This is a genomic window from Roseibium sp. QJM3NY_11 (assembly GCF_056173175.1).
The window spans coordinates 1,868,766-1,925,841 of sequence record NZ_CM149660.1 but is presented as its reverse complement, the minus strand read 5'-3'; the positions used below and the strand labels follow the sequence as shown (position 1 = coordinate 1,925,841).

The following is a 57,076-nucleotide window of genomic DNA, read 5'->3' as shown; positions in this document are numbered from 1 at the left end:
CTTCACAAGACCAGACGTGCCGTGCTCGACACCGTCTCAAGGTTTGACACCATAGGCGTTGCCGCTTCCGGCGGCCTGGATTCCGCTGTCCTGTCTTCCCTGATCTGCGAACAGAGCGACAAACCGGTCCACCTCATTTCCCTTTACTCGGAAAACAACCCCGAATTGGATGAGCGGCGCCAGTTCCGCGCACTCGGCCGGCATTTGCGTCACGCCGATGTTCACGAAGTCAATGTCGACCCTTTCTACCGGCAGCTTGATCCGGAGAACGACTTCAGGTTCTGCTGGCGCCCCAGCTCGATGACGCCCGCCGTTCACGTCAACAAGGCCCTGTTCGGCCGCGCCGCGGAACTCGGCCTGGAAACAGTGGTCACCGGCGATGGCGGCGACCAGCTGTTTCTGAACTATCATGGCGAGGACATCTTCGCCGATTATCGACGGGAAGGCTCTCCCCGCCGGGTCCTGTCCGCTCTTGTCAGCGCATCCCTGGTTTCGGGAAAATCGATCCCGCGCGTTCTCCTAGAACAGTTCCACAGGAAACGGACACGAAGGATCAGGACCGCATTGCAGGGACTGGCGCGCGATCAGGATATGGTCGGCTGTCTCCTGTCAGGACGACAGCCGTCGCCGCCGGATCGGGAAAGCGTCCTGCCCTTCGCCGAAATCACCAAGAACTTTCAGTACGTGGCTCTCCGGCATGCCGAGGCGAATACCGCTCCCTTCGAGACCGGCGGCATTGCGCTCACGAGACCGTTTCTGGACTGGGACCTGATCCGCTTCAACCTGACCCTGCCGAGAAGGGAGCATCTCGCCTATGGGCAGAACAGGATATTGATCAGGAACGCCATGAGGGGGCGGCTTCCTCCCGAAATTCTGAACAGGCATTCCAAGGCGGTCGGCGGAATTCAGTCGCAGCGCGCCACCATCCATGCAAGCGCCCGTCCGATCATCGAACACAGCGCTTCCTTCCTGACCGGGTTTGTCGACATCGATCTGATAACCGACGCGATAGACCGGGACGATCCCGCAAAATACTGGGCAATATTCAAGACCATGTCTCTGGCAGCATTCTATTCCGGCACACTCAAGATGAAACTGAATGGGGGCGGCCAGTGAAAAAACGCATCGCCGCATGCCGCACTGCGCTGAAAGGCATTCCCAGGGACAGGCAATTTCGCCTGGAGTCGCTCAAATATGCCCTGATCCTGGCCGTCTCAACCGCCTCGACCGTTTACGCGCCCTTCGTTTTTGGGATTGGAGTTCAATACCTTGCTTCAGGGAAAGACGCCACGATCGCCATTGTTCTGATCGCCGCCTACGGTCTCTTGATTTCACTGGCGCGCGTTTTTTACGAATTGAAACTCGTGGCCGTGAAACGCATTGAACAGCTATTTCTTCTGAATGCGTCCAGAACGGCACTCGATGCCATCGATCGTCAGACCAACGATTTTTTCCTCGACAACAACGGCGCGAAGCTTCTTCAGATAATCGGCCGGTACAAGTCGTCCATCACCATGCGTGTGCAGGTGATCATGCACAGCGTTGTTCCCAGTCTGGCCGAATACCTGCTCAGCTTCCTGCTGGTCGCGTTCTACGTCGATCTGATCATCGGAGCCGTGGTATTTGCCTATGGCCTGGGCGCAATCTATATCGCCCGCCTCAGCACACACAAACTGACTCCCCTTCTCGACAAGTCGCAGCAGCAAAGCATCAAGTCCTCGTCCACGTTTGGCGACCTGATCAGCAATTTGAACATTCTGCGCTATTACGGAGCCTCGCGGAAATTCGGAAATTCGATCATCGACGACACGATCGCCGAACACCGCTACTGGGACACTTACTTCAGGAAGAGGGTTCTGTTCACGTCTGCGAACTCTCTGCTGTTCTTCGCACAATATGCCGTCGTCACGGCGCTCGTTCTCAACCGGTACTTCGAGGGCCAGCTGGACATTGCCCAGCTCGTCACCGTCAACCTGATCATTCTGCAGCTTTCCAGACCCTTCGAGCTGATCGGCAATTCCATGAAGGAACTCGCCAACGCCCGGGTCATGCAATCCAACATGAAACACATTCGCGACACCGCGCCGGTACCCGTACAGCGCGGCAGTCTTGGCCGGGGCGACGGCTCAGTGGTCCTGAACGGATTGGGATTTGCCTATCCCGGCCGGCTCATATTCGAAGGCCTGAACCATCGTTTTGTCAGCGGCGCGATGAACTTCATCGTCGGTCCGTCAGGTGCCGGGAAGTCGACCTTGCTCAAGATTGTCAGCGGCCAGTGCGAGGGTTTTTCCGGGACCGTTTTCGTGAATGGAGCGGACATCGGCAAGGTCAGCGCACGCAGCATGCATGTTCTGGTCGGCTACGTTCCGCAAGACCCGTTCATAAGCAATGTCAGCGTTTTCGACAATATCGCCTGCGGACGTCCCGCCACACAGAACGACGTCGAGGCAAGCGCGCGGAAGGCAAGAATTCACGACCGTATCATGCAACTGGATGCCGGCTACCGGACGCGGGTGGGAGAAGCGGGGGCGAAGCTCTCCGGAGGCGAATGCCAGCGCATTGCCGTCGCGCGGGCGCTGCTCGGCTCTCCCCAGATCCTGTTGCTGGACGAGGCCAGCGCGTCGCTGGATTCCGCGACAGAGCGGCTCATTTTCGAGACCCTGCGGGAGCGCTGCCCGGATCTCACCATCATCGCCGTCACCCACCGGGTGAACATCATCCGTCCGGACGACTTCGTGCTGGATCTGACCGCCTCCGCATCGCTGGCCGGAGCCGTCGGAAAGCCGGTGACAGCATGATTACACCGCCCGGCAAACGTCGCCCTCCCCTCGCCGCACTGAAAGCGGTCGGCGCGAGAGCCCTGCGCGCGCTTCTGGTGATCCTGGCCACACACGGTGCGGTCATCACCGGACCCACGGGAGCGAACGCAGAACAAAAACTTGCGCGGGTCGGAAACGAGACGCCTGTGGCGGGCGAAGCGCGGCGGCGCATTCATGCGCTCGGCAGAATTGAACCGCGCCAGTCCGTCGAGATTTCTTCCGAACTTTCGGGGATTTTGCGGGCGGTCCATGTTTCCGAAGGCGATGCCGTCGAACAGGGCGATGTGCTGGCGGAGCTGAATACACGGCAGCTGGCGCTCAAGATACGCAAAGCCGAACTCAAGATCGCCCATGCGGAATTCGAACTCAGGAGCGCAATCGCGGCCCACAAGCTGCTGGTCAGCGAACTCGACAGAGCCGAGAAACTGCAAGCATCGGAACGGATCGCCGGCAAGGTCTACGAAGAGGCCTACAACAAGGAAGAGATCGCCGGGCTGCAGATTTCCGCCAAACGGGTTCTGCTCGATACCGCCCAGGTGGAATTCCAGATGCTCAAGCTGGATCTCGAGAAAAGCAGGATCACCGCACCGATCAACGGCATCGTCGTGCAACGAAAAGCCAATCCCGGTCAGACAGTCGCCGCCTCGCTGCAGGCACCAACGCTGTTCATGATCGGCTCGGACCTCAGCACGCTCACCTTGAAGGCGAAGATACATGAGGCAGACATCTCCAGGGTCCGGGTCGGTCAGCCGGCGCAATTCGCCGTGGACGCCTTTCCGGGCAAGGTATTCCGGACCCGGATCGACCGGATTTCACTCTACCCGACCGAGATAGACAGCACGATCACCGAATATGCGGTCGAACTTACGGTCGCGAATGAAGAACGCCTGATCAGGCCTGGAATGTCGGCAATCGTCACCATTCCGGAGAACTGATTTCACCTGCCCGCATCGGCGTAATCAACGGAATTCCTGCATGACCACCATCGTCGATGTCAGAAATCTTGCGAAAGACTATGCAGGCAAAACAGCGTCGGCGCACGTCTTCAAGAACCTGAGCCTGCAAGTCCCGGAAGGACAGATGTGCTGCATCGTCGGTGACTCGGGTTGTGGGAAAACGACCTTGCTGAACATTCTCGGCGGGCTCGATCACGCGACTTCGGGCACGTATCGGTTTGGCAACATCGCGGTCGACAGGCTCCACGGAAGCGCATTTTCCGACTTCAGGAAGAACAGCATCGGCTTCATTTTCCAGAACTACTGCCTGATACCCTACCTGAACACCTACGAAAACGTGGTCCTGCCCCTGATGTACCGGAAAATCGGCTCCCGGCAACGCGACGACCTGGCGCGAAGCGCCATCGGGAAAGTGAAACTTGAACACAGACTGTGGCACAAACCCGCGCAATTGTCGGGTGGCCAGCAGCAACGCGTTGCCATTGCCCGCGCGCTCGTAACCCGGCCACCTCTGGTCGTGGCCGATGAGCCGACCGGCAACCTGGATCTGTCGACCAGCCTGGAAATGATCGAAATCCTCCGGGAGACACAGTCCGCGGCAGGCACGACGATTATCTATGTGACCCATCAGCACAAGGTGGCCGAGCTTGCCGACCGGATATGCGATTTCAAGGACCTTTCAGGCTGAGGTCCCATGATGCGCGTAAAGGATCTGCTGGTACAGACAGTCAAATCGGTTTCAAGAAACGCCGTTCGAAGTCTCCTGACCAATCTGGGCCTCACGGTCGGCGTCGCTGCGTATATCCTTCTTGAAACCGTCAATTCCGGCACCAGACTGACGGTCGAGCGGGAGTTGCAGCGCCTTGGCGGCAACATTCTGGTCGTTCAGGCCGTCCCCGACCGCACCATCCGCTCACGCCCGGACGGCGGGCGTCAGTTCGACAACACCCACTTCCGGAACCTGTCGGCAGCTCTGGCGGACACCGCCGCCGTGGCGGCGCAGACCCCCGCCCAGGCCAGCGTCAGCGCCAACGGAATGGCGGCGGAGGTCACACTCCTCGGTGTCACCGAGGCCTATCTCGACATACGCGGCTGGAACATTGAAAGCGGCAGAAGCTTCAGCCCCGCCGAACATGTCGAGGCGGCGAGCGTCTGTCTGCTCGGCAAGGCAACGAAAGAGCGCCTCTTCGGCAGGACTTCCCCCCTGGGAGCGACAACGCGGGTCGACAACAGCCTGTGCACGGTGATTGGAAGCCTGCAGTCGGTCGGGGTTTCCAGCGCCGGCAGAAATGTGGATGACCTCGTTCTCATGCCGCTGACTTCGGCGCAGCGGCGGGTAACGGGCACCAGGGCAGTCCGCAGTCTTTATGTCCGCCCGGGTTCCGATGAATTGTACGAACCGGTCAAGACACACATAAAGGCGTTTTTCGAAGACGACGAAAGTCTCGGAAAGAACAGGAGCGTTGCCCGTATTTCGGAGATGCAGTTCATAGCGCGGGCGATCACGGACACGAAGGCGCTGCTGAAAAACGGATTGCTTGTCGTTTCAGGGCTGTTCGCGACCATCGGTGTCGCCAGTGTCATGAACGCCACTCTGCTGTCGGTTCGGGAACGAAGAGCTGAAATCGGCATCAGAATGGCCCTGGGCGCCCGGGCCGGCGACATTTTTCTCCAGTTTCTTGTTGAAGCCCTGGTCCTGTCGGGCCTGTCCTGCCTTCTCGGCGCCGCCGCCGGCACGCTCGCCTCCTATTATCTGGCCGACGCCATAGGCCTTCCGTTTCATGTTTCTCCCGCAACCGTTTTCCAGGTGGTGGCACTTGCCTGCCTGACAACCGTCCTCTTTGCCTCCCTGCCCGCCTTGAAGGCCGCCAGGATCGATCCGATACGTGCCATTCGCGACGGTTCCTGACGAACGGCGGAAATCCGGAGGATGACCGGTGTACAGGTTCCGAAATTTTCCCATCTGATCAAAAAATTGCCCTCCACAACCCTGCACAGCTTGTGGGCACGCATATTTTATGATCAAATTTTCAGGTAAAAAAACTTTCCAGGGGTTTCAGATGCTCGTTTCAATTCCGTTCTCCAGGGTCCGCAGGATCTTGCTGTCGGCCGCGCTGGCCGTCACAGTCACTGCGGGACTCCCGTTCACTCCCGCCGATGCGGCCGATCCGATCAAGGTTGCCGCGATCTACACCGTGCCCGTCGAGCAGCAATGGGTCAGCCGCATCGACAAGGCGCTGAAAGCCGCCCAGGAGCGCGGCGAGATTACCTACACCTTCTCCGAGAATGTCGCCAACACGGACTATGAGCGCGTCATGCGCGAATACGCCGAGCAAGGCATGGACCTCGTGGTCGGTGAAGCCTTCGCCGTCGAACGGGCCGCGCGCAAGGTCGCCGCCGAATATCCCGAGACCGCCTTCCTGATGGGATCCTCCTTCGGTCCGGCCCAGCCGAATTTCGCCGTTTTCGACAACTGGATCCATGAACCCAGCTATCTCTCCGGCATGATCGCGGGCGCGACCACCAAGTCCAACGTGATCGGCATGGTCGGCGGCTACGCCATTCCCGAGGTCAACCGCCTGATGAACGCCTTCATGGAAGGCGCGACCACCGTGAACCCGGACGTGAAGTTCCTCGTCACCTTCATCAACTCCTGGTACGATCCGCCCAAGGCCAAGGAATCTGCCTTCGCCATGATCGACAAGGGCGCGGACATCCTCTACGCGGAACGCTTCGGCGTCTCCGATGCGGCCAAGGAAAAGGGGATCCTTGCGATCGGCAACGTCATCGACACCGCGGGTGACTATCCCGGCACGATCCTGTCCTCCGCGCTGTGGCACATGGAACCGACCATCGACCGCGCAGTTGCCGCGGTTGTGGACGAAAGTTTCGAGCCGGCCGACTACGGTCCCTACAGCTTCATGTCCTATGGCGGCGGCAGCTTCCTCGTCGACGAAAGCCTGGCCCCGGCAGACGCGGTTGCGGCCGCGAAGGAAAAGGAACAGGAAATCCTCGGCGGCCTGTTCCGGGTCAATGTCAACGACAGCGAACCGAAATCCACGATGTAACCGGTTCTCGCCGGCGGCCCCAGGCGCGTATTTGGGGCCGCCGGCGCCTTCCTGCCGCGTGAGCGATCCGCGGTTTCCTGAACTCATTTCCGGAGGTCCGCATGACGGGACCCGCACAGGAAGCTGACGTCGTCCTGCGTCTGGACGGCATCACCAGACGTTTTGGTGCGTTGACGGCCAACGGCGACGTGTCGCTGGACCTGAGACGAGGCGAAATCCTGGCACTGCTGGGCGAAAACGGTGCCGGCAAGACCACCTTGATGAACATCCTGTTCGGACATTACGTGGCCGACGAGGGACGGGTTCTGGTCGATCCGGACGGCGGCGGACTTGCCGAACTGGAACCGGGATCGCCCCATGCCGCGCTCGAGGCGGGCATCGGCATGGTCCACCAGCACTTCACCCTCGCGGAGAACCTGAGCGCCCTCGACAACATCCTGCTCGGTACGGAAACCCTCGCCGCATTGAGATCCGCCCGCGCGCCCGCGCGCGCCAGACTTCAGGACCTGATGAAGCGGTCCGGCCTGACCGTGCCGCTGGATGCGCGCATCTCGCAGTTGTCGGTCGGTGAAAAGCAGCGTGTCGAGATCCTGAAGGCGCTCTACCGCAATGCGCGGGTGCTTGTTCTCGATGAACCCACCGCCGTTCTGACACCGCAGGAATCCGACACCCTGTTCGCGACCCTCAAGACGCTGGCGCAGGACGGTCTCGGCATCATCTTCATCTCGCACAAGCTGGCGGAAGTGCTCGCATCCTCCCATCGCATCGCCGTGCTGCGTGGCGGGCGCAAGGTGGCCGATCTGCCTACAGTCGAATGCGACCGGCGCAAGCTCGCCGAACTGATGGTCGGGCATGAAGTCGTCGAAACCGTGCGCGCCCCCGGCACGCCCGGCGCCACCCTCTATGCCCTTCAGGATGTCACCGCCGGTCACGGCCGCGATGCCCTGCACGATATCGATCTCGACCTGAAGTCCGGAGAGATCCTCGGGATCGCGGGCATATCGGGAAACGGCCAGACGACGCTGGCCCGGGTCATCTCCGGCCTGGAGCCTCCCGTTTCGGGAACCGCGACCCTGGAAGGGCGCGCGCTCGGCCATGCCGGCGCCCGAACCATGATCGACAGCGGCCTGGCGCGCATACCGGAGGACCGCCACCACGACGGCATCGTCGGCGCCATGAGCGTCTCGGAAAATCTCGCCATCGAGGCCATCCGCAAACCGGAAAACCAGCGCTTCGGCCTGCTGCGCTTTTCCGCCATGCGCGCCCGGGCCCGAAAACTGATCGCGGCCTATGATATCCGGTGCCAGAACGAGGCCAGTCCCGCACGCCTGCTTTCGGGTGGCAACATCCAGAAGATCGTGCTGGCGCGCACCCTGGAAACGGAACCGAAGGTCGTCCTGGCCGCCCAGCCGTCCCGGGGACTGGATGTCGGCGCCACGTCCGACGTGCACCAGCGCCTGCTTGCCGCCCGCGAACGCGGTGCCGGCGTACTCCTGATTTCAGAGGACCTCGATGAACTCATGCGCCTGTCCGACCGCATCGCCGTCATTCATCGCGGCCGCCTGTCCCCTGCCGAACCGACGGAGACACTCGATCGCGGGTCGCTCGGACTCAGGATGGCCGGCCATGGCGGGGAGGAAGCCGCATGATCCGGTTTGAACCACGGGGCCCTGTGCCCGTGTCCAGAATGCTTCTTGTATCCGTTGCCGCCGCAATCTGCGCGCTGGTGCTTGCGGCCATACCCATGGCCTTCGCCGGCCTGTCGGTCTTCAGCGCCTACGGGTTGATGGTCAAGGGCGCCTTCGGCTCCCTCTTCGCCTTTACCGAAATGCTGACCAGGGCAGCGCCCCTGATCCTGACCGGACTTGCCGCCGCGGTCGCCTTCCGGGCAAAACTGTGGAACATCGGCGCCGAAGGCCAGCTCTATGCCGGGGCCCTGGCCGCCGTCGCCGTCGGCACCGGTGTGGTCACCGGTCCGTCTTACGTGCTGATCCCGCTGGTCGTTCTGGCAGGCGCCTTGGCAGGCGGCCTGGTCATGCTGGGGCCGACGCTGCTGAAGACCCGTCTGGGCGTCGACGAGGTGGTCACCACGCTGCTGTTGAATTTCATCATCCTGCTGTTCGTCCAGATGATGCTGGAAGGACCGATGCAGGATCCGATGGGCATGGGCTGGCCTCAATCCGAACCCATTCTCGACGACGCGGCCCTGCCCAAGCTGATGGCGCGCATGCGGATCCATGGCGGGCTGATTGTCGCGCTGGTTGCGTCGCTGGGGGTCTGGTTCCTGTTGAAACGCACGGTCTGGGGCTTCGAGATCCGGGCCGTGGGGGAAAACGCCGCTGCAGCGCGGCATGCGGGCATTCCGGTCACCGCCACATTTGTCCGGGTAGGCCTTCTATCGGGCGCACTCGCGGGCCTCGCCGGCGTCGGTGAAGTTGCCGGCCTCAAGGGCTACCTCACCGCCGATCTGTCTCCCGGCTTCGGCTATTCAGGCATCGTCGTGGCAATGCTGGCGGGCCTGTCACCGGCCGGCGTCGTCCTGGCGGCCCTCTTCATTGCCAGCATTTTTGTCGGCGCGGATTCCATGTCCCGGGCCACCGGCGTCTCCAACTACCTGGCCGACCTGATTGTCGCGATGGCGCTACTGTGTGTGCTTGTTTCCGGCCTGTTCCTGAGGTTCAGGATCCGATTTGTCGGCGCTCCGGCAGCGAAGGGATCAACGCCATGATCGAGATCCTCGACATTCTCGTGTCCGCAAATTTCTGGGCGGCCGCCCTGCGTATCGCCACACCGCTGATCTTCGGCGTGATCGGTGCGCTCCTGTGCGAGCGGGCCGGGGTCCTCAATCTCGGCATCGAGGGTATCTTCACCGCCGGTGCGATGGCCGGCTGGATGGCGGTCTGGCTCGGCGCCGGGCTGTGGGGCGGCGTGGCCGTCGCGGCCCTGGCGGGCGCCTTCTTCGGGTTAATACACGCGATCCTGACCGTGCCGCTCGGTCTTTCCCAGCATGTCTCCGGCATCGGCGTGACGCTGTTTGCCACAGCGCTCAGCTATTTCATCTACCGCACCGCCTTGCCGGAAGTCTCCTCCCCGCCCCGGATCGAGGCCTTCCAGCCCCTCGACATTCCCGGCCTCAGCGACCTGCCCTTCTTCGGACCGGCCCTGTTCCAGCAGACACCCCTCACATTTCTGGCTCTGGCGCTGGTCATCGCCACCGCCTATGTGCTCTACCGGACCCCGCTCGGCCTGGCGATCCGCGCTGTCGGCGACAATCCGGCGGCCGTCGAGTCTCAGGGCCTGTCCGTCTATGCCATCCGGATGGGCACTGTTGTCGCCGGTTCGGCCATCATGGCGCTCGGCGGCGCCTTCCTGACCATGTCCGCCTTCGATGCGTTCTTCTTCGGCATGGTCAACGGCCGCGGCTGGATCTGCATCGCACTGACCGTCTTTGCCTCCTGGCGGCCCGGAAAGGCCTTGCTCGGCGCACTTCTGTTCGGCGCCTTCGATGCGTTTCAGGTCCGTCTTCAAACCGAGGTCGGCAGCTTCATTCCGGGTCAGGTGTTCCTGATGATGCCGTATCTCCTGTCCATCGCCGCGCTGATCGTGGTTGCCCGCCGGGCCGATTATCCGCGGGCACTGCTGGTGCCCTATTTCCGTGGCCAACGCTGAGACCCGTCCATGAGCTTCGACCTTCTCGTCAAGAACGCCAACCTGCCCGACGGCCGCACCCAAATGGACATCGCCTGCAAGGGCGGCCGCATCGAAGCCGTGGAAGCCGGCATCACGGCGGAGGCCGGCAAGGTTATCGACGCGAACGGCAGACTGGTCTCGCCGCCTTTCGTCGACAGTCATTTCCACATGGATGCGACGCTCTCCCTGGGCCTGCCCCGCATGAACCGCAGCGGCACGCTGCTGGAGGGCATCGCACTGTGGGGCGAACTCAAGGACATCCTGACTATCGATGCCGTCGTCGAGCGGGCTTTGAAATATTGCGACCTCGCCGTCTCCCAGGGCCTGCTGGCAATCCGCTCCCATGTCGATGTCTGCGACGACCGCCTGACCGGGGTCGAAGGCCTGCTGGAAGTCCGCGACAGGGTGAAGGACTATATCGATCTTCAACTGGTGGCGTTTCCGCAGGACGGTCTCTACCGGTCTCCCAATGCGGAAAAGAACCTTTTGAAGGCCCTCGACATGGGCGTCGACATCGTTGGCGGCATCCCGCATTTCGAACGCACCATGGAGGACGGCGCCCGGTCCGTCGTCCGCCTGTGCGAAATCGCGGCCGAGCGCGGCCTGCGGGTCGACATGCATTGCGACGAGACCGACGATCCCCTGTCCCGTCATATCGAAACGCTGGCCCATGAGACGCAGAGACTTGGATTGCACGGCCGTGTCGCGGGATCGCACCTGACCTCGATGCATTCCATGGACAATTACTACGTCTCCAAGCTGCTGCCGCTGATCGCGGAGGCCGGGATCCATGCGATCGCCAATCCGCTGATCAACATCACCCTCCAGGGCCGCCACGACAGTTATCCCAAGCGCCGCGGCCAGACCCGGGTGCCGGAATTGCGCGCGCATGGCGTCAACGTCGCCTTCGGCCACGACTGCGTGATGGATCCCTGGTATTCGATGGGATCCGGCGACATGCTGGAAGTTGCCTCCATGGGGCTTCATGTGGCCCAGATGACCAGCCGGGAGGCCATCCGCTACTGCTTCGACTGCGTCACCGGCCATCCGGCAAAGGCAATGGGTCTGGAAGGCTATGGTCTGGACAAGGGCTGCAAGGCGGATTTCGTGCTCCTCCAGGCCCGGGACACCATCGAGGCCATCCGCCTGAAGGCCACCCGGCTGGCGGTTGTCAGGGGCGGCAGGGTGATCGCCACCACCGCGCCCCGGGAAGCGGAACTTTCGCTCGAAGGACGTCCCGGCCGGATCGATCCCTCGACCTTTGCGCCGAGAGAAGGCTAGAGCCGTTCCGCGACCCCGCGGAACAGCCTCAAGTCATGGTCAAACAGGTTCCTGTCTGTCGCGGCTGGGATCAGGCCGCCGCCACCGCCGTCAGGAAGCGATCGACCGTTTCGCGCAACGCGTTCGTGCGGGCGCTCACATCCGTTGAAGCGGACAGGACCTGACCTGTCGACTCGCTGGTGACCTGCGCCTTTTCCGAGATGGTAATGACCGAATTCGCCACATTCTGCGTGCCTGTGGCCGCCTCCTGAATGTTTCCGGAGATCTCGTTGGTTGCCGCGCCCTGCTGTTCGACCGCCGCCGCGATCGTTCCGGTGTAATTGTCGACCTCGCCCATGGTTTCGGCGATGCTCGCAATCGCCGTAACGGCTTCCTTGGTCGCGACCTGCACTTCCGCGATCTGCCCTTCGATTTCCTCGGTGGCCTTTGCGGTCTGGGTCGCCAGTTCCTTGACCTCGGATGCGACAACGGCGAAGCCGCGTCCGGCTTCTCCGGCCCGGGCCGCCTCGATGGTCGCATTCAGGGCCAGCAGGTTGGTCTGCTCGGCAATCGCCGAGATCAGGCTGACCACGTCCCCGATCCGCTGGGCGGCTTCGGCAAGCCCCTCGATCTTTTCGTTGGTCTGGCGGGCACCCTCTGACGCGGTCCCCACGATTTCCGTGGTTGCGACGACCTGGCGCCGGATTTCCTGGATCGACGCGGACAATTCCTCCGCGGCGGACGCGACGGTCTGCACATTGGTCGAGGCCGCTTCGGACGAAGCCGAGGCGCCGGATGCATCCCGCGCGGTCTCGTCCGCCAGGCTGTTCAGCTTCTCGGCCTCTTCCCGCATTTGCGTGCTGTTGTCGGCAACCGCATCGAGCATCTCGCTGACTTCGGAGCGGAACCCGTCGATCATTCTCGCGATTTCCGCGGACTGTCTTTCCTGGAGATTCGCGGCCGCGCTCTGCTCGGCCTCCAGACGCTCCCGCGCGAGTGCATTTTCCCGGAACACGAGAACTGTTTCGGCCATTTGCGAGATTTCGTCGGATGCCTTTTGCGACGGAATTTCGACCGCCGTATCACCGCTCGCCAGACGGCTCATCACCGTGCCCAGGCTGTTGATGCGGCCCGACAGGGTCCTGGCAACCAGCAGCCCGACGACACCGGCGATGACAGCACACACGATCGCGATCAGGAAAATCCAGAACTGGAGCGCGGACAAGGGTGCCAGAACCTCGCGCACGTCCTGTACGACCGTGAGCGCATAGGCCTTGCCGAACGCAGTGTAGGGCACCACGGCCGCGAACACGCTCCGGCCGTCATAGTCGGACATCTGCCCGAACACGATGCCGCCGTTCAGGGCTTTGCTGATCTCCGGCGCACCGAACTTGTCGCTCAGAATTTCAGATTCTTCCGGCGTGCGGGCACTGTCGTTCATGACCAGGCCGCTCTCGTTCACCAGGTGGATGTTGCCCGTCTCTCCAAGCCCGGCATAGTTTCCCAGCATGGAACTGATTTTGCCGAGCGGCATCTGGTAGACGATAACTCCGATCGTTTTCGAACCGGCGGTGATCGGAGCCGACCAGAAACCCGCGGGCCGGTCTTCATTGCCTTTGTAGGCGACCGGATCGATGCCGCTGATCGTTCCCGCTTCGCCAACGAGGGCCTGCTCGAATGCGGCGGCCAGGGGCGTGTCTTTCCAGCCGTCGGCGTGGACGTTGATGCCGAAATCGGCGAATTTGCGCACGCTGTAGATGACATCGCCGGACAGGTTGACCAGGACCATGTCCGGATAGTCATTGACATTGGCATAGTCGCGCAGCGCTGCATGATGCTTGCCATGCGCCTTGTCATAGGGCTTCCTGCCCGCCTTGACGAGTTGATCGCGCTCACCGGCCGGGTGCGGATTGTCGGTAACATAGAGCCGGGTCAGCATCTCGGACGCCTTGTCCTTGTACTTGTCCCAGGCGGTTGCAAAGTCGCTGTAGGCGGCGCGGAGCGCCTTGCCTTGCGCATGCGCGCCAACGGCGCTTTCCTTGCTTCGGTAGAATTCCAGCAGGGCATCCTTGCGGCTTTCCGCGAGAGCGACAAGCCGTTGCTCGGCCTGTGTGCGAACTGTGTCGGCTCCGGACAGGTAGCTGGCAACACCAACACCTGCCGAACACAGAAGTGCGATGCCGAGCACCAACACCGGAAGTTTTGCGGAAACTTTCAAGGAACCCTCCCACGGGAAACGGGAAAACCATCGGTTTTCCCGTTGTTTAGTCTACTCAGAGGTTGTCGACGTTGACGCCGAATGTCGCGGCCCCGATGACCTCGCCACTCGCCGGATCGACGACCGGAACGCTCACCTGGCTCTGCAGGGTCTGCGTGCTTTCGTCCTCTTCGAGTTCACTGATATCCAGGCCGTCAGCGCCGACGGAATAGGTTTTCTGCCACTTGGCTTCATCGCCCTGCCAGTAGTCGGATGTCACTTCGCTCTGGCCGACGTTGAGGCCCTTTGCGTCCATCACGAAAATCTCGGTGAACAGACCGTCATTGCTCTCCTGCACGTCTGCCAGGTAGACGGACAGGGAATTGTCCATCACTTCGTCGATCATCGGCTGATCGACCGCCTCGGTTTCCGCGCGCCAGGTCTTGTCCAGTTCGTCGATCTTGGCCTGGTCATAGCCGCCGGTGACACCGTTTTGCGCCTTCACGGCGGCCACAACTTCGTCGGTCGCGACAATTGCGGCGATTTTCCCGCCGGCAAGGCCCTTGAGTTCGTTTTCGAATTCGTTCGCGGAAGCGGCGCTCGCGGACAACACACAAACAGCCGTCATAGTAAGAATATATTTCATGGATCTCTCCCAATTACTCACCCAAAGTAATCTAGGAAAAATCGATTAATATTTTATATATGTTACAACCACTCTGGAATTAGACTTCAGAAACAGACACATAACAGTTCAAGAATAAAATCTATTTCATACAATTCAAAGACTTAACCTCAGAATCACGGAGAGATATCGCCGAACCGGCTGAAATCTGCAATTGCATTTCTTGAGAACCACACTCTTTTACTTTGATTGCATAAATTTTGAACACAACTAAACCTACCCCTTCCGGAAGGTCTCCGCATGGTTGACAATCCACATATCGGCGGCGGCCTCTCAAATGGGTGGCCAGGCCGTCATGGCGCTGAGGAATGGCTTCACGATGACCGGTATCGCCTGCATTCTGGGACTGTATCAGGGACAGCCCGAACACCGCTGGCAGGGCAAGGACCCGTCGGCGATCCGCAAGATCCGCGCTGACGGGCCACTCCGGGTGACAGTCACCGGTCTGGCCGAAGACCGTCAGGCGGATCGAACGGCGCACGGCGGACCGGACATGGCGCTGCATGCCTACCCTTCCGAGCACTATGCCCGTTGGCGCGAGACGTTTCCCGGCAAGGCGGCGGTCTACGCGCCTGGCGGGTTCGGCGAAAACCTGTCTACTGAAGGGCTCACGGAAGCCGGCCTGTGCATCGGCGATGTCTTTTCCGCCGGCACGGCCCGCGTTCAGGTCACCCAGGGACGCCAGCCCTGCTGGAAACTGAACATGCACACGGACAATCCCGCCCAGGCTGCCGCGTTTCGCAAAACGGCGAAGACCGGATGGTACCTCAGGGTGCTGGAAGAAGGCGTGCTGGAAGCGGGGGATGAAATGGTTCTTGTCGACCGCCCTTGCCCGCACTGGAGCCTCCGCGAAGTCATCTTCGCTCGTTTCAACCCCCAGCTCGATCCGGCGACGGCTTCGGCATTGGCGGGGCTTGAGGAACTCGGCCAACCATGGCGGGCCGCCTTTGCCAGAAAGGCCGATCCGGAAAGCCGCACCGGCGCGACCCCGGCCCTCGGAGACTGACACGAAACACTGCAGTGCCGCGGCCCGTTCGGGCGCCGGCTCCGGACAGGGCCGGTCCGATCCGCCAAAACTCGATTTCCGCGTGAGAATGACGGTCTTGCGTGTCGTCGGACTTGCACATTTCCCGCGGTTTCTGTATACCCCGCACGCGCCTGCACCCCTGGAGGAGGCGTTTAAGGACCGATCCCGGACAACTTGAAGCTTCTGGCACGGTGGTTCGCCGGTCCGTCATCTATACACTCGAAGGAGTTTTGCCATGGCTGCCAGCTATGAGCTGAAGGCGTCGGCACGGGACCGGGTGGGCAAGGGGGCCGCTCGGACACTGCGTCGCGAAGGCCTTCTCCCCGCCGTGATCTACGGCGACAAGAAACCTGCCCTGCCGATCACCATTCCGATGAAAGAGACCACTCTCACCTTGAAAAAGGGCGGTTTCCTTACCCACGTCGGTATCGTCGAAGTCGACGGCAAGAAGCACCAGGTCATCGCCAAGGACTATCAGCTGCACCCGGTGCGCGACGATATCCTGCACGTCGATTTCCTGCGTGTCGCCAAGGGCTCGACACTGACCGTCGACCTGCCGGTTCACTTCCTGAACGAAGAGATCTGCCCGGGCATCAAGAAGGGTGGCGTTCTGAACATCGTTCGTCACACCGTCGAAATGACCGTGCCGGCCGACAACATTCCGGAAGCCCTGGTACTGGATCTGGCCAAGGCCCAGCCGGGCGACAGCCTGCATATTTCCGCAGTGAGCCTGCCGGAAGGCTGCCTGCCGACCATCACCGATCGCGACTTTACCATCGCAACGATCGCGGCTCCGGCCGGTGTCCAGGAGACTGACGACACCGAAGAGGAAGCAACGGAAGAAACCACGGAAGCCTCCGGCGAATAAGCCCGGTTCCAGTGGTATCAGGTCAGGGAGGCGGCCGCCGCCTCCCCGCACCAGGTCAGAAGCCCGCCACCGGGTCGGTGACCTGAAGCAGCCGCAATCGGCTGCTTTTTCATTTCAGGATCCAGTCTTGGAAGGCATGCCATGAAACTGATCGTCGGCCTTGGCAATCCGGGTGCGAAACACGCGGGCAACCGGCACAATATCGGCTTCATGGCCGTAGACGAGATCCACCGCCGCCATGCCGGCTTCCAGCCCTGGCGGTCCCGGTTTCAAGGTCAGGTATCCGAAGGCCATCTCGGCGCGGAAAAGGTCCTGCTTCTGAAGCCCTCCACCTATATGAACGAATCCGGCCGCTCCGTCGGGGAAGCCATGCGTTTCTTCAAGCTGGAGCCGGAAGACATCGTCGTGCTCTATGACGAACTCGACCTGCCCCCGGCCAAATTCCGCATGAAACAGGGCGGCGGCCATGGCGGCCACAACGGGCTGCGGTCAATCTCCGCCCATATCGGCACGGACTACCGCCGCCTGCGCCTCGGTATCGGCCACCCCGGCGACAAGAAACTGGTCTCCAACCACGTGCTTGGCGATTTCGCCAAGGCAGACCGGGACTGGCTGGAGCCTCTGCTGGCGGAAGTCGCCGACAACGCCGGTCTGCTGGCAGAAGGCAAGGACAGTCAGTTCGCCAACAAGCTGACGCTGGCCCTGGAACCGGAAAAGGCCCGCCGCAAGGACAAACCCGCACCGGCCAGGGATGGCGCACCCGCTGCGGCGAAACCAAAAGGCCAGAGCCACATCCGCCAGGCGCGCCCGCCGAAGACCATCAGCGCACCCAAGTCAGGCCCCATGGCCGACATGCTGAAAAAGCTGCTTGGCGGCGGAGACTGAACGTTCGGTTCCAGGATCAAACACCTGGCCGCGCCTCACGACAACGGCTGCACGTTGATGATCTCCACACGGCGGTTGCGGCCGCTGTCCGGGTTGTAGCGGTCCACGGGCCGGCTCTCGCCATAGCCCACCGGCACCAGCCGTTCCCGGGGAATGCTGAAAAAGGCGGCCAGGAATTCCGCCACCATGAACGCCCGGCGCCTGGACAGGTCCAGATTATACGCCGCCGTGCCACGCAGGTCGGTGTGCCCGGCGATCTGAAAGCGCATGTTCCTCAGCCGCGGGTCCTTCAGGGCACCTCCCAGCGCCTGCAGGGTCAGAATGCCGTCATTGGTCAGCGACGCGGAATCGAATTCGAAATTGACCGTCAGATTGATGCGCGGCAGCTCCGCTTCCGGCGGCAACTGCCCCTCGATATTGATGCCCCTGTAAGGATGCGGTTCCTTTTTGCGGAGCGACCTGGACGTGCCCTGGCCGCCGTTCGGCAACAGCGCGCAGATGATTTCCTCACTGGTCACCGTCTGGGCCTGCAGGGGAGCGGGCACCGCCAGCAGCCCGACCAGCAACGCCGCCGCGATCAGCATCGGCCGGCAAGCCGGAAGGGACAGTGCACAAGCTCGTTCGATGAAGAACCGCATGGGAGCAACCTCGTTCATTACTGGTCCCGAATGGTCAGATGCAGCACAGCTGCTGAAATCTCGCGCGGAAGCCGGGTTTCTTCCGGCCGTTCCCTCATGCCCGCGCGCAAGGCGGTCAGAAAATAGCGGTCGTCCGCCATGGCGCTGCCGCCCTCGACACTCACCGGCATGGAGAACTGGCCGCTGCCGCCGTCCTCCAGATCTTCCAGCTGGGCAATCGGACTGCGCGCGGCGATCACCACGATGGCTTCCGAGCCGGCGGGCGGTTGAACGGTGAATTTCTGGCGCCCCTGGCGGCCATCGCCGAAGACGAAGGTTTCGCCGAAGCCGACCTGCCGCCGGACCGGAGCGCGCCGCGGCAGCAGGTTGACCACCGTGCCGTCCGCCTGGATGTAGATGATATAGAGGAAGGCTGCGAAGTCCGGCGCGGTCACCTCGAAAGCCAGCGAGTCGCCATAGCTCAGGTCGGCGCTGCCGCCGTGCAGGCGGATGGTCGGCCTGGAGGGTTCCGCCAGCGGACGGTCCAGGGTCTTGAGCACTTCGCAGACCGGCCATGGCCGGACGTTGACTTTCCGGATCTGCTCGGGCGGAAAGTCCTCGCTCAGCTTCGCCAGCGCCGCCTGGCTGCTGACGAAGCCCCCGAGCAGCGGCATCCCGCCCGGAACCTCTTCCGTCACGTAGAGGCGGCTGCAATTGTCTTCGGCGAAGGCAACCTCGTTGCCACGGTCGGAGCGCGACATGCCCGGCACCGGACGTGGTGGCCGAATTCCCGTGCGCATGACCGAGGCGTTGCGCATGTCCGCAAGCGCGGCCCCATAGCTGATCCAGCCGAACCCGTCGCCCGACCAGTACGGCCCCCAGGAGTTCTGGACCAGGAACGCCTGGCGGCGCTCGTCATATCCGACCAGCACCATCTGGTGCCCGCCGGACGGTCCCGCATTGCGCCCCAGCGATCCCTGATAGATCTCGCCGGCCTTCAGGTATTGCAGCGTCACGCCATCGGGTGTCCGTGCCGACGGCACCACGCCGGCCATCCGGAAGCCGACGGCAACCGGATGGCCGGCGGCCAGTTGCTGCTTGATCGCATCCAGATCCCGGCGACTGGGCCTGCGCCGGTCCCGTTCCACGACATAGATGAACTGGAAATCGCGGATGCGGAACCTGTCCGGCGCGGCCGAGGGCCGTTCGACACGTTCCGAGCACATGGCGACATCGGGGATGGCATCCAGATCGGGCGCGCCCCGCCCCTTGAAATAGGACATGGCGAAAAAGGCATGGCTGCCCGCCGCCTCGCAGGCCTCGTTCCTGTTACGGATCTGGGAATGAAGAAAGGCCGGGCTCGGCGTGAACGACTGGCTGCCCGGCGAGACATTGTTTTCCAGAGCGGCGTAATAACCGCGCATCGCGTAGCCGACGGCGTAGGAGACGCAACTGCCGTGGATCTGCAGGAGCGGTGGCGGCATCAGCGGCGACAGGTCGATGGCGTCGGGAATATAGGCCCGGGTGACGGTGGTCCGGCCGACATTCTCCAGAAGAGCCGGATCGATGGAGCTGTCCCCGTAAAGCCCTGTCAGGCTGCCCGGATCGAAGCCCTGCGCCGTTGCCGTGCCAACGGGGCCGGAGATCCAGAGGGCCAGCGCGGCCGCAAGCATCCCGGTAAACCGGACCCGGCCTGCAGTCAAAGGCCCCGACTTCAAATGTCTGGAGATCATGCCGCTTTATATTCCCGAAAAACAGTCGTCCTGAAAATTACGCTGAGTATACCCGATGCCGGATCGGAAGGAAGCGCAGAACGCCCTCGGTTGAACCGGCGGGCCTTTTTGCAGCTCCGAACCGCCTGGCTTTGGCCGCGGATCCCGGCCTTGCCCGCGCAAAGCCTTGACCTGCCCGTTGCGCTCGGGCATGTAGCCCAGCAACAGTTTCAGACCAGATCGAAAGCGAACTCCCATGGGTTTTCAGTGCGGCATTGTCGGACTGCCGAATGTCGGCAAGTCCACGCTCTTCAACGCGCTCACCAAGACCGCGGCCGCGCAGGCTGCCAACTATCCGTTCTGCACCATTGAGCCGAACACCGGCGAGGTGGCGGTGCCGGACCCCCGGCTCTACGCCATTCGCGAGGTGGCCGGATCCAAGGAAGTGATCCCGACCCGCATCACCTTTGTCGACATTGCCGGCCTCGTGCGCGGCGCGTCCAAGGGCGAAGGCCTCGGCAACCAGTTTCTCGCCAATATCCGCGAAGTCGATGCCATCGCCCATGTGCTGCGTTGCTTCGAGGACGATGACATCACCCATGTGGAAGGCACCATCGATCCGCTGGCCGATGCCGAGACGGTGGAAACCGAACTGATGGTCTCCGACATGGAAAGCCTCGAGCGACGCATCGCACCGCTGAAGAAGAAAGCCGGTGGCGGCGACAAGGAAGCCAAGGTGCTGCTGCCGATCATGGAAGGCGCTCTCGCCCTCCTGCAGGACGGCAAGCCCGCCCGCCTGCTGCAGGTGGCCGACGCGGAAGAGGCACGTCTGCTGCAGGGACTGAACCTTCTGACATCCAAGCCCGTGCTTTATGTCTGCAATGTCGACGAAGCCTCGGCCGGAACCGGCAATGCCTTGTCGGAAAAGGTCGCTGAACGCGCGAAGCAGGAAGGCGCGGTCGCCGTGGTGATTTCCGCGGCCATCGAGGCGGAGATCTCGCAGCTCGACAAGGAAGAGCAGGAAGAATTCCTGGAGACCATCGGTCTGGAAGAGCCCGGCCTCGACCGCATGATCCGCGCCGGCTACGACCTGCTTGGCCTGATCACCTATTTCACCGCCGGCCCGAAGGAAACCCGTGCCTGGACCATCACCGAGGGCACCAAGGCGCCTGGAGCGGCAGGCGTCATTCATACGGACTTCGAGCGCGGTTTCATCCGGGCCCAGACCATCGCCTATGACGATTATGTCGGCCTCGGCGGCGAAACCGCCGCCAAGGAAGCCGGCAAGTCGCGCGACGAAGGCAAGGAATATGTCGTCAAGGACGGCAACGTCCTCTTGTTCAAGTTCAACACCTGACGAGATATCGCCGCCGCGCCAGCGGCGCATCCGGGCTGATGCTGCCCTTCACCGGGCACCATGGATCAAGGGCCGTGGCAGGAAGAAGAGTTCACACCCTGGTTGCGGCCCCCATGGATTGGGCGATTTCCGGGCCGGTCGGCAACGCCTTGCGCGCTTCTTCCACGATGGCATCACGATTGATGCCGAAATGGGCATAAAGGTCGGCGATTGTTCCCGTTTGTCCGAAGTGCTCGACCCCGAGCGGAATGGTTCGATGCCCGGCCACAGCCCCCAGCCATGACAGCGTGGCGGGGTGGCCATCGAGCACGGTCAGGACCTTGCAGTGGCCGGGGAGGCCAAACAGCAGTTTTTCGACATGGCAGGTCGCCTGGCGGTTGCCGCGCGCGCGGCTGCGCTGCGCGGCCGTCCAGCCCGCATTCAGCCGGTCGGCAGACGTAACCGCAAGCACCCCGATATCCCGATGGGTCTCGGCCAGGCGTCCCGCGGCTCCGATGGCCTCATTGGCGACGGCCCCCTGATAGGCAATGACGATCTCGCAGTTCGGTCCAGGCTTGCGAAGCCAGTACGCACCGTCAATGGCACCCTGGCGAAAGTCGTCATCAATGCGCTTGCCCGGTTGCTCCAACGGCTTTGTCGTCAGGCGAAGATAGACAGAGCCACCGGTTTCGTCGCGAAGCCACGTGCGCTCGTCGGGATCGCTCCCGCCGTCGCGCTGCAGGTAGTCAAACGCCCACTCCATGATCACGGCAAGCTCATCCGCGAATGCCGGTTCGAAACTCGCCAGACCGTCCTGGGCCATTCCGGTCAGGGGTGTTCCGATGGACTGGTGCGCGCCGCCTTCCGGCGCGAGCGTTACTCCCGATGGCGTTCCGACGATCATGAAACGGGCATCCTGGTAGCAGGCGTAGTTCAAAGCATCCAGACCGCGATGAACGAACGGGTCATAGACCGTTCCGATCGGTATGATCCGCTTGCCCCAAAGGCTGTGCGCCAGGCCAGCCGCCCCCAGGAGCAGAAACAGGTTCATTTCCGCAATGCCCAACTCGACATGCTGACCTTCCGGGGCAAAATTCCACTTGGCGGTCGAGGGGATGCGATGCTCGATAAAGGCATCCCTTTGCGCTTGGCGAGCGAAAAGCTTGCGCCGATTGACGAACGCCCCCAGACCGGTCGTGCCGGTGACATCCGGCGAGGTGGTCATGATCCGTGCGGCAAGATCGCTCTGGCCTTTTGACAGCTCATCAAGAATTTTTCCAAACGCGGCCTGTGTCGAAATCTCGCGATCCGTCGAAAACGCGATCCCGGGAACAGGCAGTTTTTCATCGGAATGGCGCCTCGTCCCCTTTCCGAAGAACGGAACCTTCGCGAGAAACGACTTCAGTCCGGCTTCATCATCGACAGCGGCGAACGGGTCCCATTCCTGCCCCTCCGGCACGGCCATGTGTTTTTGCCAGTCCGCCATTTGCGCCCTGGTCATGAGACCGCCGTGATTGTCCTTGTGCCCGGCGATGGGAGTTCCCCAGCCCTTGATCGTATAGGCAAGAAAGCAGGTCGGACGGTCGTGATCGATGGCCGCGAAGGTTTCCGCCATCGTCTGCACACAATTGCCGCCGAGATTTTCCATCAGATCGGCAAGCTCGGCATCGCTGCGTTTGTCCAGAAGGGCCGTGACGTCGCCCTGGTCGCCCAGATCATCCATCAGGCGTTTTCGCCAGACTTCACCGCCCATGTAGGTCAACGCGGCGTATTCGGCATTCGGGCAGGCGTCGATCCAGGAGCGAAGCTTCTCGCCGCCGGGTTCATCGAATGCCGCGCGTTGCAATATCCCGTATTTGATTTTGACGACATCCCAGCCGAACGCATCGAATATCCTGTCTATGCGTTCGAACAGGCCCTCGCGTACGATCCCATCAAGAGACTGGCGATTGTAGTCGATGATCCACCAGGTATTCCGAAGATCGTTCTTCCAGCCTTCCTGCAGAACCTCATAGACGTTGCCTTCGTCCATTTCCGCATCGCCCACAAGCGCCACCATCCGGCCCAGCCTGGTGTCCGCGCCCCATTCCTTTGCCTTGATGAAATCCTGCACGATCGAAGCAAGCGCGGTGATGCCGACACCCAGACCGACGGAGCCGGTCGAAAAGTCCACATCGTCGGTGTCCTTGGTGCGGCTCGGGTAGCTTTGAACCCCGCCAAAGCCGCGGAAGGCCTCCATTTTCTCGCGCGTCTGGGCCCCCATCAGATAGTGCATCGCGTGAAAGACCGGCGATGCATGAGGCTTGACTGCAACCCGGTCTTCGGGCCGGAGCACGGAGAAATAGAGCGCGGTCATGATCGAGACCATGGATGCGGAAGACGCCTGATGCCCGCCAACCTTGATGCCATCCACCTTGGGGCGGATGTGATTGGCATTGTGGATCATCCAGTGCGACAGCCAGAGCAGCCGTTGTTCGATGGTTTTCAGATGCACACTGGACATGGGGCGACCTCCGGTATCATGGGCAGGGTATGGATTGGGGCAGAGTCAGATGCCGTCAGCCATCCTTGTAATAGTAGCTGTAGCCGTTCAGCGCGGGAGCGCCACCAAGGTGGGCGTAGAGCACCCTGGAACCCTTCGGGAAAAAGCCCTTCCTGGCAAGGTCGATCATGCCTTGCATGGATTTGCCCTCGTAAACCGGGTCGGTCATCATCGCCTCGGTCTTGGCGGCAAGACGGATCGCGTCGTTGGTTTCCGCCGACGGCACACCGTAGGCCGGGTAGGCATAGTCCGGATTGATGTGGATTTCGTCATCAAGGACGGTCCGGCCCAATCCGACCAGTTCAGCCGTGTTGTCCACGATGGACCGCACCTGAGCCCGGGTCTGATCGACCGTTCCCGATGCATCGATCCCGATCACGCGGTCGGCGCGGTCCTGCGCCGCAAACCCCACGACCATCCCTGCCTGGGTCGATCCTGTGACGACGCAGACCACGATGTAGTCGAACTTGAAACCGAGTTCTTCTTCTTGCCGTGCCACTTCCTCGGCAAAGCCGATGTAGCCGAGGGCTCCATATTTGTGCACCGAAGCACCAGCCGGAATGGGATAGGGGGTGCCGCCTGCGTCCTTCACCGACTGAATGGCATCTTCCCAACTCTTCCGGATACCGATGTCGAACCCGTCTTCGACCAGTCGGCTGTCGGCCCCCATCAGCCGGGTCAGCATGATATTGCCGACGCGATCGTAAACCGCATCGTAGTGGGGCACCCACTTCTCCTGGATCACCACGCATTTCATGCCGATCTTGGCGGCGGTGGCCGCCACCATGCGCGTGTGGTTGGACTGGACCCCTCCAATGGAAACAAGCGTGTCGGCTCCGCTCGCGATGGCGTCCGGCACGATGTATTCGAGTTTGCGCAGCTTGTTTCCACCGAAAGCCAGGCCCGAGTTGCAGTCGTCGCGCTTGGCATAAAACGCCACATCCGCGCCGACAGCTTCGCTCAGGCGCGGCAGGTGTTCGATGGCGGTTTCTCCGAAGGTGAGAGGGTAGCGTTCGAATTTGTCGAGCAAGGACATGGCGATCTCCTGATTTCAAGTCTGGAAATCCTAGCAAAGAGAACACGGAAGGTGCTTTCTGAATTGATCGTCAAAATCATTCTATCTTCCTGTTTTTCAGCCATCAAACCATGCAATAAGAGAAACAGCCGACAAAAATGAAAGAATCTTCCATGACTGATCTGGATCGGATCGACAAGAACATACTGCGCCGCCTTCAGTCAGACGGAAGATTGACGAATGCCGAGCTCGCAAAAGCGGTCAATGTCAGCCCCGCGACGTGCCACAGACGGACACAGGCCTTGTTTGAAGACGGGCACGTCACCCGTGTTACGGCGCAGATCAATCCGACCTCCGTTGATCTGGGAACACTGGTGATGGTCGGTGTCGTGCTTGACCGCTCGACCCCGGAGAGCTTCGCAACCTTCGAGGAGGCGGTGTCCGGCATGAACGAGTTGCTGGACTGCCACCTGGTTGCGGGAGAATTTGACTACCTGCTGAAAATCCGGGTCAGCGACATGAACGACTTCAACACCATTCACAACAAGATGCTGATCGCTCTGCCCGGTGTCCGGCAGATCCGCACGTTCTTCGTTCTCAAGGAGATCAAGGAGAACGCCCCGCTCGCGTTCTAGGGTGTGCACCGGGGGCGGCTAAAACGACACCGCCCCGGCGGACCAGCCGGGACGGTGTGTCTTGATCAAGGCCGTGGGCCTTGGGTGGGTCTTAGGACTTGGGCCTACCGCTTGGCCGCATAGTAGGACACCCGGCGTTCCATATAGGCCAGGACCTCCGAGACAGAAAAGGCCAGTGCGAACAGCACGATCAGCACCGCCCAGAAATGGGCCATCAGGAAGTTGTTGGCATAAAGCTCGAACAGTGCGCCGAATCCGACGATGGAAATCAGCAGTTGGCCGATGATCACCCCCTTCACCGCGCGGATCACCCCGATACGCACGCCGCCCAGAATTTCGGGAAGCGCGGCCCAGAAATAGATCTTGTAGAAGGCCTGGAGCGGATTGGCACCGTAACACCGTGCCATTTCGATCAGGGACCTGTTGATCTGCAGCACCCCTGCCCTGGCGTTCAGGATGATGATCCAGATCGCGAACAGGGTCGTGGTGATGATGATCGATCGCATGCCGAACCCGAACAGCACCATGAGCACCGGCACGAGGGCCGTCAGCGGTGCGCTCAGGAACATGTTGACCCAGGGCAGCAGCAACTCGTCCACCAGCCGGCTCTTGCCCATCAGGATCCCGACCGGGATGCCGATGACAATCGCCGCCAGAACCCCGACCGCAAACGCGTAGGCCGTTTCCGACAGCGCCTTCAGAAAGGGCGCCGTGCCGATCACGGACATCAGCGTCACGACCACTTCAGACAGCGGAGGGACGAAGAAGGTGAGGTTCAACTGGCCGACGATTTCCCACAGGAGCCCCCACAGGAGCAGCGAGGACATTGCGGGCAGGCGGTATCCGAAAAGTGTCATGATGGCCTCCTATTCCACATAGCTGCGCAGGGACGCCCAGATGCCGTCGACGATGTCCAGGTATTCCGAATCCCGGCGGATGTTGTCGACATTCTTGTGCCGCAGACCCGCCGGCCGGATGATTTCCGATACACGGCTCGGCCGCGGCAACAGGATCGCGATCTGGTCGGAGACATAGACCGCTTCCTCGATCGAGTGGGTCACGAAGATGAAGGTCTTGTTTTCAAGCTGCACCAGGTTCAGGAGATCTTCCTGGAACTTGCGCCGGGTCTGCTCGTCGACCGCGGAGAACGGCTCGTCCATGAGCAGCACATCCGCATCGACCGAAAGCGCGCGGGCCAGACCGACACGCTGACGCATGCCGCCGGAAAGCTCGTGCGGGTAACTCTTCTCGAATCCCGCCAGACCGACTTCCGCGATGTATTTTTCCGCGATCGCTTCGCGTTCGGACTTCGCGACCCCGCGCAGTTCCAGCCCGAAGGCCACGTTCCTGAGCACGCTGGCCCAGGGCAGCAGGGCAAAGTCCTGGAACACGAACGCCCGGTCCGGTCCCGGCCCCGTGACGGGTTTGCCGTTGACCTCGATCTCGCCGGAATTGGGTTTCAGAAGACCGGCGATGATCTTCAGCAGGGTGGTCTTGCCGCATCCGGACGGTCCGAGCAGCGACGTGAGCTGGCCGCGCGGAAATTCCAGGGACATGTCCTTGAGCGCTTCAACCTTGCCGTAGGTCTTGGAAATACCACGCGCCACAACGGCATTGTCGGCTTTCGGAACGCCTGTTGTTTCTACGGCTTCATTAATCTGAGGCATAACCACGGACATTTCCTTCGAACAGATGAACCTCGAGCCGTTCCAGCAGATTGAGGAAGAGAACGGCCAGGAGAATGATGGAGAAGATCGCCGCGTACATGGCGGGGTAGTCCGCGATCGAACGGCTGTAGGTGATGATGTCGCCGACCCCGGTCGGCGTGATTTTCAGTTCCGCAAGGATGGCCCCGATGAAACCGGCGGAAATGCCGAGCCGCAGCCCGCTGAAGATGACCGGCGACGCTGCCGGAACGATGATCTTCACGATGACCTCGGTCCGCGACGCGAGAAAGGACTGGCCCATCTCCTTCAGCGAGGACGGCGTGTTGCGGACAGCGCCTGCGGTGTTGAGCACGATCACGGGCATCGCCATGATGCAGACCACGAAGACCTTGGAGGTCAGTCCGATGCCATAGGCCATCACCAGCAGCGGGATGAGCGCGGCCAGAGGCGCGGCCTGCATGACGATGAAGATCGGTGAGAACAGCCATTCGAACTTGCGGCTGAGACCGATCCAGAGCCCCAGACCGATCCCCAGAAACGCCGAGATGGCGATACCGATGACCAATGGACGCAGCGTCTCGACATAGGCCTGAAGAAGCGTGCCGTCGACGGCCATGCGGCCGAGCGCGGCCATGGATTCAAGAAACGTTGGAAAAGCGTAGCTGACCGGGATCATGCCGGCAATCTGCCAGGCTCCGAAGAGCACCAGCGCGGACACGATCTTGAGCCAGAAAGAACGACGGACCATAAGCCGCATTCCCTTTCATTTGGAATGATGGGCGGCCGCCGGCATTGGCGGGCGGCCGCTGGAGTGACTTATTGCGTGGCGGATTCCAGTGGCTTGAGATACCAGAAGTCCTCGACATTCAGCGTCGACAGGTCTCCCTCAAGCTGACCGGCATTGGAGTACCACTCCAGGTCTGCCTTGGCCGCAATCTGGCCGCCGCCGTTCGGGTCGTAGAGACCTCCGGCAACCGCATCGGCATAGAATGTGTCGAGATTGCCCAGGATTTCCGGCGGAAGTTGCCCGATCGGCCCATTGGGGTCGGTTTCCTTGGAAATGATCGTCGGGTCTTCGGCCATGTCCCGCCACACGCTGAGCAGCGCATTGACGAAGATGCCGACATCTTCCTCGTTGTTCTTGATCCAGTCCAGATTGGCGAACAGGGCCTCGTCGCTGGCATCGACCTCGAACATCGGCAGGACGTTGAACCTGTCGCCGGCGATCTTCATCACCTTGTTCTTGTTGGACAGGTCGACGATCGTGGCCTCCGTCTGGCCCGCCATCAGTGCGGCCACCCGGTTGGAGGAGCCCGGCACGTAGGACCGGTCCCCGAACTCGATGCCGACCTTGTCCTCGATCACGTTGGCGATGGAATCCGTGCCGCCGCCGCGCGAATGCAGCATGATCGGCTCGCCGTTCAGGTCTTCCAGCGTGCTGTATTTCTTGGACGTGACCGGGAAGAACTTCAACTTGGAAAGCTGAAACACGATCCGGATAGGCGCCTTGGAGCGCTGCATGGCCGCGTAGGGCGTGCCGAAGCCGATGTCCATCTGGCCGCTCAGGACCGCCTGAATGGCCAGTTCCTCGTCGGAGAAGGCTGTCCATTCATAGTCGAGACCATTGGCCTTGGCCCTGTCGAGGGCGACAAAGAAGGCCGCGAGTTCGTCGGAGGGCGTTTCCGCCAGGGCGATCTTGATCTTGCCTGCGGCTGCCGCTGGGGTGGCTATCAGGGCAATCGCGAGCGGTATCGATGCCGCGGCTGCTCCCAGTTTGCGCAATAGTGTTTTCATGGTTTTCCTCCCGAGTGATGAACCTTTCGGTCCGTTGCTTCAGTACCCGTCCCGGCTTCTTTGGCTCGTTGGACGCCTGAAAAGATGGGGTGCGTCACACCTCTCCAAAGAGGCGTGCCGATACCGAACTGATGTGCAGCCACATGGCGTCATGGGCTGCCTTGGGATCGCGGGCCTCTATGGCCGCGCAGATCCGGTCATGTTCCGCGAAACTGGTATGGCTTTCCGGTGGCCGGGTGGTTTCGCGGATAACCGTGCTGACGGCGACGGCGCGCCGGACACCGTTGAGCTGGTCGAACAGGGCGCGCAGCAGGATGTTGTCGGTCGCTTCGGCGATCGCCTGGTGAAACAGGTCGTCCTGGGTCTCGTAATCTTCCCAGTTGGTCGCGGCCTGCGCCCTGTCCTTGATCTGCCGGATCGTGATCGCCGCCTGACGCGAGGCATTGATCGCCGCCTCCCGGGCGATCACCGCCTCGATGCATTGCCGGGCACGCATCATCTTCACCGGCGTGATCTGATGGCCGATATCGGTCAGCAGTCCGGGGTCCGCAATGTCGTCCGGTCCGGCAACGAAGGTGCCCTTGCCGACATGGCGCCAGATCATGCCCTGACGTTCCAGCAACTCCAGCGCCTTGCGCAGGCTGCTGCGGCTCATGCCGAGCTGGCCGATCAGATCGCGTTCCGCCGGCAACCTGTCTCCCGGCGCAAGCCCTTGCGTCTCGATGAATTCCTTCAGAAGACGAACCGCTTCGCTGCGGTCTGACGGTTCCGGCCGGATTAACACGAAAGGGCAACTCCAATTTCAGGGACACACGATCAATCGAACCAATTGACCGATCAATTTCGGATCAATATACCGATTAATGTCGAATCAATCCGAATTTGCAAGATAAAATCGACGAAAAAAATATTGGTTGTGATTGATCGATTTTCGAGTAGGGTCTTCCCTTCAGGAAAAACGAAACACGCAGAGGTGCTTGATGTCTGAATTCGTGATCGCCCCGCCCGAGCTGGCAACCTTGCCGGTGAAGGGGACGGACAGCCGGTTTCCGGTCCGCCGGGTTTATTGCATTGGCCGCAACTACGCGGCCCATGCTGTCGAGATGGGTCACGATCCCGACAAGGAGCCGCCCTTTTTCTTCCAGAAGAACCCCAACAACCTTGTCGTCGGAAGCGAGTTTCCCTACCCGCCGAAATCGGAAGATGTCCATCACGAGGCGGAACTGGCGGTTGCGCTGAAATCCGGCGGCCACAACATTCCCGTCGAAGCCGCGCTCGACCATGTCTACGGCTATGCCGTTTCCCTCGACATGACGCGCCGCGACCTTCAGGGCGCGGCCAAGAAGATGGGCCGCCCCTGGGAAATCGGCAAGGCGTTCGAGCAGTCCGCGCCGATCACCCCGCTGGTGCCCGTTTCGGAAAGCGGCCACCCGGACAAGGGGGCCATCCGGCTCACGGTCAATGGCGACCTGCGTCAGGAAGGCGACCTCAACCAGATGATCTGGAAGGTCCCGGAAATGATCTCCTACCTGTCCGACTATTTCGAACTGGCCGCCGGCGACGTGATCCTCACCGGAACCCCTTCCGGTGTCGGCCCGGTCGAACGCGGCGACAAGCTCGTCGTGACGGTGGACGGCCTGCCGTCGCTGGAAGTCACCGTGGTCTGATCCCGGCGCTTTCCCGAAATTCCGGACCCCGCAGGCCATCGGCCGGCGGGGTCTGTTCGCGCTGACACAGCGCCGCACGTCCCAAGATCCGCCGACCGCCCCTGCCTTGGGAAAGGCCCAGGTAAAGCGCTGCGATCTTCACAAGGCTCCCGTGGCCCCTTGGCCGCATTTGCTCCCGGCGCGATCGCCTGCCACGGGCCTCCGGAAACAGCGGCCCGCGGGACAAGCCTCATCATGACACCCTGCTCGGCAAACAATCCCGGCCGCGCGCGCACCTTCCGCAACTGGCCGGCATGATCCCGGCCCGGCCGCTTCACACAGCGCTCGAACCGGCGCACGATGGGCCTTGTGATCGGATCAGTGTCATGATCATCTGACCCTCAAGACATTTCCCGTGCCGGAGCCCGCCGTCCGTGACATTTGACCAAACCGCCCTGTTTCTGCTGTTCGGCGTCGTTTTTGCCCTGCTCGTCTGGGGCCGCATCCGCTTCGATCTGGTCGCCTTTGCGGCCCTGATTCTCGGCGCCCTTCTCGGACTGGTTCCCTCCGGCGAGGTTTTCAGCGGATTTGGCCATCCCGCCGTCATCATCATCGCCCTGGTCCTGATCGTCTCCAAAGGGCTGATGAATTCCGGCGCGGTGGAACTTGTTGCCGCGCGTCTTCTGTCGGCATCGCGGGGTCTGGCGCAGCATATCGGCCTGATGGCCGTCGTCGGGGCCGGTCTTTCCGGCATCATCAACAATGTCGCCGCGCTTGCGCTGCTCATGCCGCTCGATCTGGAATCGGCACGCAAGGCTGGCCGCGCGGCGGGTCTGTCGCTGATGCCGCTGTCCTTTGCGACCATTCTTGGCGGCATGATCACCCTGATCGGCACGCCGCCGAACATCGTGATCGCCCAGTACCGTTCCGACGCGCTTGGTGCGCCCTTCTCCATGTTCGATTTCGCGCCGGTCGGCCTCGCGGTCGCCATCAGCGGCATCGCCTTTGTCGCGCTGATCGGCTGGCGTCTGCTGCCCCGGCATTTCCGCGACAAGCCCAAGGAGGAAGGTTTCGCCGAAAGCCTTTATTCCGCCGAGTTGAAGGTTGGCCAGCTAGCGGAGGACAAGGCCCTGACGGTGGGCGACCTCTACCCGGTCGCCGACGACAAGGATGTCGCAATCATCGGTCTCATCCGCAACGGCCGCCGCATGCGGGGCTTCGCCCGCCGCGAGCCGATCAAGAGCGGCGACTTTCTGTTCGTCGAGGGCGACCCGAAGGCAATCGAGGCCTTCATGGGCGCCGCGAAGCTGGAGTTCGCCGGATCCGAACGGCACAAGGGCGGGCTCAACGGCAGTGCCCTGTCCCTGGTCGAGGCGATCGTTCCCGATCATGCCCGGATCGTCGGACGGTCGACTTTCGACCTCCGCCTGCTCAACCGCCACAGCGTGACCCTGCTCGGCATTTCCAGGCAGGGCCGGCGCATCCAGAAACGGGTCCGTCACGAAGCGATCCGTCCGGGCGACGTACTGCTGCTTCTCGGTGCGCCCGAACGGCTGGAAAATGCCAGCCAATGGCTCGGTGTGCTGCCGCTGGAGGGCCGCCAGACCGGCATGATCCAGCGCAACAAGGCCTGGCTCGCCATCGCCGGCTTCGCCCTGGCCATCACGGCGGCGGTCGCAGGCATTGCCTATCTGCCCGTGGCCCTTGCTGCCTGCGTGATTTTCTATGCCGCCAGCGGTCTCGTCACCGGCGCCGAGGTCTACCAGTCGGTGGAATGGAAGGTGATCGTCCTGCTCGGTTCCCTGATCCCGCTCGGGCAGGCCTTCGAGCAGGCAGGCAACGCGCAGCTGATCGCCGATGGCATTCTCACGCTCACAGCGGGCGCGCCTGCCTGGGTGACGCTGACCGTCCTCATGATCGTCACCATGACCCTGTCGGATTTCCTGAACAATGTGGCCACCTGCCTGATCGCCGCGCCGATCTCCGTTCAGATCGCCAACACGCTCGAAGCCAATCCGGACCCTTTCCTGATGGGCGTCGCCGTGGCGGCCTCCTGCGCGTTCCTGACCCCGATCGGACACAAGAACAACACCATCATCATGGGCCCGGGCGGCTACCGGTTCGGCGACTACTGGCGCATGGGCCTGCCCCTCGAAATCCTGGTGCTCGCCGTTGCCATTCCGGCCATTCTGATCTTCTGGCCGCTTTAGATCCCGTTCCCGTTGAAAAGGTGATTTCTCCGCACGGATAAAATCAGCCGCTGGCATCCCGGCGCGTTTTCAGCATGATGGCCACAAATCAATCAGCACCGGTGGGGAGAAGCAGATGGGCGCGCGCAAACGGATCCTGTTCACGGGCGGCACCGGCAAGGCCGGCAAACACGTCATCCCCTACCTGCTGGACCGTGGCCACCGGGTCGTCAATGTGGATCTCAAGCCTCTGGACCATCCCGGCGTCGACAACCTGACCGCGGACATCACGTCCTCCGGCGAGATGTTCAATGTCATGACAAGCTACGCCAATTTCGACGAGCTGGAGCCCGGCAACGGCGTGCCCGCCTTTGACGCGGTGGTTCACTTTGCCGCCGTTCCGCGCATCCTGATCCACCCGGACAACAAGACCTTCGAGGTCAATACCGTCGGCACCTACAACGTCATCGAGGCGGCGGTGAAGCTGGGTATCCGCAAGATCATCATAGCGTCGTCGGAGACAACCTACGGCGTCTGCTTCGCCGATGGCGTGGTCGATCCGAAGGTGCTGCCCGTCGAGGAGGACTATGACGTCGATCCGATGGACAGCTACGGCCTGTCGAAGGTCGTCAACGAACAGACCGCCCGGGCCTTTCAGCGCCGGTCGGGCTTCGATATCTATGCGCTCAGGATCGGCAATGTCATCGAACCGGACGAGTATCACCGGTTTCCCGATTTTTTCCGCGATCCGGCACAGCGCCGCAGAAACATCTTCTGCTACATCGATGCCCGCGACCTCGGCCAGATCGTCGACCTGTGCCTGGAGAAGGACGGTCTCGGCTATCAGGTGTTCAACGCCGGCAATGATACGAATTCGGTCGACATTCCGAATTCGGAGATCCTCAAGCGGTTTTTCCCGGACGTTCCGCTCAGCCGGGACCTGGGCGAGCACGAGGCGCTGTTTTCCAATCGCAAGATCCGCGAAGTTCTGGGTTTCAAAGAAGAGCACGACTGGCGCAAGCACGTGACGAGCTGAGACCGGCACGGGGAACAGAACAGATGGTTGCCGCACTTGAATTTGCTTCGCTTCCGGCTGAGACTGGGCCGCGATGGCGGTGGGCCATCGGGGGGAAAGATCATGAACTTCATCAAGCTACTCTTTTTCGGAGCGGCCCTCGCTACCGGGTCCCTTCCCGCATTGTCCCAGGGAACGGGGTCTGAAGGCTATTTTCAGATCCACAACAACACCGACAACAACATCCTGGTCGGCTTCTACACCGATGACGGCAGCGGCTGGAGCGACAACTGGCTCTCCGACGCACTCGCACCGGGCGAAGCCGCCACGGCGAATTTCATCGCCGACACCGGCAATTGCGACCAGATCTTCCAGCTCGGCTGGCTGGGTGAGAACGACACCGAAGTGCTGGACGAACCGATCAGCATCGACATCTGCGCAGCGAGCAATGTCTACATGGACGACAACGAAATATATTACGACTGATTTTCCGCCCGTCTCCATTCGTCACCATCGCGGGACCTCCCCGTTCCCGCCCCGCCCCGCCCCGACAACTTCCGGAAGCCATGTCCGACCTCCTCCATTTCGAAGATTTCACACCGGGCCAGGAATTCGACCTCGGCGCGCTCACTGTCACCAGGGAGGATATCGTCGAGTTCGCCTCCGAGTTCGACCCTCAGCCCTTTCACCTTGATGAAGACGCCGGCAAGGCTTCGCTGCTGGGCGGCCTGGCCGCGTCCGGCTGGCATAGCGCCGCTTTGGTCATGCGGCTTCTGGCGGACGGCCTTCTGACAAGGGCAACCTGCATGGGATCGCCCGGGATCAGAAAATTGCAATGGAAACACCCGGTCTTTCCGGGAGACACCTTGACCGCGAAGGCCGAAGTCCTGAACAGAAAGGACCTGCGCACCAAACCGGATCTCGGCATCGTGACCATGCGGGTGACCGCGCTGAACCAGTCGGCAACCGAAGTGCTCACTTGGGAAAACGCGATCCTGTTCTCCAGACGGGAGACATTCGCATGACCGCCTTCTTCGACGACATTGAGCTTGGCGATACGCTCGACCTCGGGGCGTACACCTTCACCCGCGAGGACATCATCCGATTTGCGGAGAAATACGATCCGCAGGCGTTTCACCTGAGCGAGGAAGGGGCCGCCAGAACCCATTTCGGGCGGCTGTGCGCCTCCGGCTGGCACACGGCAGCGGTGTTCATGAAACTCTGGGTGGCTGCCTGCAACACCCTGGACGACGCCGAAAGGGCGGCGGGCCGCACACCGGCCCGGATCGGCCCTTCACCGGGCTTTGAGGATCTGAAATGGATCAAGCCCGTCTACGCCGGAGACACACTGCGCTACCACCATGTCGTCACCGGCAAGACGGAGAGCCGCAGCCGTCCGGAGTGGGGTCTGGTTCACTTCGACCTTTCGGCGGTCAACCAGGACGGCAGGCTGGCCTTTTCATTCAAGGGCACGGTGTTCATCGAGCGGCGAAAAAGCTGAAACGCCTGACCGGCACGTGAGAGTTTAGCCCCTGCCGTCCCATTCCAGCCTATCGGCCCTTGCTGCCTTCACGCAGGTTTGCGGCCATGGACCAGCATGGTCATGCCCGGAATCATCGGTTCGGTGGAGATATCGATGAACCCGGCCGCTTCCATCAGTCCGGCCACATAGGAACTTGTGATCGACCTTGCCTCCGGGTTGAACGCCGTGTGCTGCAACTGCCACAGCGCGGCCAGTTTCGGCCCGTCCCGGCTTTCATCGACCATGAAGTCATGCACCATGAAATCGCCGCCGCGGGCGAGCACCGTGAACGCGTTGCGAACAAGCCCCGGGATCGATACGCCCGGCACCCCGGAAAACAGGTAGGACATCAGAACCGCGTCCGCGCGCGCCGGCCACGGGTCCTTCAGCGCATTGCCCGGCTGGTAGGCGATTCGCTCCGAAAGCCCTTCCTCGGCAATGAACTCCTCGCCCACTCTGGCGACATTCGGAAAATCAAGAATGGTCGAGCGCAGGGCCGGGTAGGCCTTGCACAGCGAGATGGAAAACGCCCCGGTGCCGCCGCCGACATCGAGCAGCGTTTTCGCAGCGGACAGGTCGATCAGTTTCGCGAGGCCTCGTCCCGGGCCGAGCGATCCGGCATGCTGGGAGCGTGAATACAGCCGCGCCTCCTCCGGGTCACTGAACCAGTCCTCGTAGGAGGCAACCTGCTCCTTGTCGAGAGTGTCGGTCAGCGCCTCGTTGAGCTGAGTCAGGAAGGGGTACATCTGCTTGTCGATCTGGAACCGCAGATAGTCGCCAAAATCATACTTGCGGCCTTTCACCAGAAACGCTTCCGCCGCCGGCGAATTGGTGAAGCCGGCACCGTCTTTCCGCACCAGTCCGAGACTGGTCAGGGCGGTCAGAAGCGTGGTCGCCCGGTCAAGATCGAGTTCCGATTTCTCGGCGACGTCTTCCGGTGACAAGACTTTTTCGGAAAGAATTGAAAACAAACCAACATGGAGCGCAGAAAAAAGCGCCTTCGACCCCATGAAACCGAAAGCAATATCCGAAATTTCTTCGGCTGTTTCAAGTGATCTGGCAGCGACCATGAATGATCCTCCTCAGGAATTCTGAACTAGAGATAAAGAGATTTTTCCCGGATCGGGAATGGAACTTGGAGTGGCCGAATTATAACTATTGTGCAGCGCAATGCAAATTCCCGGAGCGCTGTTCATGGCGCGCGGCGGTCATCCTGAAAAAGTGTATTTTCAATCTTTACAATCAAAAGAAGCGCCCCTACTGTTCAAGTCCACCCCGCCGCCCGAATGCCTTCACGGGCATACCTGTCCCGTAATCGGCACGGTTGCCAATGGTGCCGTGACGACATCGCCCCCAACGCTCTCCGTTCCGTCGCCCGCAGAACAACACATCGCCCGCATCGGTCCGCATGTGAACCTGCCAGACAGCCATGGACCTGTGGAAAACCTCTGATGCACCTTCGTGAAAGTGAACGCCGGCATGCGTAAGACCGCAATTCTGGCCGGACTTGCGGGCATCGGCATCGCCTCCCTGTGGCTGGTGCACAGCGACGACTCGCCGCTCAATCGTTGTGAACCGACCAATATCATCCGCGTCCTCTTCGATGGGCGCGAATATCACATTCCGGTGGAGTGGCAACCGTCGATTTCGAAGCGGCGCGATGTCCCTTTCCCGGTCCGGTTCGGCGACCGGGACAACACTGGCGACGACATTGGCAGGGGAATGAAAGTCTACTGCCAGTCGCCCGGCGCGGCACCGGAAGAATACCATAGTATCTCGTTCGACCCCCAGACGATCACGCATGTGACACCGGACTTCTGGGTGAGCCACGACGAGTTCAAGTATCTGCCGGAGCTCACCTATCTTGGCTTTGTCCAGCCCGACATCGATCGACCGCCTTCAAACGATCCGCCAACAGCGAAGCCGCTTTCCAGGCGCCTGGGGACGGCGTTCGACGGCATGTTTTGGCGCTATGAAATCCCGCCGGGCGAACGAACGGCCCTCTATTCCCGCGACTGGACCCACGAAGGCGGAGCGGTCAGCGCGTATCGGTTCGACTCGCCCTCCGGGACGATCGGCTACGCGATCCACGGCACGTTCCAGCGTGGCAGCACTGTCCGCATGAAAGCCACCAACTACCACCCGAAGGCATCGCTGGAGGACGATCTCCAGCTCAGTATTCCGCCTCAGGAATGGCCGGACATGCTGGCTGAGGCCACAGGACTGATGCGCTCTTTCGAAATCGACGCTCGCAATGAGGACTGACATATGACCGACTATACTCCGGATCAGCTCATTGAGATCGGTGAGATCGGTACGGCCTTCGCGGCCGCCGACTTTCCCTCGGCCTATCGGCTGCTTGCAGACTTTGTCGAAGCCCACGACCTTGGACCCGCCGAAACCGTCCTCTGGCTGCGCGGCGCGGCGGATGTCAACGAAAACACAGGCACTTATGCCGATTTCATTCGCGGGTATTCCAAGTTCCAATACCAGTACAGATACGGTGAAACCCTGAGCGATGCAGCACTCGACAGTGCATCAGACAATCTCGCCATCAGCGTGATCGGCGACTTTCTTGACAGCCAGGTGGTTCCCTCGCTTGCAAAGATCGAGAACGACGATTCCGATACGATCGCAAGCGAACTTTTTGGCGGCGACAAGGCCGGATGGGCTGGCAACCCGCTCTTTCTGGGACTGGGACGGTCTCAGGCACTCACTGAGAATATCCTGAGCGATCCGGGAGACACCTACGACGCGTTGGCCATGATCAAGGCGGCTATGGAGGTCGGCGGAACGTTCACGAATTTCATGCTGAATGCCTGGGATCAACTCGCGTCGGGATCTCTGCCGCATGTTTCCACGCCGGCCCAAGGCGCTACGGCCACGAATGCCTTCCTGGCCGAAGCCTACGGGTTCACCCTGCCGCTAGCCGACGCCGCCCTGCTATCACGCATCGTGCTAGACATCCTGGACAACAGCGCCTCCCTGTCGGGAACCGGCGACGACGACTACATCCACGCTGGAAATGGCGATGACACGATCGTCGCTTCCGGCGGCCTGGACATCGTCGATGGCGGCAAAGGCAGCGACACGATCGACTTTTCCGCATACGACACCGATCAGTTGAACGTCACCATCTTCGACGATCCGGGCCTGACGACTGATGTGACTGGCTCGGCGGATCCCCTGGGCGACACCGCGCGGTCCGATCTGTTCAATATCGAACGGATAATTGGCTCGAATGGCAACGACCGCTTCCTGATCAACCACGTCGTCTCTCATCTCGAGAGCCTGGACGGCGGCGCTGGCGATGACGACCAATTGTCGTTCGAGGGTGTCGGGCAAGCCGTAATTTTTGACGATATCGGCACTGTGTCTTCTGGAGGAACCACGTTCACGGTCACAAACTTCGAAGGGATTCTGGGATCTGGCCATGACGACGTCATTCGCAGCGACGGGACCGTGTCGTTCGTCGACGGGAAAGGTGGCTACGACAAGGCTGACTATTCCGCCGGAACATCCGGACTGACTTTCAGCCTGGACGGGATCGGCGCACAGGACGACATGCCTGCCAACACCATCATCCTCAAGGATGTCGAAGAACTTACAGGCACTGCCTCCAGCGACACGATCTTCGGGTCCGGGGCGCAGGACGTTATCCGGGGCAATGATGGCGACGACTTCCTCGACGGGTCCGGCATCGGCTCCATCGACAATATCGACACCTACTTCACGGAAGAGGAAAACAGCTTCTTCGACGATCAGGTACAGGATCGGCTTGAAGGAGGGCTTGGCAATGATTTCTATTTCCTGCGCGACAGGCAGGAGTGGCGCGACGCCGTTCGCGAGGTGAGCGACCCATATGACAGCTACGATGGAAACTGGTCCAGTTTTTTCGACGTGATCGTCTATGAGAACTACCTTGGCAGCCAGTATTTCCACAAGGCGATCGACACCAGCCAATACACTGACATCGACGTCATATCAGACGCCGATGGCATCGGCGAGATTGTCGTCGGCAGTTCCGATTCCTACTGGGACCCGCAAGCAGGCGCCAGCCACCGAGACGTCTTCCTGCAGTTTTCCGACGCGACCTACCAGCGGTCCCAGGGGCACATGGGCATATTCCTTCTTGACTCGCCGAACGAGCTGGCCGGGAACGCCTCCGGCTTCGTCTACTACGAGAACGGCAGTCTCTATGGCTTCAATACCTACCAGAATTTTGGCGAGAAATTCTACGCTGCCTTTTCAACCGACGAAGGCGCGCGAGTTGGCTTCCATGCCCGGTTTGTGATCGAGAATTTCAGCAATGGCGACTTCGGCATCTACCTGCCGCTCCCCATTCAGGGAAGCGACCAGTCCGATAATGAAAGCCTGTCGTCCGACGGATCCGGCCAAGGCCAGGACTATGACGGAAACGGGGGCAACGACACCGTTCAGGGAAGCGACGGCAACGACCGGATTTCCGGAGGCACGGACAATGACACTCTCTTCGGTGCCGAAGGTGACGATCTCCTTTCCGGCGACGAGGGAGATGATATCGCCGACGGTGGCGATGGTGACGACCGCCTCGACGGCGGGTCCGGATCGGATGACCTGTCCGGAGGAGACGGCGACGATCATGTCTTCGGCGGCGCGGGAGACGATGTCGTTGCCGGGGGCGCCGGAAACGACGAACTCGGCGGAGACGTTGAGCCCGGAGCGCCCATGCCACAAGCCGGGAACGATCTCCTGATCGGTGGCAGCGGCCATGACACCTATCACTATACGGTAGGTGCCGGAAACGACACGATCCGCGAAGAAGGACCGAATTCGGACGAGGACGGACTCATTCTCCACGGGCTCGCCACGAACGACATCAGCGTTCAAAAGATCGGACCGGACGAAGCCGACCTCCTGATTACAATCACCTCGACCGGTGAAACCATTCTGGTCGAAAACCAGTTTCTAATCGACGGCACCGGCATCGAATATATCAGCTTCACCGGCGCCGGCGGCCGGGACTTCTGGGACCGCAGCGAGATCGAAACCGCTGCAGAGGCGAACACACCTCAAAACACGCCTCCCGAGGTGGCCATTCCCCTTACCGACCAGAACGCTGCCGAAGATGCCCCGTGGACCTTCGCCGTTCCCGCATCGACTTTCTCGGATGCCGACGGTGACGCCCTCGCCTATGGTGCAAGTCTGGCGGACGGATCCGCCCTGCCCGGTTGGCTGGCCTTCGACGCCGACACCCGCACATTCTCCGGAACGCCGCCGCTCGACTTCAACGGAACCTTGTCCCTGAAGGTGACTGCCTCCGACGGCACCGCAGTCGCCGAAGACATCTTCGACCTGGCCGTTGCCCCCGTGAACGACGCTCCTGCGCCGGCGGACGATACGGGGCTCACCACCGTCCGCACCGCCGCTCTGACCATTCCCGCAGCCACGCTGCTGGCAAACGACCTGGATGTGGACGGGGATAGGCTGACTGTCGTCTCGGTGGCTAGCCCCAGCGACGGCAGCGTGGCTCTCAATCAGAACGGAGATATTGTCTTCACCCCTTCCGGAACCTTCATAGGCATCGTAACTTTCGAATACACGGTGAGTGATGGCACCTCCTCTGCGACCGCATCGGTCGCGATCAATCTCACCGAGCCCGGTGCGACCCCGTCAGACGATGTCCTGAACGGAACCGCGGGTGACGACGTCATAGACGGGCTTGCCGGCGACGACGTCATTAACGGGTTGGATGGCAACGATATCCTGACCGGGGGCGCCGGAGCTGATGAACTGAATGGCGGCGACGGCGACGACACGATCCATGCCGACGCGGCAGATCTTTGGTTTGGCGGCGGCAGTGGAACCGACACCCTGGTCTACGAAGGAGCCGACGACCGGCAGTATTCCCTGGCCCAGGGCAGTTTCGAACACATGACTGCCGGCTCGGGTAACAATACCGTCTGGGGCACCGCAGACGCCAACACGATCGATGGCGGCAGCGGCGACGACACACTGCACGGCTACGGCGGCAACGACACTCTGATTGGTGGCGCCGGCGCCGACTCGCTCATGGGCGGGGACGGAGACGACATCGTATATGGGGATTCCGATGATGTCTGGTTCTCCGGTGATGGCGGCGAAGACACCCTGATATATACCGGTACGGACGCTTTCAGCTACGCGCTCGACAGCGGCGAATTTGAGCACATGCAGGCGGGATCCGGGAACAACTCCATTTACGGCTCCGCAGCGGATAACATCATCGACGGCGAGGCCGGTGACGACCTCATTCAGGGTTTCGGTGGAAACGACATTCTCACCGGCGGAACCGGCGCAGATGTGCTGCAGGGCGGGGATGGCGACGATATCATTTTTGCGGATGCAGATGACACGTGGTTTTCTGGCGATGCCGGCACTGACACCCTTGTCTACAGTGGCCAGGACGATCGGCAATACGCACTCGATCAGGGCGCCTTCGAGCGCGTCGAAATGGGCAGCGGCGACAATACCGTCTGGGGATCGGCTGCAGATGACATCATCGACGGCCAGGACGGGAGGGACACACTGTTTGGCGATGCCGGCGCGGACCGAATTATTGGCGGGAGCGGATCGGACTTTCTAGTCGGGGGAACCGGGAGCGATACCTTTGTGTTCAACTCGGCGAACTCGGGTCACGACACGATCACCGACTTCGCCGCCGGTGCGAATTCAGAGGACATGATCGAATTCTCCACGGCATTGTTTGGCTCCTTTTCGCATGTTCTCACGACGGCAATCGACGACGGCACTTCCACCACGATCACGATCGACACCAACACGTCGATCCTGCTTGAGAACATTACCGTCGCCGACCTACATCAGGACGACTTCCTGTTCGTCTGACGGAAGGTTCACCGAGCCGCCGAATTGGCTTCTTGCAGGAGGCCCGGCTCGTCTCGAACGACAGACGGCGCGCAGTCACATCGGACTGCCCGCCTCTTGCCTGCAGGAGCGGATGAAGGTTCAAGGGTTCGCGCGCAAGAAAGACGCGCTTCACAGCGCCCTTGAAAACAGAACCTCGTCGCGGATCTCGATGCCGTAATCGCCGCGCAGCGGGATATCGGGTTTTTTCTCGCGCTCCGCGTCGATGACCCCTTGCGCGATCCGCTCCAGCCGGAATCCCCGGCGCTGGTAGAAGCGGAAAGCGTCGAGATTGTCGTTGGAGGTGCGCACAATCAGGCGGCTGATGCCGTTCGCACGCGCGTCGTCGACAACCGCATCGAGCAGCAGCGTACCGGTCCCGCCCCAGCGGCTGAGGGAATCCAGCGTGAGGATCTCCCACTCGCCGTCGCGCTTGATCAGGGTCACAAGGCCGACCAGCTCGTCGCCGTCATAGGCAACAAAACCGGGCAGGCTCGAGGCATCGATATTCTCGCCGTCGAGCAGCATCTCCGGACCGGCCCATCTGTCGGCCAGAAGCCGGAAGACGGCTTCCTTGTCGCTGTCGGTGATCCGGCGGATGACTACACTCATGCTCAGTCCTCATCGGTGGAGAATACGGGATGACAGCGGTGTACGGGCCTGCCAGCGGGCCCGCTCCAGTTCCGGATCGACATGTTCCTCTTCCGGGTATCCGACACACAGATAAGCCACGAGCCGCCAGCCGGCGTCAACCTGCAGTGTGTGTGCGACCGTCTCCGGATCCAGGATCGAGACCCAGCCGACACCGATCCCCTCCGCCCGGGCGGCCAGCCAGAACGTGTGGATCATGCTGACCGTCGAATAGGCCAGCGTCTCCGGCATGGTCCTGCGGCCGAGGCCGTGGCCCTGTTCCGGCGCCTCGTCGCAAAAGACCGCCAGATGCACCGGCGCTTCTTTCAGGCCGGCCAGCTTGAGCTGCCGGTAGAGCAGCGCCCTGTCGTCGTCATAGGTCTTCGCCGCAAGCTCGTTCGAAGCCTCGAAGGCGGTCACGATCGCATCCCGCTTGTCCTGGCTGCCGACGATCACGATCCGCCAGGGCTGGCTGTTGCCGACGGACGGCGCCAGGTCGGCCAGGTCCAGCAAATGCGAGAGTTTGCCTTCCGGCAGCGGTTCGCTGCGGAACCGGCGCACATCTCGCCGCCATTTCAACAGGGTTTCGAAATCCTGCAGAAAGGCGTGGCTGAAGTCCGGCCGCATAGATCTGTCTCCGGCTTCTCCCGCCATGGCGCGTCAGTGCCCCGAAAATTCCACGAGCGTGCGCACCGGAACATTGAGCGCTTCCAGCTTCTTGCGTCCGCCCAGGTCCGGCAGGTCGACGATGAAACAGGCCGCCTCGATATTGGCCCCCATGGATCTGAGCAGCTTGCAGGCCGCTTCCGCGGTCCCGCCGGTCGCAATCAGGTCGTCGACCACCACCACCCTGTCACCGGGACGGATCGCGTCCTTGTGCACTTCCATTTCATCGAGGCCGTATTCGAGCGAATAGGCGATGCGCACGGTCTCGTGCGGCAGCTTGCCCTTCTTGCGGATCGGCACGAACCCGGCCGACAACTGATGCGCCACGGCGCCGCCCAGAATGAAGCCGCGCGCCTCGATCCCGGCAACCTGTTCGATCTTGGAGCCTGCCCAGGGCTGAACCAGGGCATCGACCGCCCGGCGGAAGGCCCGAGCATTGCCCAGAAGCGTCGTGATGTCCCGGAACAGAATGCCCTCTTTCGGGTAATCCTTGATCGTTCGGATCGCGCCGACAAGTTCATCCTGGATCGTCTGTTCGCTCATCGGGCTTTCTTTCTGTTTTCAGCATTCCGGCGTGCACACCGGCACAAGGGCTTATCAGGTCTTGTCCGCCTGCCGACGGCACCACCTGGTCTCGGTTCGCGGCTTCAGGTCCGGTTCAGCACCCGACCGGCAACCGCGTCGAGCCTGGCAAGTAGTGCCGGATCACGATGGTCGGGTGCGGTCAGAAAGGCATATTCAAGCGCCGTGTCGGACCCGGCCGGACAGGACTGGTGATCCCGCGGCAGGTCCCGCGCCACGCGCGCGACAAGCCGCTGGGCGTTTTCCGCATTCTCGTGCAGCACCTTGATGATCGCCTGGATATCGACCTCGCCGTGGTCGGGATGCCAGCTGTCGTAATCGGTGACCATGGCAACCGTCGCGTAGCAGATCTCCGCCTCGCGGGCGAGCTTGGCCTCCGGCATGTTGGTCATGCCGATCACGTCGCATCCCCAGGACCGGTACAGCCGGCTTTCGGCCAGGGACGAGAATTGCGGACCTTCCATCGCCAGATAAGTGCCGCCTTTCGCGTGGGCGAGCCCCTCGGCTTCGGCCGCCGCCGCGACCGCATCGACCAGCTTCGGGCTGACGGGTGTCGCCATGGAGACATGGGCGACGCAGCCCGTGCCGAAGAAACTTTTCTCGCGGGCAATTGTGCGATCGATGAACTGGTCCACCAGCACGAAGGACCCCGGGGCATGTTCTTCCTTGAGGGAGCCGCAGGCGGAAACCGACAGAAGGTCGGTGACACCACAGCGCTTCATCACGTCGATATTGGCGCGGTAGTTGATCGTGGTCGGCGAATAGACATGACCGCGGCCGTGCCGGGGCAGGAACACAACCTTGAGACCGTCGATCGTACCGATGCGGACCTGGTCGGAGGGCGTGCCCCAGGGGCTCTCGACGGCGATCCACTCCGCGTTTTCAAGACCGGGAAGATCGTAGATACCGGACCCGCCGATGATCCCCAAAACCGCCTGTGCCATGTCTGCTCCAAATGCCCTGCTGGATCCCGTCCACCGGTCCCGGGCTGCGCCCGGGCCAGCGAAGGTTATTTCAATTGTTCGGTGATCGCGTCAAGTCCGGCCCTGGCGCATTGGGCTTCATTTTCACGGCTGCCGCCACCGGAGACACCGATCCCGCCCAGAAGGTCGCCCGACAGGGACACGATGGGCAGGCCGCCTCCCACCGGCACGATACCCGGAACGGCCCCGAGATCCGCCTTGCTGCCATCGGCATTCAGCTGCTCAAGTTCGGAGGTCGGCAGGTTGAAGGACGCGGCGGTCCAGGCCTTGCGCCGCGCGGCTTCGCCCACATGGGCACCGCCCATATTGCTGCGCAGGGTGACCTGTTCAACGCCGAACCGGTCGACAACCGACGCCCCCGCCTGAAAACCCGCCTCGTTGCAGACCTCGATCGCCCGCAATGCGGCCCGCATGGCAAGCTGCAGGTCCAGGACCTGGACGGCATGGGTTGCGGCCGCCTGCGAAAAAGCGGGACCAGGAAGACACAGGATTGCCAGAACCACCACTACGCGATGCATCGCGTTACCTCTCAAAGAAAAAGCCGCCGGAAAAACCGGCGGCTTCATCATGCACTGTGGCGGCGATCAATCAATGCTCAACATTGCGCCAGAGTTTCTTCTTGGTGAAGTAGAGCAGGCCCGCGAACACGATCAGGAAGATCATGACACGGAAGCCGATCTTCTTGCGATCTTCCAGATGGGGCTCGGCAGCCCACATCATGAACGCGGAAACATCGTGCGCATACTGGTCGACGGTCATCGGCGTGCCGTCGGTGTATTCAACCGCCTCGTCATAAAGCGGCGGTGCCATGCCGATCGGGCCGCCCGTCAGGTGTTCATCCGCGCATGCTTCGGCCGTCACCGAGCCGCCAAGGAATTTCGGATTGTAGTAGCCCGAGAAATCCTCGCCGAAACACGCCGGATTTTCTTCCGGATAGCTGGTCAGCAGAGCGTAGATGTAGTCCGCGCCCTGTTCCTGATACTGGGTGAACGCGTCGAAGACGAACCACGGGAAGCCGCGGTGGCCTGCGCGGGCCTTTGCCAGCAGGGAGAAGTCCGGCGGATAGGCGCCGCCGTTGGACGCGCGGGCGGCTTCTTCGTTGGGGAACGGCGATGGGAACTTGTCGGCCAGGATCCCCGGACGTTCATACATGTCGCCGTCCACATTGGGACCGTCGACAACGGTGTATTCCGACGCGATCTGCTTCGCCTGCTCCTCGGTGAAGCTCGGTCCGCCATAGTCGGCCAGGTTGCGGAAGGCCACCTGGCGCAGACCGTGACAGGACGCACAGACTTCGCGGTAAACCTTGAAGCCGCGCTGAACCTGGCCGCGATCGAAGAAGCCGAACGGGCCGGAGAAGGACCATTGCTCGCGCTCGATGTGCGGCGCGTCCCCGGCGGCAAGGGCCGGGGCAGCGGTGGCAAGGGCCGCCACCGCAGCGAGGGAACGAACCATTTTGATCATGGTGCTCATTGTCTCGATTAACTCCTGATCCGGGTCGCGTTACTTCGTTTCCGGCGCGGCAGCCGCACCGGCCGGTTTGCCGGAACCACCCTTAAGCACCGCTTCGGAGATAGACGCCGGCACAGGCCGCGGTTTCTCCATGAACCCGAGCATCGGCAAGACGACAAGGAAGTGGGCGAAATAGTAGATGGTGCAGATCCGGGACAGGATGACATACACGCCTTCGGCGGGCATGGCTCCGAGATAGCCCAGGATCACCGCGTTCAGGGCGAAGATCCAGAAGAACTGCTTGAACAGCGGACGGAAGGTGCCGGAGCGGACCTTGGACGTGTCCAGCCAGGGCAGCACGAACAGGACCGCGATGGCGCCGAACATGGCCAGCACGCCACCGAGCTTGTCCGGAACCGCGCGCAGGATCGCGTAGAACGGCAGGAAGTACCATTCCGGCACGATATGCGCCGGCGTCACCAGCGGGTTCGCCTCGATGTAGTTGTCCGGATGCCCCATGTAGTTGGGAACGTAGAAGGCGAACCAGGCGAACAGGATCATGAACATCACGATCGCGAACAGGTCCTTGATCGTATAGTACGGATGGAACGGCACCGTATCCTGTTTGGTCTTCGGCTGAACGCCCGTCGGGTTGTTGTTGCCCGTCGTGTGGAAGGCCCAGACGTGCAGGATCACCACGCCGAAGATCATGAACGGCAGCAGGTAGTGCAGCGAGAAGAACCGGTTCAGCGTCGGGTTGTCGACGGCGAAGCCGCCCCACAGCCAGGTCCGGATCTCTTCGCCGACCAGCGGGATCGCCGAGAACAGGTTGGTGATCACCGTCGCGCCCCAGAAGGACATCTGGCCCCAGGGCAGAACGTAGCCCATGAAGGCGGTGCCCATCATGATCAGGAAGATGATCACGCCGAGGATCCAGGAGATCTCGCGCGGCGCTTTGTATGAGCCGTAGTAGAGACCGCGGAAAATGTGGATGTAGACGGCGATGAAGAACATCGACGCGCCGTTGGTGTGCAGGTAGCGCAGCATCCAGCCGAAATTCACGTCGCGCATGATGTGCTCGACGCTGTCGAATGCGGCGCCCGCGCTCGGCGTGTAATGCATCGCCAGCACGATACCGGTGATGATCTGCGCAATCAGCATGAAGAAAAGAATGCCGCCGAAGGCCCACCAGTAGTTCAGATTCTTGGGCGTCGGGAAATCGACGAAGGAACCGCGAACGAGCGAAATGACCGGCAGGCGGCTTTCCAGCCACTTGGCCGCAGCGCTCTGCGGTACGTAATTCGAATGTCCAGCCATGGCTGTCTCCTGAAATTTCTTGCCGTTAGCCGATCTTGATCGTCGAGTCGCCGACGAACTCGAGCGGCGGAATCAGCAAATTCTCGGGAGCCGGGCCCTTGCGGATGCGGCCGGCGGTGTCGTAGTGGGACCCGTGACAGGGGCAGAACCATCCGCCGAAGTCGCCGGCATCGCCGAGCGGCACGCAGCCCAGATGGGTGCAGATACCGACCTGAACCAGCCAGTTCTCCTTGCCCGCGACGCCGCGGTTGACATCGGTCGCTTCCGCGGTGTCCGGAAGGTTGGCGTTACGCGCCAGCTGATCCGGAAGGTCCGCGACCGGAACCGAAGTGGCTTCCACCACTTCCGTCTCGGTGCGGTTGCGGATGAAGACCGGCTTTCCGCGCCATTTGACTGTAATTGATTGCCCCTCTTCCACGGCGGTGACATCGACCTCGATGGAGGCCAGCGCCAATGCGGAGGCATCCGGGTTCATCTGGTCGATGAAGGGCCATGCCAGCGCGCCAGCGCCCACGACGCCCATGGCGCCGGTCGCAATGTAGAGGAAATCCCGGCGGGTGGGTTCCGCCTGATCCGTATGTGCCAAGGTCGCGTCCTCTCGAAACCTGTTACCTGTACCGAAAGCCCGCTTCACGTTCGGGCCTGTCCCTTGAGACAAAGGATAGGCGGAAGCATGCCGGGCTCAACGGTGACCGGGTGCGGCAGTTGCCCGCACCGGCCAAGCGGTTTGTCTTTTTGCACCCTTCGAAACGCTTGTCCAGTTCAACAAACATCTCAAAACACATATGTCGCAGGCGAATCCGACACCGCGCCGCTTTTCTGCCCCTTTTTTGGGAAAGAGCGCAAGTCCGGAATTCACAGAAATCCCGGCCTTGCCCGTTTTCCTGGCCCTGCTCGACCGGTCACGCGGCCTGAACCGACGACAGGAAGCCACCGGACTGGTGCTGCCACAGCTGGGCATAGAGGCCGTTTTGCTCGAGCAGTTCCCGATGGCTGCCCTCCTCGATGATTTGCCCCTTGTCCATGACGATCAGCCTGTCCATGGCCGCGATCGTCGACAGCCGATGGGCAATCGCGATCACGGTCTTGCCCTCCATCAGGTCGAACAGGCTTTCCTGGATGGCCAGTTCAACCTCCGAGTCGAGCGCGGACGTGGCCTCGTCCAGCGCCAGGATCGGAGCGTTCTTCAACAGAACCCGCGCGATGGCGATCCGCTGGCGCTGGCCGCCGGAGAGCTTGACGCCTCGTTCGCCCACATGGGCATCCAGCCCGGTGCGGCCGTTGAGATCCGTCAGCTCGCTGACGAAGTCGAGGGCATGAGCCTTCTCCAGGGCCGCCTCCACCTCGTCCCGGCCGACATCCGGCTTGCCATAGGCAACGTTCTCGAAAATCGACCTGTGCAGCAGCGAGGTGTCCTGCGTCACCACACCGACATTGGCGCGGATATCGTCCTGGCGCACCTTGGCGATATCCTGGCCGTCGATGAGGATCCGGCCCCGTTCCAGGTCGTAGAACCGCAGCAACAGGTTGACCAGCGTGGACTTGCCGGCGCCCGACCGGCCGATCAGGCCGATTTTTTCGCCGGAGCGGATGGTCAGGTCCAGGTCCTCGATGACACCCGACTGCTTGCCGTAGTGAAAGCAGATCTTGTCGAACCGGATTTCGCCCGACGGCACGTCAAGTCCGACGGCGTCCCTTGCATCGACCACATCCCGCTCACGCGCGATGGTGTTGATGCCGTCCTGTACCGTTCCGATGTTCTCGAACAGGCCGGAGACCTCCCAGAGGATCCATTGCGACATGCCCTGGAACCTGAGCACCAGGGCGACCGCCACCGCGATTTCGCCGGTGGTGACCCGCCCGATCTGCCACAATCCGATCGACATCCCGCCAACGGCGAACAGGAGCATCATGTTGATGACGGTCAGGGAAATGTTCATGCCCGTGACCAGCCGCATCTGCAGGAAAACGGTCTTCAGGAACGCTGTCATCGATTCCTTGGCGTATTCCTCCTCGCGTTCGGCATGGGAGAACAGTTTGACCGTCGAGATGTTGGTATAGGCATCGACGACATGCCCGGTCATGAGCGAGCGCGTGTCCGCCTGCTCCCTGGAAACGTTCTTCAGACGCGGAATGAAGATCCGCATGGTCACCATGTAGCAGGCAAACCAGACCGCGAACGGAATCAGGAAATAGAGACTCGCCTCCGCCACCACGAACAGGGCGGCGATGAAATAGACCGTGACATAGACCAGGATGTCGGCGATCCGGGTCACGACTTCGCGCACCGAAAGCGCGGTCTGCATCAGCTTGTTGGCGATCCGGCCGGCGAAATCGTTCTGATAGAATGAGATGCTCTGCCGCAGCAGATACCGGTGGACGCGCCAGCGCACCGACATGGGATACGTACCCATCAGGCCCTGGTGAAACAGGATCTCCCAGATCGCCGCGAAGCCCGGCAACAGCACGAGCACCACCAGCCCCATCCACGCCAGACGGGGCCAGTTGTCCTGAAAGAACGTCTCGGCGTTCTCCGTGCCGAGCCAGGTGACCAGTTCGCCCAGAAACGTGAAGATCATCACTTCCAGAAACGCGATCAGCGCTCCGAGAACGGACACTCCGGCCAGGATCGGCCAGACCGGTTTGGTATAGTACCAGCAGAAAGCCCAGAAGCCTTTCGGCGGCACGTCGAGTTCGGTTTTCTCGAACGGATCGACGAGTTTTTCGAAACGATCAAACATTACGGACCTTTCCCACCGTCAGGGGCTTCATTTTTCCGAATTTTTCAGGCCGTTCGGCCTCGCCCGCCGCTTTCGGCCGCACCACCACACCTCCGGAAGCAATTGCAGCCGATGCGATGAAACTGACCACGGCGAGGGCGATGATGGCGGTGCCGAACAACAGGCTGCGGAGCCTGTCGGCATATTCGGCCGCCGTGAGGGTTTTTCCGTGAACCGCCACGGCCTCGACGGAGGCCAGCTCAAGAGAGACAATCGGGATGAACAGCAGAAACGTCAAAGCCACAGTCGCCGCTGCGAACAGCAGGACAACTTTGACCCGTCGAAAACGGCTCTTGTCCCGGACCTGAAAATCCGGGGCTGCAAAATGACCGTCGACACCCCGCACCTTCACCAGGTCGTCGCGGATAAGGTCCGGCCCGAAGTCGGCCCGGAAGGGGCCGAAGGGATCTTGGAAAGACATTGGAATGCTCCAGATATCTGGAAATTGCGAACCGACGCCGGCGGACATGCCGTGACAAGGTCATGCAGCCACGGTGAGCGGCTTAAGCGTGACGTCAGGAAAAAGTTTGAAAAGTTCCGGGCCTCTTAGCGGAGGCGGGAAGAACCTTGGCGACAACCCGCGAGGGTCGCGAATGGATTGATCATGCGATGATCTGTCATGTAACGCCCTCCTGATTGCGCGACCGGGCGGTCGCTGGCCAAAGTTGCACCAACTTCTTCGAAGTCGATGACGCTTGGTACCCGCTTATCGCGCGCTTGGAAAGGGCAAATGCGACATTTCGCAGCATCGACACGCGACCTGTTGCCCAACAGCAACATCGCTTCCACGCCCGGTTCAGCCACGCGGCCGGACGTGATTTGTGCCGGTCCGGAGACACTATGGCCCCGTCTAGGAAACCAGCCGCGTCAGGTAATAGCCCGCCCCCGCGGAAAAACCTGCCAGGAAGGTCCCCCAGGCAACGTCCACCGCGACAACGGCAAGCGGCCAGTTCTTGAGGGTGGCGAAGTTGGTGAGGTCATAGGTTGCATAGGTGAAGAAGCCGAACAGGGCACCATAGATCAGGGCGGTGGCGATGCTCTCCCCCTTGAGCGCGGGAGCAACGGCGAACACCACGATGCCCACGACGTAAAGGATATAGAACAGGCCGGCGGCCACCAGGTTGGGCTTGTCCATCAGCAGGTGACCGAGACGGTCGTAATAGAACCGTGTGGCCACCTGGGTCAGCCACACGAAGTCGATGGCCAGAAAAACCAGGGCAGTCGCGAAATAAGCGATGACGAGCTGGGGCATGATTTCCTCTGATGCAATGCCTGTGGTCTACGCCCCCGGCACGGCTCCGGATCAGCTTTCTGCCGGATCGCGGTCCGGCGCCGCGTTGTCTTCGAGAAATCCGCCGGACTGGCGGTGCCACAGTTGCGCGTAGAGACCGGTCTCGTCTTCCAGCAGCTTGTCGTGCGGACCCTGTTGCACGATCCGGCCCGCGTCCATGACGATCAGCCGGTCCATGGCAGCGATCGTCGACAGTCGGTGGGCGATCGCGATCACCGTCTTTCCGGCCATGAGCCCTTCCAGATTCTGCTGGATCGCGGCCTCGACTTCCGAATCCAGCGCCGAGGTTGCCTCGTCGAGCACCAGGATCGGCGCGTCCTTCAGCAGCACCCGCGCGATGGCGATTCGCTGGCGCTGGCCGCCTGACAGCTTGACGCCGCGCTCGCCGACAAAAGCGTCGAACCCCTTGCGCCCGCGCAGGTCTTCCAGATGCGCGATGAACTCGCTCGCCCGTGCCTTTTCGGCCGCGTCCAGAAGCTCCGTCTCGGTGGCAGAAGTCCGGCCGTAGCGAATGTTCTCCCGGATCGGGCGGTGCAGCAGCGACGTGTCCTGGGTGACCATGCCGATGGATCTGCGCAGGCTTTCCTGGCTCACCTCACGGATGTCCTGTCCATCAATGAGGATACGGCCCGATTCCACATCGAAGAACCTGAGCAGCAGACTGGTCAGCGTGGTCTTGCCCGCGCCCGAGGGACCGACCAGCCCGACCCGTTCGCCGGGGCGGATGGCCAGGTTCAGGTGATCGATCACCCCGCCCGCCTTGCCATAGTGAAAGCGGATATTCTGGAACTGGATGGCGCCCTCGGAAACGCTCAGTTCGCGGGCGCCGGGAGCATCGGACAGGGCAATGGGTTTGACGATGGTCTCCATGCTGTCCTGCAGGGATCCGAAATTGCGGAACAGCGCGTTGAGCTGGTTGAACAGCCTGTTCAGCAGGATATTGAGACGCAGGACCAGGCTGAGCGCAAAGGCGACGTGGCCCGTGCTGACGCCCCCGTCCTGCCAGGCCTTCAAGGCCATGGCGGAGATCGCCACGATCATGACGCCATTGATGACGCTCATCAGAATGCGGACGGAGGACAGCAGCCGGGTGAAAACCTGCAGGCGCGCGATAAACGACTGGAAGGATGACTTCGCGCCCCGGCTTTCTTCTTCCGCCGATCCGAACAGCTTGACGGACTGGATATTGGTGTAGGTATCGACCAGACGTCCCGAAAGACCCGAATAGGCGTTGGCGACGTCCTTCGACGCCTTTCTCACGCGGGGCACGAGTGTCCACGCGGCCACGCCGAAACACACGAGCCAGACCGCGACAAGCGCGCCCAGCCGGATATCCAGTTCGGAAACGAGAACCAGCGTCGCCACAGCATAGACGACGATGTACCAGGCAACCTGGAGCAGGTTGCTCATGAAGTCCCCCGCGGACAGTCCAGATTGCAGGACCTTTTGCGACAGCCGTCCGGCAAGATCGTCCTGGAAGTAACCGAGGGACTGCTTCATCACGCGCTGATGGCCCTGCCAGCGGACAAGCTGGAAAAAGCCGGGCACGATTGTCTGTTCCTCTGTCAGTGACACCAGCGCGTTGACGATCGAGCGCACGACCAGCACCACAAACGCCATGCCGAGCAGCGACCAGGCATGGGTGCTGAAGAAGGTCTCCCGATCTCCCTTTTCCAGCAGATCGACGATGTTTCCCAGGAAATTCGCGATCGACACCTCGATCATGGCGGAGGCGGCGCCCAGCACCAGCATCGCCAGGAACGGCCAACGCACCTGGCGGACGAAATGGAACAGAAAGGCAAGGCCGCCGCGTGGCATGTCGGCGTCGGGCGGGTCCCGGAACGGATCGATCCAGGATTCGAACAGGCGGAACAAAGGGGACACTGGACGTCTCCAACAGGGCAGGAGCGAATCTTGTGCCCATCCTAAGCACCCGCCAGGGCCTGGCCCAGTGAATTTATGTAACTGTTTTCATCCGGAGGATGACAAACCGGAGAACCGTTGATAAGCAGCCCCCTCCAGTGAGGACCCTGAGACACCATGCCGGACATAGCCCTCTACCAGCCGGACATCCCGCAGAACACCGGGACCATCCTGCGCCTCGCCGCTTGCCTCGGGGTGCGGGTCCATATCATCGAACCCGCCGGGTTTCCGGTGTCAGACAGCGCCCTCAAGCGGGCCGGCATGGACTATCTGGAGCGCGCGGCGATGACGCGCCATACGTCGTTTGAGGAGTTCGAGGCCTGGCGCGCGGCCAGTGGCAGACGTCTCGTCCTTCTCACCACCGGATCGGACCGGGCCTATACGGATTTTCGGTTCGCCGGGAACGACATTCTGTTGATGGGCTGCGAAAGCAGCGGTGTTCCCGGCCCAGTCCATGATCGTGCCGACGCGCGTCTGACGATCCCGATGAGTGAGGGCATGCGCTCGATCAACGTCGCCGTCGCCGTGGGCATGACGATCGGAGAAGCCCTGCGGCAAACGGGCACATTTCCCGGAACTCCCTGACCGGAGCACCTTGTGCCGACCCCATCGCCAGGGTAGCCGCCTGAAGCCATCAAATGGTTCAACATGACCGGAAAATGCTCTAGAAGCTGATTTCGACCTCTTTATATCCTGAGTGATTGCAGACCGAATTTTCAACCACAGGACGTTGTCATGAACGCACCTTCTCCGGAAAACCGTGGCGGCCCCGTCCCGGACGCCATCGAGGACAAGAAAAAGATCGCGCCTGACTGGTTTCAGGAGCTGCGCGACCGGATCTGCACGGCCTTCGAGGACCTGGAAGACGAACTCGGTTCCCCGAAAGATTCCCTGGCCAGTTCCCGGGCCAAGTCCCAGGCAACTCCCCTCGCCGACCGTCCCGCCGGCAGATTCCAGCGCACGCCCTGGGAACGGACGGACAGCACCGGGGAAAAAGGCGGCGGTGGCGTCATGTCGATGATGCACGGCCGGGTCTTTGAAAAAGCCGGCGTTCATATCTCCACGGTCCACGGGGAATTCTCGCCCGAGTTCCGGAACCAGATCCCCGGCGCCAACGAGGACCCCAGGTTCTGGGCCGCCGGCATCAGCCTGATCGCCCATCCGCAAAACCCGCATGTGCCCGCAGTGCACATGAACACCCGCATGGTGGTCACGACCCGCCAGTGGTTCGGCGGCGGCGCCGACCTGACGCCGGTTCTGGATGCCAGGCGCAGGCAGGACGATCCGGACACCGAGACGTTTCACCGGGCGATGCAGGCCGCCTGCGAGGCGCATGAGGTCGCCGATTACCCGGCCTACAAGGCCTGGTGTGACGACTACTTCTTTCTGAAGCACCGCAACGAGCCACGCGGGACCGGCGGCATCTTCTATGACTATCTGCACAGCGGCGACTGGAATGCCGACTTCGCCTTCACGAAGGATGTCGGCCTGGCCTTTCTGAACGTCTATCCCGACCTGGTGCGGCGGAATTTCCGGAAATCCTGGACCGATGCCGAGCGTGAGGAGCAGCTTGTGCGCCGGGGCAGATACGTCGAATACAATCTTCTTTACGACCGTGGCACGATCTTCGGACTGAAGACCGGCGGCAACGTGGCGTCGATCCTGTCGTCGATGCCGCCCGTGGTGAAATGGCCATGACCGCAGCCGGTATCAGACGCCCTCGGGTTCAAACGTCCGCGGTCGCTCGCACCCGGTCCAGGTTTATGTTACCGAAACTGCGGTCCAGCACCATGTCGCAGAACTGGGCCAGCATGTCCTGGTCCAGCTTGGCGCCCATCTTCTTCAGGATCTCGACCGCAACCCGGGTCGGCAGGCACTCCCTGTACGAGCGCGTTTCCGTCAGCGCGCTGAAGATGTCGCAGATCGTCATCAGCCGGACCTTCGGCGTCAGCTTGTCTGCCGCCAGTCCGTCGGGATAGCCGGTTGCGTCCAGATACTCGTGGTGCTGGATCGCCATCCTCTTGATATCGGCAGGCACTTCGAGCCTGGGCTTGAGAATGTCACGGCTGAAATTCGGATGTTTCTCGATGAGAAGGCGTTCCTCGTCGGTCAGCTTGTCGGGCTTGTCGAGGATCGTCAGCGGTATCCGCATCTTGCCGATGTCATGCACCAGGCCGCCGGCAACGACCTGCTGGCAGTCGGCCTCGCTCCAGCCCAGATGCCGGGAGAAAATTCCCGCCATTCCGGCCACCATCAGGGAATGGCTGTAGGTGGCACTGTGGTGAATGTGGATCGCGTCCAGCCAGGGCGAGATGCCGTAGAGCGTCACGGCCGAGAGGATCTCGATGGCGCTCTCGTTCAACAGGTTCATCTGGATTTTCGAGCCTTCCGTGGCCGAAAACGCCAGGCTTTCCAGCATTGCATTGCCTTTTTGAAACGCTTCCAGTGTCTCGGCAGGCACCGAGGAAGGAACATGCGCAGCAAGGTCCACGGCCATCGCGCTCTTGATCTTGCGGACCAGGACCGCCAGCGGTGTGTCCCGTTCCAGAACATCCGTATTGCCAAGCGCAGCCGCCTGAATGGCCTCGCGGCGGTTCTTTTTCGTGATCAGGCAGATCACCGGAATTTCCGCGATGCTGTCCCACGCAGTCGTCAACGCCGCCAGCCCGGCATCGCTCGCCTCGAACAGCTCAATGATCGCGACACGGGCCTCGCCGACTGTGCGGGAGGAAACATCCGTCATTTTTACGAGGCGTGCGGGAAAGAAAAACGGCAGCTTCCTGACAGGTGAGTCAAGTGAAAGCGACCCGTCTGAAATGAGAACGATTTCCATTCATTGCCTCGTCGGGATACCTGTGAAAGATCGAATTGGAGTTTCGCTTTCACTATTTATATTCCCGAGGAATGAACCAAGCATTGACGCGGTCCGGCACTGCTGAAATCAGACCTGTCTTATCCCGAACTGCCGGCACGCAGAACCAGATCTCCCTTACTCAACGTAAACTTGCTCGCGCGCCATTCGGTTTCCAGCTTCTGAAGCAACTCCCCCAGAGCCGGTCCCGGCGCATGGCCGGCTGCGATCAGGTCCGCCCCCTTCACGGGAAACGCGGGCAGCGGCGCCTGCCGCACACGCTCGAGCAGTTCGCGCCAGTCATCCTCCGGCGGCGGCGTCCCTTGCGCCTTCCGGAAGGCCCAGTGCGCCAGCAACCCGTCAACGGCGCCTTAACGTCCGAATTGGTAGATCATGTCCCTCGCATCCGACGGGGGCGCCGTGGGATCCGCCGACTGGCGCAGAAATTTCATCGCCGCCCACGCCGTCCGCATCCTGTTGCGTTCGGCATTCGACAGCCGGAGGCGGTCGCAGATCCGCTCAAGGTCCTCGCGCACGAAACCGCCCAGAACCACGAGGCCCAGTTCAGGGTCGG

Annotated in this window: 53 protein-coding genes (2 of these 53 only partly in view); 26 read left to right on the top strand and 27 right to left on the bottom strand. The window is 61.6% G+C overall.

What is annotated here, in order from left to right:
* The 10 genes from AC0VX3_RS08770 to AC0VX3_RS08725 form a co-directional block, all read left to right on the top strand.
* Positions 1-1,116, top strand: the 3' portion of a protein-coding gene (locus AC0VX3_RS08770; RefSeq protein WP_475524384.1) for an asparagine synthase-related protein. The gene continues 555 nt to the left of window position 1, outside the view; only the last 1,116 of its 1,671 coding nucleotides appear in the window; the start codon falls outside the window, past its left edge; its stop codon occupies positions 1,114-1,116.
* The gene (locus tag AC0VX3_RS08765; protein WP_475524383.1) at positions 1,113-2,798 is read left to right on the top strand and encodes an ATP-binding cassette domain-containing protein; all 1,686 of its coding nucleotides are present in this window, start codon (positions 1,113-1,115) and stop codon (positions 2,796-2,798) included. The genes AC0VX3_RS08770 and AC0VX3_RS08765 overlap by 4 nt, the downstream gene beginning before the upstream one ends.
* A complete protein-coding gene (locus AC0VX3_RS08760; protein WP_475524382.1) occupies positions 2,795-3,754 on the top strand; it encodes an efflux RND transporter periplasmic adaptor subunit in 960 nt (319 codons plus the stop codon). The genes AC0VX3_RS08765 and AC0VX3_RS08760 overlap by 4 nt, the downstream gene beginning before the upstream one ends.
* A 40-nt stretch (positions 3,755-3,794) precedes the next feature.
* Positions 3,795-4,463, top strand: coding sequence for an ABC transporter ATP-binding protein (locus AC0VX3_RS08755; protein WP_475524381.1), 669 nt, complete (start codon positions 3,795-3,797; stop codon positions 4,461-4,463).
* 6 nt (positions 4,464-4,469) lie between these two features.
* Positions 4,470-5,684: an ABC transporter permease gene (locus tag AC0VX3_RS08750; RefSeq protein ID WP_475524380.1), complete on the top strand. Its 1,215-nt coding sequence runs from the start codon at positions 4,470-4,472 to the stop codon at positions 5,682-5,684.
* A 151-nt stretch (positions 5,685-5,835) separates the two neighbouring features.
* Positions 5,836-6,843: a BMP family protein gene (locus AC0VX3_RS08745; protein ID WP_475524379.1), complete on the top strand. Its 1,008-nt coding sequence runs from the start codon at positions 5,836-5,838 to the stop codon at positions 6,841-6,843.
* Positions 6,844-6,944: 101 nt separating this feature from the next.
* Positions 6,945-8,492 carry an ABC transporter ATP-binding protein gene (locus AC0VX3_RS08740; protein ID WP_348149977.1) on the top strand — a complete coding sequence of 516 codons (1,548 nt, stop codon included), beginning with the start codon at positions 6,945-6,947 and terminating at the stop codon, positions 8,490-8,492.
* Complete coding sequence (locus AC0VX3_RS08735; protein ID WP_348149979.1) at positions 8,489-9,571, top strand: ABC transporter permease; 1,083 nt, start codon at positions 8,489-8,491, stop codon at positions 9,569-9,571. Before AC0VX3_RS08740 ends, AC0VX3_RS08735 begins: the two co-directional genes overlap by 4 nt.
* Positions 9,568-10,512 carry an ABC transporter permease gene (locus AC0VX3_RS08730; protein WP_342895430.1) on the top strand — a complete coding sequence of 315 codons (945 nt, stop codon included), beginning with the start codon at positions 9,568-9,570 and terminating at the stop codon, positions 10,510-10,512. Before AC0VX3_RS08735 ends, AC0VX3_RS08730 begins: the two co-directional genes overlap by 4 nt.
* A 9-nt stretch (positions 10,513-10,521) precedes the next feature.
* Positions 10,522-11,814 carry an amidohydrolase family protein gene (locus tag AC0VX3_RS08725; RefSeq protein WP_475524378.1) on the top strand — a complete coding sequence of 431 codons (1,293 nt, stop codon included), beginning with the start codon at positions 10,522-10,524 and terminating at the stop codon, positions 11,812-11,814.
* Between the two features lie 70 nt (positions 11,815-11,884).
* Here AC0VX3_RS08725 and AC0VX3_RS08720 read toward each other — a convergent pair whose 3' ends face one another.
* Entirely contained in the window at positions 11,885-14,011 is a 2,127-nt protein-coding gene (locus tag AC0VX3_RS08720) for a methyl-accepting chemotaxis protein (protein WP_475524377.1), read from the bottom strand.
* Positions 14,012-14,066: 55 nt separating this feature from the next.
* Positions 14,067-14,636: a PDC sensor domain-containing protein gene (locus tag AC0VX3_RS08715; RefSeq protein ID WP_475524376.1), complete on the bottom strand. Its 570-nt coding sequence runs from the start codon at positions 14,634-14,636 to the stop codon at positions 14,067-14,069.
* A gap of 334 nt (positions 14,637-14,970) precedes the next feature.
* Between AC0VX3_RS08715 and AC0VX3_RS08710 the strand changes: the two genes are divergently transcribed.
* The 3 genes from AC0VX3_RS08710 (at position 14,971) to pth (ending at position 17,455) form a co-directional block, all read left to right on the top strand.
* Positions 14,971-15,681 carry an MOSC domain-containing protein gene (locus AC0VX3_RS08710; protein ID WP_475524375.1) on the top strand — a complete coding sequence of 237 codons (711 nt, stop codon included), beginning with the start codon at positions 14,971-14,973 and terminating at the stop codon, positions 15,679-15,681.
* 256 nt (positions 15,682-15,937) lie between these two features.
* Complete coding sequence (locus tag AC0VX3_RS08705) at positions 15,938-16,570, top strand: 50S ribosomal protein L25/general stress protein Ctc (protein WP_342895435.1); 633 nt, start codon at positions 15,938-15,940, stop codon at positions 16,568-16,570.
* Between the two features lie 141 nt (positions 16,571-16,711).
* Positions 16,712-17,455 (top strand): aminoacyl-tRNA hydrolase, encoded by a 744-nt coding sequence (gene pth / locus AC0VX3_RS08700; RefSeq protein WP_475524374.1) that lies wholly within the window; start codon positions 16,712-16,714, stop codon positions 17,453-17,455.
* A gap of 35 nt (positions 17,456-17,490) precedes the next feature.
* On the opposite strand, the gene AC0VX3_RS08695 is transcribed toward pth, so the two are convergent.
* Both AC0VX3_RS08695 and AC0VX3_RS08690 read right to left on the bottom strand, forming a co-directional pair.
* The gene (locus tag AC0VX3_RS08695; RefSeq protein ID WP_475524373.1) at positions 17,491-18,111 is read right to left on the bottom strand and encodes an OmpA family protein; all 621 of its coding nucleotides are present in this window, start codon (positions 18,109-18,111) and stop codon (positions 17,491-17,493) included.
* Positions 18,111-19,805, bottom strand: a complete 1,695-nt coding sequence (locus AC0VX3_RS08690) for a DUF4384 domain-containing protein (protein WP_475524372.1) — start codon at positions 19,803-19,805, stop codon at positions 18,111-18,113. The genes AC0VX3_RS08695 and AC0VX3_RS08690 overlap by 1 nt, the downstream gene beginning before the upstream one ends.
* Before the next feature lie 235 nt (positions 19,806-20,040).
* On the opposite strand from AC0VX3_RS08690, the gene ychF reads away from it, so the two are divergent.
* Complete coding sequence (ychF, locus tag AC0VX3_RS08685) at positions 20,041-21,141, top strand: redox-regulated ATPase YchF (protein WP_475524371.1); 1,101 nt, start codon at positions 20,041-20,043, stop codon at positions 21,139-21,141.
* 91 nt (positions 21,142-21,232) lie between these two features.
* Here ychF and AC0VX3_RS08680 read toward each other — a convergent pair whose 3' ends face one another.
* A complete protein-coding gene (locus AC0VX3_RS08680) occupies positions 21,233-23,623 on the bottom strand; it encodes a 1-deoxy-D-xylulose-5-phosphate synthase N-terminal domain-containing protein (protein ID WP_475524370.1) in 2,391 nt (796 codons plus the stop codon).
* A gap of 55 nt (positions 23,624-23,678) precedes the next feature.
* The gene (locus AC0VX3_RS08675) at positions 23,679-24,698 is read right to left on the bottom strand and encodes a 1-aminocyclopropane-1-carboxylate deaminase (protein ID WP_475524369.1); all 1,020 of its coding nucleotides are present in this window, start codon (positions 24,696-24,698) and stop codon (positions 23,679-23,681) included.
* 137 nt (positions 24,699-24,835) lie between these two features.
* Between AC0VX3_RS08675 and AC0VX3_RS08670 the strand changes: the two genes are divergently transcribed.
* A complete protein-coding gene (locus AC0VX3_RS08670; protein ID WP_348149998.1) occupies positions 24,836-25,312 on the top strand; it encodes an Lrp/AsnC family transcriptional regulator in 477 nt (158 codons plus the stop codon).
* 104 nt (positions 25,313-25,416) lie between these two features.
* Here AC0VX3_RS08670 and AC0VX3_RS08665 read toward each other — a convergent pair whose 3' ends face one another.
* The 5 genes from AC0VX3_RS08665 to AC0VX3_RS08645 form a co-directional block, all read right to left on the bottom strand.
* Positions 25,417-26,169 (bottom strand): ABC transporter permease, encoded by a 753-nt coding sequence (locus AC0VX3_RS08665; RefSeq protein ID WP_342895443.1) that lies wholly within the window; start codon positions 26,167-26,169, stop codon positions 25,417-25,419.
* Positions 26,170-26,178: 9 nt separating this feature from the next.
* The gene (locus AC0VX3_RS08660) at positions 26,179-26,979 is read right to left on the bottom strand and encodes an ABC transporter ATP-binding protein (RefSeq protein WP_475524368.1); all 801 of its coding nucleotides are present in this window, start codon (positions 26,977-26,979) and stop codon (positions 26,179-26,181) included.
* Positions 26,966-27,727 (bottom strand): ABC transporter permease, encoded by a 762-nt coding sequence (locus AC0VX3_RS08655; protein ID WP_342895445.1) that lies wholly within the window; start codon positions 27,725-27,727, stop codon positions 26,966-26,968. Before AC0VX3_RS08655 ends, AC0VX3_RS08660 begins: the two co-directional genes overlap by 14 nt.
* Positions 27,728-27,795: 68 nt before the next feature.
* Positions 27,796-28,773 carry an ABC transporter substrate-binding protein gene (locus tag AC0VX3_RS08650; RefSeq protein ID WP_342895446.1) on the bottom strand — a complete coding sequence of 326 codons (978 nt, stop codon included), beginning with the start codon at positions 28,771-28,773 and terminating at the stop codon, positions 27,796-27,798.
* Positions 28,774-28,867: 94 nt separating this feature from the next.
* Positions 28,868-29,557 carry a FadR/GntR family transcriptional regulator gene (locus AC0VX3_RS08645; protein ID WP_475524367.1) on the bottom strand — a complete coding sequence of 230 codons (690 nt, stop codon included), beginning with the start codon at positions 29,555-29,557 and terminating at the stop codon, positions 28,868-28,870.
* A 196-nt stretch (positions 29,558-29,753) separates the two neighbouring features.
* On the opposite strand from AC0VX3_RS08645, the gene AC0VX3_RS08640 reads away from it, so the two are divergent.
* The 6 genes from AC0VX3_RS08640 (at position 29,754) to AC0VX3_RS08615 (ending at position 35,124) form a co-directional block, all read left to right on the top strand.
* Complete coding sequence (locus AC0VX3_RS08640) at positions 29,754-30,440, top strand: fumarylacetoacetate hydrolase family protein (RefSeq protein ID WP_475524366.1); 687 nt, start codon at positions 29,754-29,756, stop codon at positions 30,438-30,440.
* Between the two features lie 413 nt (positions 30,441-30,853).
* Positions 30,854-32,629 carry an SLC13 family permease gene (locus AC0VX3_RS08635; RefSeq protein WP_475524365.1) on the top strand — a complete coding sequence of 592 codons (1,776 nt, stop codon included), beginning with the start codon at positions 30,854-30,856 and terminating at the stop codon, positions 32,627-32,629.
* Positions 32,630-32,744: 115 nt separating this feature from the next.
* Complete coding sequence (locus AC0VX3_RS08630; RefSeq protein ID WP_475524364.1) at positions 32,745-33,644, top strand: NAD-dependent epimerase/dehydratase family protein; 900 nt, start codon at positions 32,745-32,747, stop codon at positions 33,642-33,644.
* A 102-nt stretch (positions 33,645-33,746) separates the two neighbouring features.
* On the top strand, positions 33,747-34,109 hold the full coding sequence (locus AC0VX3_RS08625) for a hypothetical protein (RefSeq protein WP_475524363.1): 363 nt from the start codon (positions 33,747-33,749) through the stop codon (positions 34,107-34,109).
* 80 nt (positions 34,110-34,189) lie between these two features.
* Positions 34,190-34,648, top strand: coding sequence for a MaoC family dehydratase (locus AC0VX3_RS08620; RefSeq protein ID WP_475524362.1), 459 nt, complete (start codon positions 34,190-34,192; stop codon positions 34,646-34,648).
* Positions 34,645-35,124, top strand: coding sequence for a MaoC family dehydratase (locus tag AC0VX3_RS08615; RefSeq protein ID WP_475524361.1), 480 nt, complete (start codon positions 34,645-34,647; stop codon positions 35,122-35,124). Before AC0VX3_RS08620 ends, AC0VX3_RS08615 begins: the two co-directional genes overlap by 4 nt.
* 68 nt (positions 35,125-35,192) lie before the next feature.
* On the opposite strand, the gene AC0VX3_RS08610 is transcribed toward AC0VX3_RS08615, so the two are convergent.
* On the bottom strand, positions 35,193-36,155 hold the full coding sequence (locus tag AC0VX3_RS08610) for a methyltransferase (protein ID WP_475525157.1): 963 nt from the start codon (positions 36,153-36,155) through the stop codon (positions 35,193-35,195).
* A 184-nt stretch (positions 36,156-36,339) separates the two neighbouring features.
* On the opposite strand from AC0VX3_RS08610, the gene AC0VX3_RS08605 reads away from it, so the two are divergent.
* Genes AC0VX3_RS08605 through AC0VX3_RS08595 form a run of 3 tightly spaced genes read left to right on the top strand, consistent with a single transcriptional unit; the run spans position 36,340 to position 42,009 of the window.
* Complete coding sequence (locus tag AC0VX3_RS08605; RefSeq protein ID WP_475524360.1) at positions 36,340-36,597, top strand: hypothetical protein; 258 nt, start codon at positions 36,340-36,342, stop codon at positions 36,595-36,597.
* A 27-nt stretch (positions 36,598-36,624) separates the two neighbouring features.
* Positions 36,625-37,410, top strand: a complete 786-nt coding sequence (locus AC0VX3_RS08600) for a hypothetical protein (RefSeq protein WP_475524359.1) — start codon at positions 36,625-36,627, stop codon at positions 37,408-37,410.
* A 3-nt stretch (positions 37,411-37,413) separates the two neighbouring features.
* On the top strand, positions 37,414-42,009 hold the full coding sequence (locus AC0VX3_RS08595) for a tandem-95 repeat protein (RefSeq protein ID WP_475524358.1): 4,596 nt from the start codon (positions 37,414-37,416) through the stop codon (positions 42,007-42,009).
* A 150-nt stretch (positions 42,010-42,159) separates the two neighbouring features.
* Here the strand turns inward: AC0VX3_RS08595 and AC0VX3_RS08590 are convergent, their stop codons facing one another.
* From AC0VX3_RS08590 to AC0VX3_RS08535, 12 genes are all read right to left on the bottom strand, one after another.
* Entirely contained in the window at positions 42,160-42,639 is a 480-nt protein-coding gene (locus tag AC0VX3_RS08590) for an N-acetyltransferase family protein (RefSeq protein WP_475524357.1), read from the bottom strand.
* A gap of 9 nt (positions 42,640-42,648) precedes the next feature.
* Positions 42,649-43,284, bottom strand: coding sequence for a 5,6-dimethylbenzimidazole synthase (bluB, locus tag AC0VX3_RS08585; protein ID WP_475524356.1), 636 nt, complete (start codon positions 43,282-43,284; stop codon positions 42,649-42,651).
* Between the two features lie 33 nt (positions 43,285-43,317).
* Positions 43,318-43,866 carry an adenine phosphoribosyltransferase gene (locus AC0VX3_RS08580; protein ID WP_342895459.1) on the bottom strand — a complete coding sequence of 183 codons (549 nt, stop codon included), beginning with the start codon at positions 43,864-43,866 and terminating at the stop codon, positions 43,318-43,320.
* A 104-nt stretch (positions 43,867-43,970) separates the two neighbouring features.
* Positions 43,971-44,849 (bottom strand): S-methyl-5'-thioadenosine phosphorylase, encoded by an 879-nt coding sequence (locus tag AC0VX3_RS08575; protein WP_475524355.1) that lies wholly within the window; start codon positions 44,847-44,849, stop codon positions 43,971-43,973.
* A gap of 65 nt (positions 44,850-44,914) precedes the next feature.
* The gene (locus AC0VX3_RS08570; RefSeq protein WP_475524354.1) at positions 44,915-45,406 is read right to left on the bottom strand and encodes a GlcG/HbpS family heme-binding protein; all 492 of its coding nucleotides are present in this window, start codon (positions 45,404-45,406) and stop codon (positions 44,915-44,917) included.
* A gap of 70 nt (positions 45,407-45,476) precedes the next feature.
* Complete coding sequence (locus tag AC0VX3_RS08565; protein ID WP_475524353.1) at positions 45,477-46,361, bottom strand: cytochrome c1; 885 nt, start codon at positions 46,359-46,361, stop codon at positions 45,477-45,479.
* A 30-nt stretch (positions 46,362-46,391) separates the two neighbouring features.
* On the bottom strand, positions 46,392-47,657 hold the full coding sequence (locus tag AC0VX3_RS08560; protein WP_475524352.1) for a cytochrome b: 1,266 nt from the start codon (positions 47,655-47,657) through the stop codon (positions 46,392-46,394).
* A gap of 25 nt (positions 47,658-47,682) precedes the next feature.
* Positions 47,683-48,243, bottom strand: a complete 561-nt coding sequence (gene petA, locus AC0VX3_RS08555) for a ubiquinol-cytochrome c reductase iron-sulfur subunit (protein ID WP_342895464.1) — start codon at positions 48,241-48,243, stop codon at positions 47,683-47,685.
* A gap of 316 nt (positions 48,244-48,559) precedes the next feature.
* Positions 48,560-50,398: an ABC transporter ATP-binding protein gene (locus AC0VX3_RS08550; protein ID WP_475524351.1), complete on the bottom strand. Its 1,839-nt coding sequence runs from the start codon at positions 50,396-50,398 to the stop codon at positions 48,560-48,562.
* Positions 50,391-50,858, bottom strand: a complete 468-nt coding sequence (locus tag AC0VX3_RS08545; protein WP_475524350.1) for a hypothetical protein — start codon at positions 50,856-50,858, stop codon at positions 50,391-50,393. The genes AC0VX3_RS08550 and AC0VX3_RS08545 overlap by 8 nt, the downstream gene beginning before the upstream one ends.
* Before the next feature lie 429 nt (positions 50,859-51,287).
* A complete protein-coding gene (locus AC0VX3_RS08540; protein WP_475524349.1) occupies positions 51,288-51,689 on the bottom strand; it encodes a DUF2177 family protein in 402 nt (133 codons plus the stop codon).
* 51 nt (positions 51,690-51,740) lie between these two features.
* Complete coding sequence (locus tag AC0VX3_RS08535) at positions 51,741-53,612, bottom strand: ABC transporter ATP-binding protein (RefSeq protein ID WP_475524348.1); 1,872 nt, start codon at positions 53,610-53,612, stop codon at positions 51,741-51,743.
* Between the two features lie 156 nt (positions 53,613-53,768).
* Here AC0VX3_RS08535 and AC0VX3_RS08530 point away from each other — a divergent pair, with 156 nt between their 5' ends.
* Both AC0VX3_RS08530 and hemF read left to right on the top strand, forming a co-directional pair.
* The gene (locus AC0VX3_RS08530) at positions 53,769-54,236 is read left to right on the top strand and encodes a tRNA (cytidine(34)-2'-O)-methyltransferase (protein WP_475524347.1); all 468 of its coding nucleotides are present in this window, start codon (positions 53,769-53,771) and stop codon (positions 54,234-54,236) included.
* A gap of 150 nt (positions 54,237-54,386) precedes the next feature.
* On the top strand, positions 54,387-55,349 hold the full coding sequence (hemF, locus tag AC0VX3_RS08525) for an oxygen-dependent coproporphyrinogen oxidase (protein WP_475524346.1): 963 nt from the start codon (positions 54,387-54,389) through the stop codon (positions 55,347-55,349).
* Positions 55,350-55,377: 28 nt separating this feature from the next.
* Here hemF and AC0VX3_RS08520 read toward each other — a convergent pair whose 3' ends face one another.
* The 3 genes from AC0VX3_RS08520 to AC0VX3_RS08510 form a co-directional block, all read right to left on the bottom strand.
* On the bottom strand, positions 55,378-56,484 hold the full coding sequence (locus AC0VX3_RS08520; RefSeq protein ID WP_475524345.1) for an HD-GYP domain-containing protein: 1,107 nt from the start codon (positions 56,482-56,484) through the stop codon (positions 55,378-55,380).
* 119 nt (positions 56,485-56,603) lie between these two features.
* Positions 56,604-56,858: a hypothetical protein gene (locus AC0VX3_RS08515; RefSeq protein WP_475524344.1), complete on the bottom strand. Its 255-nt coding sequence runs from the start codon at positions 56,856-56,858 to the stop codon at positions 56,604-56,606.
* Positions 56,859-56,873: 15 nt separating this feature from the next.
* Positions 56,874-57,076, bottom strand: the end of a protein-coding gene (locus AC0VX3_RS08510; protein WP_475524343.1) for a CCA tRNA nucleotidyltransferase. It continues 787 nt past the right edge of the window; the window shows 203 of its 990 coding nt (coding positions 788-990); the start codon falls outside the window, past its right edge; its stop codon occupies positions 56,874-56,876.

Bases quoted from the DNA above. Each gene is read 5' to 3' on its own strand.
- AC0VX3_RS08760 (WP_475524382.1), top strand. From the start codon at position 2,795: ATGATTACACCGCCCGGCAAACGTCGCCCTCCCCTCGCCGCACTGAAA.
- AC0VX3_RS08755 (WP_475524381.1), top strand. From the start codon at position 3,795: ATGACCACCATCGTCGATGTCAGAAATCTTGCGAAAGACTATGCAGGC.
- AC0VX3_RS08750 (WP_475524380.1), top strand. From the start codon at position 4,470: ATGATGCGCGTAAAGGATCTGCTGGTACAGACAGTCAAATCGGTTTCA.
- AC0VX3_RS08745 (WP_475524379.1), top strand. From the start codon at position 5,836: ATGCTCGTTTCAATTCCGTTCTCCAGGGTCCGCAGGATCTTGCTGTCG.
- AC0VX3_RS08740 (WP_348149977.1), top strand. From the start codon at position 6,945: ATGACGGGACCCGCACAGGAAGCTGACGTCGTCCTGCGTCTGGACGGC.
- AC0VX3_RS08735 (WP_348149979.1), top strand. From the start codon at position 8,489: ATGATCCGGTTTGAACCACGGGGCCCTGTGCCCGTGTCCAGAATGCTT.
- AC0VX3_RS08730 (WP_342895430.1), top strand. From the start codon at position 9,568: ATGATCGAGATCCTCGACATTCTCGTGTCCGCAAATTTCTGGGCGGCC.
- AC0VX3_RS08725 (WP_475524378.1), top strand. From the start codon at position 10,522: ATGAGCTTCGACCTTCTCGTCAAGAACGCCAACCTGCCCGACGGCCGC.
- AC0VX3_RS08715 (WP_475524376.1), bottom strand. From the start codon at position 14,636: ATGAAATATATTCTTACTATGACGGCTGTTTGTGTGTTGTCCGCGAGC.
- AC0VX3_RS08710 (WP_475524375.1), top strand. From the start codon at position 14,971: ATGGCGCTGAGGAATGGCTTCACGATGACCGGTATCGCCTGCATTCTG.
- AC0VX3_RS08705 (WP_342895435.1), top strand. From the start codon at position 15,938: ATGGCTGCCAGCTATGAGCTGAAGGCGTCGGCACGGGACCGGGTGGGC.
- pth (WP_475524374.1), top strand. From the start codon at position 16,712: ATGAAACTGATCGTCGGCCTTGGCAATCCGGGTGCGAAACACGCGGGC.
- AC0VX3_RS08695 (WP_475524373.1), bottom strand. From the start codon at position 18,111: ATGAACGAGGTTGCTCCCATGCGGTTCTTCATCGAACGAGCTTGTGCA.
- AC0VX3_RS08690 (WP_475524372.1), bottom strand. From the start codon at position 19,805: ATGATCTCCAGACATTTGAAGTCGGGGCCTTTGACTGCAGGCCGGGTC.
- ychF (WP_475524371.1), top strand. From the start codon at position 20,041: ATGGGTTTTCAGTGCGGCATTGTCGGACTGCCGAATGTCGGCAAGTCC.
- AC0VX3_RS08680 (WP_475524370.1), bottom strand. From the start codon at position 23,623: ATGTCCAGTGTGCATCTGAAAACCATCGAACAACGGCTGCTCTGGCTG.
- AC0VX3_RS08675 (WP_475524369.1), bottom strand. From the start codon at position 24,698: ATGTCCTTGCTCGACAAATTCGAACGCTACCCTCTCACCTTCGGAGAA.
- AC0VX3_RS08670 (WP_348149998.1), top strand. From the start codon at position 24,836: ATGAAAGAATCTTCCATGACTGATCTGGATCGGATCGACAAGAACATA.
- AC0VX3_RS08665 (WP_342895443.1), bottom strand. From the start codon at position 26,169: ATGACACTTTTCGGATACCGCCTGCCCGCAATGTCCTCGCTGCTCCTG.
- AC0VX3_RS08660 (WP_475524368.1), bottom strand. From the start codon at position 26,979: ATGCCTCAGATTAATGAAGCCGTAGAAACAACAGGCGTTCCGAAAGCC.
- AC0VX3_RS08655 (WP_342895445.1), bottom strand. From the start codon at position 27,727: ATGGTCCGTCGTTCTTTCTGGCTCAAGATCGTGTCCGCGCTGGTGCTC.
- AC0VX3_RS08650 (WP_342895446.1), bottom strand. From the start codon at position 28,773: ATGAAAACACTATTGCGCAAACTGGGAGCAGCCGCGGCATCGATACCG.
- AC0VX3_RS08640 (WP_475524366.1), top strand. From the start codon at position 29,754: ATGTCTGAATTCGTGATCGCCCCGCCCGAGCTGGCAACCTTGCCGGTG.
- AC0VX3_RS08630 (WP_475524364.1), top strand. From the start codon at position 32,745: ATGGGCGCGCGCAAACGGATCCTGTTCACGGGCGGCACCGGCAAGGCC.
- AC0VX3_RS08625 (WP_475524363.1), top strand. From the start codon at position 33,747: ATGAACTTCATCAAGCTACTCTTTTTCGGAGCGGCCCTCGCTACCGGG.
- AC0VX3_RS08620 (WP_475524362.1), top strand. From the start codon at position 34,190: ATGTCCGACCTCCTCCATTTCGAAGATTTCACACCGGGCCAGGAATTC.
- AC0VX3_RS08615 (WP_475524361.1), top strand. From the start codon at position 34,645: ATGACCGCCTTCTTCGACGACATTGAGCTTGGCGATACGCTCGACCTC.
- AC0VX3_RS08610 (WP_475525157.1), bottom strand. From the start codon at position 36,155: ATGGGGTCGAAGGCGCTTTTTTCTGCGCTCCATGTTGGTTTGTTTTCA.
- AC0VX3_RS08605 (WP_475524360.1), top strand. From the start codon at position 36,340: ATGGCGCGCGGCGGTCATCCTGAAAAAGTGTATTTTCAATCTTTACAA.
- AC0VX3_RS08600 (WP_475524359.1), top strand. From the start codon at position 36,625: ATGCGTAAGACCGCAATTCTGGCCGGACTTGCGGGCATCGGCATCGCC.
- AC0VX3_RS08595 (WP_475524358.1), top strand. From the start codon at position 37,414: ATGACCGACTATACTCCGGATCAGCTCATTGAGATCGGTGAGATCGGT.
- AC0VX3_RS08590 (WP_475524357.1), bottom strand. From the start codon at position 42,639: ATGAGTGTAGTCATCCGCCGGATCACCGACAGCGACAAGGAAGCCGTC.
- bluB (WP_475524356.1), bottom strand. From the start codon at position 43,284: ATGCGGCCGGACTTCAGCCACGCCTTTCTGCAGGATTTCGAAACCCTG.
- AC0VX3_RS08580 (WP_342895459.1), bottom strand. From the start codon at position 43,866: ATGAGCGAACAGACGATCCAGGATGAACTTGTCGGCGCGATCCGAACG.
- AC0VX3_RS08575 (WP_475524355.1), bottom strand. From the start codon at position 44,849: ATGGCACAGGCGGTTTTGGGGATCATCGGCGGGTCCGGTATCTACGAT.
- AC0VX3_RS08570 (WP_475524354.1), bottom strand. From the start codon at position 45,406: ATGCATCGCGTAGTGGTGGTTCTGGCAATCCTGTGTCTTCCTGGTCCC.
- AC0VX3_RS08565 (WP_475524353.1), bottom strand. From the start codon at position 46,361: ATGAGCACCATGATCAAAATGGTTCGTTCCCTCGCTGCGGTGGCGGCC.
- AC0VX3_RS08560 (WP_475524352.1), bottom strand. From the start codon at position 47,657: ATGGCTGGACATTCGAATTACGTACCGCAGAGCGCTGCGGCCAAGTGG.
- AC0VX3_RS08550 (WP_475524351.1), bottom strand. From the start codon at position 50,398: ATGTTTGATCGTTTCGAAAAACTCGTCGATCCGTTCGAGAAAACCGAA.
- AC0VX3_RS08545 (WP_475524350.1), bottom strand. From the start codon at position 50,858: ATGTCTTTCCAAGATCCCTTCGGCCCCTTCCGGGCCGACTTCGGGCCG.
- AC0VX3_RS08540 (WP_475524349.1), bottom strand. From the start codon at position 51,689: ATGCCCCAGCTCGTCATCGCTTATTTCGCGACTGCCCTGGTTTTTCTG.
- AC0VX3_RS08530 (WP_475524347.1), top strand. From the start codon at position 53,769: ATGCCGGACATAGCCCTCTACCAGCCGGACATCCCGCAGAACACCGGG.
- hemF (WP_475524346.1), top strand. From the start codon at position 54,387: ATGAACGCACCTTCTCCGGAAAACCGTGGCGGCCCCGTCCCGGACGCC.
- AC0VX3_RS08520 (WP_475524345.1), bottom strand. From the start codon at position 56,484: ATGGAAATCGTTCTCATTTCAGACGGGTCGCTTTCACTTGACTCACCT.